Origin of the sequence: Limimaricola litoreus, from assembly GCF_024159025.1 — a bacterium.
Taxonomy (GTDB): Bacteria; Pseudomonadota; Alphaproteobacteria; order Rhodobacterales; family Rhodobacteraceae; genus Limimaricola; species Limimaricola litoreus.
Window position 1 is genome coordinate 1 of sequence record NZ_JAMYXC010000217.1, and the last position, 44,895, is coordinate 44,895.

Genomic DNA, 44,895 nt, shown 5'->3' on the forward strand with positions numbered 1-44,895 from the left:
ATCTATGCGCGCAAGGTTCCAGCGTGACATAGGCCGTGGCGCCGCGCGCGGCCTCGCCCGCCTGCGCCAGCGCCTGCGTTTCCGCATGGGGCCTGCCGCCATCGGCGGTGCGGCCCCGCCCGACGATCCGCGTCCCGGCCACGATGACGCAGCCGACGTTCGGGTTGGGCCAGACCCGCCCCATCCCGCGCCGCCCCAAGGACAGCGCCAGCGCCATGAAGCGCCGATCGCGCGCCGTGCTCACTTGTTGGCCGGGTTGGGACGGAGCTGGGACATGAAGCGATCGAAATCGCCCACGGCCTGGAAATTCATGTAGACGCTGGCAAAGCGCACATAGGCCACCGTATCGATCCGGGCGAGCGACTCCATGACGATCTCGCCGATCTTCGAGGAGGGAATGTCGGTGTCGCCCATGCTTTCGAGCCGACGCACGATGCCCGATATCATCTGGTCCATGCGCTCGGGCTCCACGGGGCGCTTTTGCAGCGCGATGCGGATCGAGCGTTCGAGCTTGTCGCGGTCGAATTCCTCGCGCCGCCCATTGGTCTTGATCACCACGAGATCGCGCAGCTGCACGCGTTCATAGGTGGTGAACCGCCCGCTGCAGGAGGGGCAAAAGCGCCTGCGCCGGATCGCGGCATGATCCTCGGCAGGGCGCGAGTCCTTGACCTGCGTGTCTAGATTTCCACAAAACGGGCAGCGCATCCGGGTCCTCGTCACGTCTCTTGGGGGCCTTGGCCCGCGTTCCACCGCCAGTATAGGGGGATGCCCAAGAATTGGGTAGGGGTCGTGAGGGACCCACCAGATAGCGAGACGACTCTCAGCGCAGGAGGCCGATCACCTCGCGCCGATGCGGCGCGCTCCTGTGCTCGAACAGGTAGATCCCCTGCCATGTGCCCAAGACCATGCGCCCGTCGATCACCGGGATCTGCAGCGAGCTCGGCAGAAGCGCGGATTTGATATGCCCCGGCATGTCGTCCGGCCCCTCGTAGGTATGGGTCAGGTAGGACATCGCGGGGTCGTCGCTCGGCGGCACCAAGCGGTGGAAGAAGGCCGCGAGATCGCTGCGCACCTCCGGATCGGCATTTTCCTGGATCAAAAGCGAACAGGAGGTATGGCGCACGAAAAGGGTCAGCAGCGCCTCCTCGGCAGAGGCGCCGTCAACCCAGGCCGCGACATCGCGGGTGAACTCGGTCAGCCCCGGGCCGCGCGTCGCGATGTCGAAGCGCCGGTGCAAGGCTCAGTTGGCCACGCAGCGCACCGAGGGGGCGGCGGAGCCGTCGGACCCGCCCCCGACAAAGACTTGCTCCAGCGTGGCGCGGCAGTCCTCGATCTCGGCGGCGGCCACCGGGATCTCGATCACGCCGTCGAGGTCGTAGCGGCTGGCGGGCTCGGTCATGTCGGCAAAGCCGGCGGCCGAGGACAGGATCGGGGCGACACCCATCAGCGGCATCGTCAGAGCGGCTGCGAGGGCAATGGCAATCGGTTTTTTCATGGCGGTGTCTCCCGTCTCGATCCTGCACGACCAACACGGGAACACTCGGAAGGTTTCATAATAGTTTAGAAGCAGCTGAAGGCCAGTGGCCGCAGGGCAACACTCGGCCTCTCGTCCCTGTCGCCTTGGCTCACTCGGCGGGTTCGCGCGCCTCAAATGCGAGCTGCTCGGGCGCCTCCTCTCCGGCCTCGTCGAACTCCACCGCGAGGCTCTTTTGCGTGCGCGCCCCCATCGCCTTGAGCTTCTCGATCTGGCCCAGCACGTTGCCGCGCCCGGTCGAAAGCTGCCCCATCGCGTCCTCATGCGCACGGCTGGCGGTGGCCAGCGCCCGGCCCACCTGGTCCATGTTGACGACGAAGCCCGCGACCTTGTCGTAGAGCAGCCCCGCGCGCTTGGCGATGTCCTCGGCGTTGCTCTCGCGCCGCTCGACGGTCCAGATGTGATCGACCGTGCGCAGCGTCACCATCAGCGTCGTGGGCGTCATCACGCCCACGCCCTTGGACACCGCATAGGCGGTCAGGTCGCCCGTCTCGGACAGCGCCGCCGAAAGCGCCCCCTCGATTGGCATGAACATCAGCACGTAATCAACCGAGCCCTCCTGCATCGCGTGGTAGCCCTTGGCGGCGAGCTGGTCGATATGGCGGCGCACGGAGGCGACGTGATCGCGCAGGTGGCGCTTGCGCTCTTCCTCTGTCTCGGCGTTCACGGCGGCTTCGTAGGCCACGAGGCTCACCTTGCTGTCGACCACGAGGCTCTTGCCGCGCGGCATCTTGATGACCACGTCGGGCCGCCAGCGCGCGCCCGCCTCGTCCGTATGGCTTTCCTGCACGGTGTAATGCGTGCCGCGCTCCAGCCCCGAGCTTTCCAGAATGCGCTCGAGGATCATCTCGCCCCAGGCACCCTGCTTTTGCTTGTCGCCCTTGAGCGCGCGGGTGAGCGCCGCCGCCTCGGAGCGGATCGTCTCGGATTGCGTCGTCAGCATCTCGATCTGCTGGCCCAATCGCGCGCGCTCCTCGTCGGCCTTGCCATGCACCTGCCGCAGCTCGGTCTCGAAACGCGAGACATGGTCGCGGAACGGCGTCAGAAGCTCGGTCAGCTTGGCGGTGTTGGCCTTGGAGAAATCCTCACCGGTCTGGCGCAGGGTCTTGGCCGCGAGCTCCTCGAAGCGGCGCGACATCTCCTCGCGCAGCTCCTTGAGCTCCACGATCCGCTTCTCGGCGGCGGCGATCTGGCCCGAGCTGTCGGCCTGCAGCGCGGCGTGGTCGGATTGCAGCTGCGCATGGCGCTCTTGCAGCTCGCGCATCTCCTGCGTGACCTTTTTCAACTGTTCCTTCAGCTCGTCGCGCGTCTGCTCCAGCCCGCGCCGGGCCTCCTCCAACGCCGCCTTGGCCGAGCGCGTCTCGCCATGCGCCGCGTCGCTTTCGAACTGGGCGCGGCGGGCCTCGGCCAGCTCCTGCTTCAGCGCCTTCAGCTCGCGCTCGCGCTCTTCGAGCCGCGTGCCCTGCCCTTCGGCCCGCGCCCGGCTCTCGTCGAGATCGCGCCTCCCGGCATCGAGATCGGCGCGCAGCCCGGCCAATGCAGAACGCGCACCCCTGAGCCCGGTCAGCGCCGCGACGAGCGCGAGCAGGAGAAGTAAGGCCGCACCGAGGCTGGCGAGAAGGAGGGGATCGGAGGGCATGGGATCATCCTGTCTGGAACTGCGCCGATGTTCACGGTTCGACCCCGATCCGTCAACCCGGCGTTGTGAAAGCGGCGCAAACGCGAAACGGCGGCAGGATGCCCTGCCGCCGTTTCATGTAATCTCGCCTCGCGCTTACTGGTCGAGAAAGCTGCGCAGCTTGCGCGAGCGGCTCGGATGCTTGAGCTTGCGCAGCGCCTTGGCCTCGATCTGGCGGATCCGCTCGCGCGTCACCGAGAACTGCTGGCCGACCTCTTCGAGCGTGTGGTCGGTGTTCATGCCGATGCCGAAACGCATCCTGAGAACCCGCTCTTCGCGCGGGGTGAGCGAGGCGAGCACGCGGGTCGTGGTTTCCTTCAGGTTCTCCTGAATGGCGGAATCCAGCGGCAGGATCGCGTTCTTGTCCTCGATGAAATCGCCGAGCTGGCTGTCTTCCTCGTCGCCGATCGGCGTCTCGAGGGAGATCGGCTCCTTGGCGATCTTCATCACCTTGCGGACCTTCTCGAGCGGCATCTGCAGCTTTTCAGCCAGCTCTTCGGGCGTGGGCTCGCGGCCGATCTCGTGCAGCATCTGGCGGCCGGTGCGCACCAGCTTGTTGATCGTCTCGATCATGTGCACGGGGATGCGGATGGTCCGGGCCTGATCGGCGATCGAGCGGGTGATCGCCTGGCGGATCCACCAGGTCGCATAGGTCGAGAACTTGTAGCCGCGGCGATACTCGAACTTGTCCACGGCCTTCATCAGGCCGATGTTGCCTTCCTGGATGAGGTCGAGGAACTGCAGCCCGCGGTTGGTGTATTTCTTGGCGATCGAGATCACGAGGCGCAGGTTGGCCTCGACCATCTCCTTCTTGGCGGCGCGCGCCTCCTTCTCGCCCTTCTGGACCTGCTGGACGATGCGGCGGAATTCGCCGATGTCGACGCCGACATATTGCCCGACCTGCGCCATCTCCCCGCGCAGCTCCTCGACCTTGCTCGACGAGCGCTCGAACAGCGCCTGCCAGCCACGGCCCGGCTTTTCGGCCATGCGGTCCATCCACGAGGGATCGAGCTCGGCGCCGCGATAGGCCTCGATGAACTCGCGGCGGTTGATCCGGGCCTGGTCGGCCAGCTTCACCATCGAGCTGTCGATCGACATGATCCGGCGGTTGATGCCGTAGAGCTGGTCGATCAGCGCCTCGATGCGGTTGTTGTGCAGGTGCAGCGAGTTGACGAGGATCACCAGCTCGGAGCGCAGCGCCTGGTAATCGGCCTCGTTGGCCTTGGAAAAGCTCGCATCCTCGTTGAGCGTCGCCGACATGCGCGCGTCCTGCATCGCCGAGAGACGGTCGAAGTTCTCGGCGATGGTGTCGAGCGTCTCGAGCACGCGCGGCTTGAGCGCGGCCTCCATCGCGGCGAGCGACATGTTGTGCTGCTCGTCGTCCTCGTCGTCGTCGTCATTGCCGCGGATCGGGTTGCCGTCGGCGTCGTATTCGGGCTTGTCGCCCGCGCCGCGCTCGGCCTTTTCCGCCGGGGCGGCAGCGCCGGGTTCGACCACGGGCTCATCACCCTCTTCTTCGCCCATCTGGCCCGAGAAGGTGGTCTCGAGGTCGATCACGTCGCGCAGCAGGATGTCCTCGGACAAGAGCTCGTCGCGCCAGATCGTGATCGCCTGGAAGGTCAGCGGGCTTTCGCAGAGCCCGGCGATCATGGTGTTGCGGCCGGCCTCGATCCGCTTGGCGATGGCGATCTCGCCCTCGCGGCTCAGAAGCTCGACCGAGCCCATCTCGCGCAGGTACATGCGCACCGGGTCGTCGGTGCGGTCGAGCTTCTCGGCCTCGGCGCCGCCCAGCGTGACCTCGCGGTTGCCGCTGACGGTGGCCACCTCGCGCGAGCCGCCCTCCTCGACCTCCTCGCTCTCCTCGGCCTCGGTCACCTGGATGCCCATTTCCGAGAGCATCGACATGACGTCCTCGATCTGGTCCGAGGAGACCTGATCGGGCGGCAGGACCTGGTTGAGCTGGTCGTAGGTGATGTAGCCGCGTTCACGCGCCTCGGAGATCATCTTCTTGACCGCCGCCTGGCTCATGTCGAGCGTCATCGCCCCGTCCTGGTCGTCGTCCTTGCGGTCGTCGGTGTCTTTCGCGGCCATGAAGGGCTCCTCGTTCGGTGAACGTCCTGTCCAGCGCCGGGCAGTGATTCGGACTGCCCGAATCAACCCGCAAGGGCCGCGATTCGCAACCTCCCGGCGCCCGATTCTTTCAAGCAGTCGCAACGTCCGCCGCCGAATCGGGTGCGGCGGGTCGCGGTTCAGTTGCCCTTGGGCCCCGCCTTGCCAAAGGCGATGGTCCCCAGAAGGGCGTCGAATTCGGACCTCTCGTCGCGCCGCATCGGCGCGCCGTTGGTGCCGTATTCGTATTCGGTCGTGTCCTCCCCGTCGCCACGCCCCGCCTTGTCGAGCGCCTCGGCCGCGCGCGACAGGCGCCATGTCAGCCCCTCGTCGCTCAAGCCGGACAGGTCCTCGACCGCCTCGGCCAGCTCCCTCGCATGGCCCCGGCGCGCGTCGAGCTTGGCCAGCTCCTCGGCAATACACATACGTGCTTGCTCTAGATTTCCAGCATGAGTGCTTGCCCGGCTGATCGCCACATGGCGCTGGGAGAACAAGGTTTCAAGAGCTTCCTCTCCGAGCCGCGCCTCCAGCGCGCCGCGCAGATCGGTCTCGTGGTGGCAGGCAAGAATACCATGCGCCAATGCCGCGTTGGCGGGATCGAGACATTCCATTCGCTCCAACGCCGCTTCGAATTCAGGTAGCACTTGCGGCGTAGCGATTAACGTAGCGAGGATGACATGCTCCCGCATCTGATCTTCGACAGCACCACCAACGACTAGCAAAGAATTTCGTGCTGACAAACTTGGTGGCAAATGCTCTTCGTTACTTTTTGAGAAGCCAAATTTCTTACCTCGGCTAATCCGGGTCGGGCCATTCGACCGGCGCGGGTTGAACAGCTCCCATTTGAGACGCTTCAGCTCGGCCTCGTAATGTCCGCGCAGATCCGGTTCGCGGATCTGCGCGGTGGCGTCGCGCAGCCGCTTGTCGAGCGCGGCGCGCCGCTCGGGGCTGTCGAAATCGTGCCCCTCGGTTTCGCGCCGCCACAACAGCTGCACCATCGGCTGGGCCTGCGCCACCACCTCGCGCATGGCGCAAGCGCCCTTGGCACGGATCAGGTCGTCGGGATCGAGCCCTTCGGGCATCAGCGCGAACCGAAGCCCCTGCCCCGCGCCGATCAGCGGCAGGGCGAGGTCGATCACGCGGCGCGCGGCCCTGAGCCCCGCCGCATCGCCATCGAGCGCGATCACCGGTTCGGGGTGAACCCGCCACATCATCTGCAGCTGGCTTTCTGTGACAGCGGTGCCGAGCGGCGCCACGGCGGCGCGCAGCCCGGCCTCCGACAGCGCGATCACGTCCATGTAGCCCTCGGCCACGACCAGCGGCTCGCCCTTGCCCGCCGCTTCGCGGGCGGGGCCGAGGTTGTAGAGGTTGCGCCCCTTGTCGAAGAGCTCGGTCTCGGGCGAATTGAGATACTTGGCCCGCGCGTTGGGGTCCATCGCCCGCCCGCCCAGCGCGATGGCGCGGCCGCGCGCGTCGCGTATGGGAAAGATGATGCGCCCGCGAAACCGGTCATAGGACGCGCCGCCACTCTCGGGCCTGGCGGCGAGACCGGCGGCGACGATCATCTCATCGGGGATGCCCTTGCCCTTGAGCGCGCGGGTGAGCGCCGCGCGGTCGTCGGGAGCGAAACCCAGTTCCCAGCGCGCCTGCGCCTGATCGTCGAGCCCGCGTCCGGCGAGGTAGTCGCGCGCCGTGCTTGCCGCATTGGTGCGCAGCTGCATGCGGAACCACTGCACCGCCTGCTCCATCACCTCGACAAGCTCGCCGCGGCGGTCGGCCTTCTTCTGCGCCTGCGGGTCGCGCTCGGGCATGGCCATCCCGGCCTCGCCTGCGAGGATCTTCACCGCCTCGATGAAATCGACGTTCTCGGTCTCGCGCACGAAGGAGATCGCGTCGCCCTTTGCGTGGCAGCCGAAGCAGTAGTAGAAGCCCTTGCGGTCATCGACGTGGAAGCTTGCCGATTTCTCCTGATGGAAGGGGCATGGCGCCCAGAAGTCGCCCTTGGACTGGTTCGACTTCTTCATGTCCCACGCGACCTTGCGCCCGACCACCTGGCCGAGGCTGAGACGGGTGCGCAATTCGTCGAGGAAACCGGGGGGCAGACTCATGCGCCCAATATCGGTCCCGCGCGTCGCCAAGTCCAGAACCCCCACCCGGGCGCGGCGATCAATTCTTCCGCCCGGCCCCGTGGTTCATCTTTCCGAAAATACGCATGGCGCGCGGTCGGCCCCGCGCGCGGCCTCACCCTCTTCGCAGCCCGGCGAAGAACCGGGTGAGCAGCGCCTCGGCCTCTCGCGCCGCGATGCCGTCGAAGACCTCGGGCCGGTGATGGCATTGCGGATGGGAAAAGACGCGCGGCCCCTGCGCCACGCCCCCCGATTTGGGGTCCGACGCGCCGTAATGCAGCCGCGCGAGGCGGGCAAAGGAGATGGCGGCGGCGCACATCGGGCAAGGCTCCAGTGTCACCCAGAGCGCGCAGCCCGTCAGCCGCTCGGAGCCAAGGCTCGCGCAGGCCTGCCGGATGGCCAGCATCTCGGCATGGGCGGTCGGGTCATTCCTCTCGCGGGTGCGGTTGCCGGCCTGTCCGATCACCCGGCCCGAGGGATCGGCCACCACCGCGCCCACCGGCACCTCGCCGCGCGAGGCGGCGGCGCGCGCCTCGGTCAGGGCGAGGCCCATGTGGGAATGAAACCGCATGATGCCTGATGCCCTGCCCGCCTGCGCTCTGGCAAGGGGGCGCGCGAGCGGCTATGGCAGGGGCATGGACAAGAACGACACCCCCGCCGGCGACCGGATCGCCAAGGTTCTCGCACGCGCCGGCGTCGCCTCGCGGCGCGAGGCGGAGCGCATGATCGAGGATGGCCGCGTCAAGGTGAACGGCGAGCGGATCTTCAGCCCGGCGCTGAACGTCACCGCCAAGGACCGCATCACCGTCGACGGCGCGCCCCTCGCAGCACCCGAGCCCGCGCGGCTCTGGCTCTACCACAAGCCCGCGGGCCTCGTGACCAGCGCCTCGGATGAAAAGGGCCGCAAGACCGTCTTCGACGAGCTGCCCGATGATCTGCCGCGCGTGATGAGCGTGGGCCGGCTCGACCTCAATTCCGAGGGGCTCTTGCTTCTCACCAACGACGGCGAGCTGAAGCGGCGGCTGGAGCTGCCCTCGACCGGCTGGCTGCGCCGCTACCGGGTGCGGATCAACGGCTCGGTCAGCGAAGACAAGCTCGACCGGCTGCGCCGCGGCATCTCGGCCGAGGGCGTCGATTACCAGCCGATGCAGGTGACCTTCGACCGCCAGCAGGGCGCCAACGCCTGGCTGACGATCGGGTTGCGCGAGGGCAAGAACCGCGAGATCCGCCGCGCCATGGCCGCGCTCGAGGTGACGGTGAACCGGCTGATCCGGGTGAGCTACGGCCCGTTCCAGATCGGCAATCTGCAGCCCGGCGAGGTCGAGGAGATCCGGCCCAAGGTGCTGCGCGAGCAGCTGGGCGACAGCGACGGCCCCAAGGTGCAGCGCCGCCGCCCCGATGGCAAGGTCGGACAATCGCACCAGCGCGCGAAAGGCGCGGCTCTTGCCGAGGATGTCGAGCGTGGCGCGGGTTTCGGGCCCGGCGGCGTCCGACAGCCGCGCAAGGCGGCGCGCATCGGCGGCATCGTCGACATGTTCGAGCATCAGGACCGCGTCGGTCAGCGAGGTCTTCGCCGCGACATGGCCGAGGTCGGAGGCCAGCTCGCCCACGCGCGCGAGCTTCGCGGCATCCGCCACTTCGTCGATGCCGACCCGGCCCAGCGCGAGGTCGTCGAGTCGGTTGGGGCGAAAGCCCACATCGGACAGGCGACGCAGCTCGGCGGCGAAGCCCTCGGTGACCTTGCCCATCCTGCGCGCCAGCCGCAGCGCGGTCGCCCCGACCTTGACCGTGGCGCTGGTGCCGCCCGAGGCCAGAACCAGCCCGGTCGCCCCAAGGCCCACCCCTGCCAACGCCACTTCGATCCGGTCGATCTCCTCGCCCGCGATGCCCGCCTTCGCCGCCCGGCGCAGCGCGTTGAGATCGCCCAGCGGCGTCATCTCGACCGTGACTCCGCACATCGCCAGAAGCGCGACGCGCGGGCAGGCGGTGATGTCGGCGGCGCAGACCGCGCAATCGCGCGCCGCGGCCAGCGCCCCGGTCTCGCGTGCTTCCAGCGCCTGCATCCGGCCCAGAAGCGCGGGCGAGGGCGCGATGCCATGCCGCGCGCCGGTGGCCGCGATCATGCGCATCGCATCGAGATCCTCGGCCAGAAGCGCGCGGTCCATCCCGGCCATGTACCACTCGGGCGTCACCTCGCGCGCCAGCGCCGCGCGCAGCTCCAGCGCCAGGGCCTCGGTGCCGCGCTCCAGATAGGGCGCTGCGAAGGGGTTCTGCGACAGCAGCAGCGCCAGCGCCACGGCGCTGAGCCCGAGGGGCAGGACCGCCAGAAACCGGTCGAGGAGCCGCCAGAGCCGCATCTCAGCCCGCCGTCGCCGCCCAGTCCCAGTACATCTCGCGCAGCCGCTTCGTCATGGGGCCGATTTCGTAGCGGGTCTCGTCGAAGGCGGTGACGGGGGTGACCTTGTGCATGTTGCCCGACAGGAAAACCTCGTCGGCGGCGTGCACGTCCTCGAAGGACATGGTCACCTCGTGCACCGTCACCCCCTCGGCGCGCAGGTTGGCGATGTGCCGCGCGCGGGTGATGCCTGCGAGAAAGGTGCCGTTGGGGACGGGGGTGAAGACCTCGCCATCCTTCACGATGAAGACGTTGGAGCTGGCGCTTTCGGCGACATTGCCCAGCGCGTCGGCCACCAGCGCGTTGCCGAAGCCCTTGGCGCGGGCCTCGGCGATCATGCGCGCGTTGTTGGGGTAGAGACAGCCCGCCTTGGCGTTGACCACCGCATCCTCCATCACGGGACGGCGAAAGCGGGTCGTCGTCAGCGTCGTCGCGGCCTCCGGCGGCGCCATCGGGATCGCTTCGAGCGCCACGGCAAAGCCGGTCGGCCCCTGCTCGGGCAGGATGCCCAAGGGACCGCCGTCGAGCGCCCAGTACATCGGCCGGATGTAGATTGCCGCTTCGCGCGGGCAGGCTTCGAGCCCCTCGCGCACGATGTCGACCATCTCCTGCATCGAGACGGTGGGGGTGATCATCAGCGCCTCGGCCGAGGCGTTGGCGCGGGCGCAATGCTTGTCGAGATCGGGGGCCAGCCCATGCGCGTAGCGCGCCCCGTCGAAGACGGTCGTGCCGAGCCATGCGCCATGATCCGAGGCGCGGATCACCGCGATGTCTCCCTCGTGCCAGCGCCCGTCGTGATAGGTCCGGATATCGGTGCCCGTCGCCATGCCTGTCCTCCGCTTTGGCCTGCAGGCTAGGCCAGCGCCACGGGGCGGTCGAGAGGCGGCGGCGGGTTGCCGGTCATGGGAGATCTCGGCGTTGCTGTCGCGCCTCGGATGAGCCCTGCCACGGGGGCCGGGGAGGGGGCGGCGCATTGCAAGGGGCCCGCGGGTGACGCGGGACGCTTCGCACGGCATCGGTGCAACAGCGCGAACCCCCGCTGCCCCGGCTCGCGCCGTCGTGAGTTGAACCTCGCGTCCCGGACGGGAAAGGAGAGGCAAAACAGGCAAGGAGTTTGCATGACCCAGTCCCGACGCGCTTTCATCGCCACGGCCTCCGCCGGTCTCGTGACGCTCGCGGCCCCCGCCATCGCCGCCACCGGCGCGGTGCAGCGCAACGTCTCGGCGCTGCAGAAGATCGACTGGCGCGATCATTTCGACGCGCTGGGCGTGGGCGTCATCGTCGCCGATACCGGCGCGCGGGCGGTGCACTACTGGGGCGGCGACAACGAGACCTACCGGCTCTACCCCTCCTCGGTGCCGGTCAGCCCCGAGCTGACCAAGCTCGGCTACACCGAGGTGATCCGCAAGGTCGAAGGTCCGACATGGACGCCCACGCCGTCGATGCGCGAGCGCGACCCTTCGCTGCCGGTTGTCGTGCCCGCCGGGCCCGAGAACCCGCTCGGCACCCATGCGCTCTACCTGAGCTGGCAGTATTACCGCATCCACGGCACCCATGACACGCGCAAGATCGGGCGGCCCTCCTCGGATGGCTGCATCGGGCTCTACAACGAGCATATCGCCAAGCTCTTCGCGCTGGTCGAGGTCGGCACGCAGGTGCGGCTGATCTGAACCGGCGCTGAAAGGGGAGCGCACCGTTCCCCTTTCATCTTTCTGCAAATACGCATGCCGAGGGTGATGGCGCGCGAAAGGCCGCGGTTGCGTCCCGCCGCCGAAGCCGAGCTTGCGTATTTGTGGAAAGATGAACCGGAAGGGCCGCGCAAGGCCCCTCCGCCGGGCCTCAGCGGATGAGGCCCATGATCTCGGAGGTCTTCGCCACGACCGGATCGGCGATGGCGCGGGCACGCTCGGCGCCGCGGGCCATGATCCGGTCGATCTCGGCAGGGTCGTCCATCAGCCGCGCCATCTCCGACGAGATCGGCGCCAGCTTTTCCACCGCGAGATCGGCGAGCGCGGGCTTGAACTGGCCCCAGCCCGCGCCGCCATGCTCGGCGATCACCTGTTCCGCGCTCATCCCCGACAGGCCCGCGTAGATGTCCACGAGGTTCTTCGCCTCGGGGCGGTCCTTCAGCTCGTCGAGGCTCTCGGGCAGCGGCGCGGGGTCGGTGCGGGCCTTCTTGAACTTCTTGGCGATGGCGTCGGCATCGTCGGTCATGTTGATCCGCTCCATGTCCGATTCGCCGGACTTGGACATCTTCTTGGTGCCGTCGCGCAGGTTCATCACCCGCATCGCGGGCCCCTCGATCACCGGGGTGGTGAGCGGGAAGAACTCGGTGCCGTAGTCGTGGTTGAACTTGGCCGCGATGTCGCGAGTGAGCTCCACGTGCTGCTTCTGGTCCTCGCCCACGGGCACGTGGGTGGCGTGGTAGGCGAGGATGTCGGCGGCCATCAAGGAGGGGTAGGCGTAGAGGCCGAGCGACTGCTTCTCGGCGTTCTTGCCGGCCTTTTCCTTGAACTGGGTCATCCGGTTCATCCAGCCCATGCGCGCCACGCAGTTGAACAGCCAGCCCAGCTCGGCATGGGCCGAGACGCGGGACTGGTTGAACAGGATCGACTTTTCCGGGTCGATCCCGGAGGCGAGATAGCCCGCCGCCACCTCGCGCGTGGCGCGGCGCAGCTCCTCGGGATCCTGCCAGACGGTGATGGCGTGCAGGTCGACGACGCAGAAGATCGTCTCGAAATCACCACCCTGCATCTCGACGAAGCGCTTGATGGCCCCCAGATAGTTGCCGAGCGTCAGGCCGCCTGAGGGCTTGATGCCGGAAAAGACGCGGGGGGCAAAGCGAGTGTCGGTCATGGCGCGTGTCCTGCTGGAAACCGGGTGGCATTCCGATTAGCCATGCCCCTTGTCGAGGTCAACCGAAGGGGGCGAAGATGCGACCGCAGGGATATTATCCGAGGCCCGATCCGAACCACGCCCCGATGGAGGGGCCGTTCGGCACGCTGCCGCCGCTGATCGTGGTGCTGGCGCTGGTCATGGCGGGGATCGAGGCGGCGCTGTCGCTCGGCGCCACCGGGCTCGTCGGCGGGCCGCAGGCGATCGGCTGGCGCATCGGCGCGATCGAGGGCTTCGGCTTCTCGCCCGCCGTGTTCGACCGGCTGGCCCTGCGCTGGGACTGGGGCCTTGCCTCGCGGCTTTTGAGCTACCCCTTCGTGCACATGAGCCTGACCCATGCGCTCTTTGCCGTGGCGCTGCTTCTGGCGCTGGGCAAATTCGTGGGCGAGGTGCTGCACCCGCTGGCGCTCGGCCTGCTGTTGCTGGTGACGACGCTGGCGGGGGCGCTGGCCTTCGGGATGTTCATCTCGACCAACTATCCGCTGATCGGCGCCTACCCGGCGGTCTACGGGCTGATCGGGGCCTTCACCTACCTGACGTGGCTGCAGCTGGGGCGCAACGGCGCGAACCGGCTCGCCGCCTTTCGACTGATCGGGGTGCTGCTGGGGCTGCAACTGGTGTTCGGCCTGATGTTCGGCGCCGACCCCGCATGGGTGGCCGACGCCGCCGGTTTCATCGCCGGGATCGCGCTGTCGCCGCTTCTGGCGCCGGGCGGCGCGCGCGGCTTTCTCGCACGGATGCGAACGCGCTAGCGCCGCACCGCGCGGCGGAACTCGGCCAGCCGGAAGGCGCCCAGAAGCTGGCCGAAGCCGAAATAGGCCGCCATGCCGAGCGCCACGAGCAGAGCCAGCGCCATGTAGCGTATCATGGGCGTGGCGAGGAACGGGCCGAGCAGCGCCGCGCAGCCCAGAAGCACCACCCCCATCAGCGCCGAGGCGCCGCAGATCCGCCACAGCCGGCGGCGGAAGCGGTCATCCCATTCGGCCGCCGACCCCATGGTGCGTGAGCCGCGCCACAACAGCCAGACCATGGCCCAGCCCGCCAGCGTCGTGCCCAGCGCCGCGGCGATGAAGCCGATCACAGGGGCGAGGCCGACCGCCACCACCGCGTTGACCAGCATCGCCACGAGCGCGTAGCGAAACGGGCTCTTGGTGTCCTCGCGCGCGAAGAACAGCGGCTGCAGCGCCTTTTGCAGAACGAAGGCGGGCAGGCCGAGGCCGTAGACCGCCACGGTGAGCGCGGTGGCCATGGTGTCGTCGGTGGTGAAGGCACCGCGCTCGAACAGCACCGACACGAGCGGCACCGGGATCACCACGAGCGCCACGGCGGCAGGGATGGTAAGCGCGAGGCTCATCTCGGCGGCGCGGTTGAAGGCATCGCGCCCGCCCGCCTCGTCGCCCGCGCGCAGGCGGCGCGACAGATCCGGCAAAAGCACCACGCCCACCGCGATGCCGACCACGCCAAGCGGCAGCTGGTAGAGCCGGTCGGCATAGTTGAGCCAGGCCACGGCCCCGTCGAAGAAGCTCGCCACTTGGCGACCCACCAGGAGGTTGATCTGCACCACGCCGCCCGCCAGCGCGGCGGGGGCGGCGATGGCGGCGAGCTTCTTCAGCTCGGGCGTCATGCGCGGCCGGGCAAGCCGCAGGTGAAAGCCCGCGTGCTTGGCGGCGATCCAGACGAGGGCGAGCTGCGCGAGACCCGCGAGCGGCACCGCCGCGGCCAGCGTATCGCCGACGCGCAGCCCCAGCGCCCGGTCGAGCCCCAGCCCGAGGCTTTCAGAGAGATCGCGCCCCAGCGCCGCGCCGACCAGAACGGCGGCGATGAAGATGACGTTGAGCAGCACCGGTGCCGCGGCGGCGGCCATGAAGCGGCCCGTGGCGTTGAGCACGCCCGAGACCAGCGCGGCCAGCGAGATGAACAGGATGTAGGGAAAGGCCAGACGCCCGTATTCGACCGCGAGATCGAAGCGCTCGTCCTCGACAAAGCCCGAGGCCATGGCGAAGACGAGGCCGGGCATGGCGAGGATGCCGATCACGGTGAAGAGGGTGAGCAGGAAAGCCATGCCCGCGAAGGCCTCCTGCGCGAAGCGCTCCGCGTCCTCGCCCGCCTCGACCTTTTTCGAGAACATCGGCACGAAGGCCATGTTGAACGCGCCCTCGGCAAAGAAGCGGCGAAACATGTTGGGCAGGGAGAAGGCCACGAGAAAGGCCTCGGCCACCGGGCCCGCGCCGAGATAGCCCGCGATCATGATGTCGCGCGCGAATCCGAAGACGCGGGAGAGCAGGGTCCAGATGCCGACGGTGAGAAAGCCCTGCACGAGGCGGATGGGCTTCAAGACACGGCCCTCCGCGCGCCCGCTTCGATGGCCTCGCGCAGGCGTCGCTCCAGCGCGCGCTGCTTGGTCTCAGAATGGTATTTCAATCCGAACATGTCCTTGACGTAGAAGGTATCGACCGCCTGCTCCCCATAGGTCGCGATGACGGCGGAGGAAATATAGACATTCGCCGCGGCCAGCGTGCGGGTCAGGTCGAACAGCAGGCCGGGGCGGTCGCGGGTGTCGACCTCGATGATGGTGAAGATCTCCGAGCCTTCGTTGTCGAAGGCGATCGAGGTCGGCACGCGAAAGGCGCGCTCGCGCTTGCGGATCTTGTCGCGGTCCTTGATCGCGTCGCGCGTCACCACCTCGCCGCGCAGCGTCTTGCCGATCATCTGCTCGAGCCGGGGCAGGCGGGTTTCCTCATAAGGGTGCCCCTCGGCGTCCTGGATCCAGAAGACGGCGGTGCAGAGCCCGTCCTTGGCGGTATAGGTGCGCGCATCGACGATATTGGCCCCCACCAGCGCCAGCGCACCGGTGAGCCGCGAGAACAGCCCCGGATGATCGGTGGTGGCAAAGCTCGCCCGCGTGGCGTCGCGGTCGGCGTCGAGCATGAGGTCGATGCGGATCTCGTCCGCGCCGAGGCCGCGCAGGAGATGCGCGAAGGTGACGTGGCTGTCGAGCGGCAGGCCCTGCCAGTAGGGGCCGTAATGCCGGTTGATCTCGGCCCGGCGCTCCGGCTGCGGCCAGTCCTGCAGCGCCGCGCGCAAAGCCTTCTTGGCTTCGGCCTCGCGCGCGCCGCGGCTGAGATCCTCGAGCCCGGTGGCAAGCGCCTCCTCGGTGGCAGTGTAGAGGCTGCGCAGCAGCATGGCCTTCCAGTTGTTCCAGGTGCCGGGGCCGACGCCGCGGATGTCGCAGACGGTGAGCACGCACAGAAGGTCGAGCCGCTCCTTGGTCTTCACCGCGCGGGCAAAGTCGCGCACGGTGCGCGGCTCGGAGATGTCGCGCTTTTGCGCCATGTCCGACATCAGCAGGTGATGGCGCACCAGCCATTCGACCGTCTCGCTGTCCTTGCGGTTGAGACCGAGCCGGGGGCAGACCCGGCGCGCGATCTGCGCGCCCAGCACCGAGTGGTCCTCGTCGCGCCCCTTGCCGATGTCGTGCAGCAGCAGCGCGACGTAGAGCACCCGGCGGTTCACCCCGGCCTTGAGGATCGAGGAGGCCACGGGCAGCTCCTCGACCAGCTCCTCGCGCTCGATCTGCGCCAGGGTGGAGATGCACTGGATGGTATGCTCGTCGACCGTGTAGTGGTGATACATGTTGAACTGCATCATCGCGACGATCGGCGCGAACTCGGGCAGGAAGGCCGCAAGAAGACCCAGCTCGTTCATGCGCCTGAGCGCCCGTTCGGGGTTGCCGCGCCGGATCATCAGGTCGAGGAAGATGCGGTTGGCCTCGCGGTCCTCGCGCAGCTTCGCGTCGATCAGGTGCAGGTTGGCCGAGATCAGCCGCATCGCATCGGGATGCAGCAGGTGGCCGGTGCGCAGGCTTTCATCGAAGATCCTGAGCAGGTTCACCGGATCGGCGAGGAAGGCCGCCTCGTCCGCCACGTCGAGCCGGTTGTGCACGATGCGATAGGGCGGGCGGGCGCGCTTGCGCCGTGCCAGAAGCCGCGTCAGCATCGGCTCGGATTTCAGATGCGTGGCTTCCTGAGCGGTCAGGAAGATGCGCGTCAGCTCGCCCACGCGGGTGGCGTGACGAAAGTAGTCCTGCATGAAATGCTCGACCGCGCGCCGCCCGCCGCCATCGACATAGCCCATGCGCTCGGCCAGCTCGACCTGCAGATCGAAGGTAAGCTGGTCCATCGCCCGGTTGGTGACGAGGTGCAGGTGACAGCGCACCGCCCAGAGGAAATCCTCGGCGCGCACGAATTCGGCGTATTCCTCCTCGGTGAAGACGCCGTGCTCCACGAGTTCGGCCGCATCCTGCACGCCGTAGACGTATTTGCCGATCCAGTAGAGCGACTGCAGGTCGCGCAGGCCGCCCTTGCCCTCCTTGACGTTGGGCTCGACGACGTAGCGCTGACCGCCTTGCTTGATGTGGCGCGCATCGCGCTCGGCCAGCTTGGCGGCGATGAATTCGGGCGCGGTGGAGCGGAACAGCTCGGCCCAGAGCCGCTCGCGCAGGCTGGCGGCAAGCGCCGTGTCCCCGGCGAGGCGGCGACATTCGATCAGCGAGGTACGGATCGTGAAATCCTCCTTCGCCAGGCGCAGGCAGTCCTTCACGGTGCGGCTGGCATGGCCGACCTTCAGCTTGAGATCCCACAGCATGTAGAGCATCGATTCGATGACGCTCTCGGCCCAGGGGGTGATCTTCCACGGCGTGAGAAACAGCAGATCCACGTCCGAATGCGGCGCCATCTCGCCGCGCCCGTAGCCGCCCACGGCCATGAGCGAGAGCCGCTCGCCCTCGGTCGGGTTGTGCAGCGGATGCATCTCGCGGGCCATGTCGAAGCAGGCGGTGACGATCCGGTCGGTCAGCCAGGCATGGGCCCGCGTGACCGGGCGGGCGGCGAAGGGCCGTGTGGCAAAGGCGCGGGCGATGGCGTCGCGCCCCGTGCGGCGGGCCTGCGACAGGACGGTGACGACGGCGCGCCGGGTAGCCATCGGGTCGGCCGCTTCCTCGCGCGCCCCGCGCAAGGCCTCGGCCACGGCCTCGCTGTCGAAAATGTCTCGCGCCGGAAGGATCAGATCCTCCGGCGCGTCGGTGGTGTCGGGCTTTTCGTAAGGCGCGGGCTTACGAGCCGGCGCGGCCGAAGCCTGTGGGAGCAGCGTCAAGGATAACCACCTGGTTGTTGCGGATCGTGGCGACCGCCAGGCCGCGCTGGTTGGTGCCGTTGGACAGCAGCCGGAAGATGCCCGAGGTGCCCTTGAAGCCCTGGCTCTGGACCAGCGCATTGCGGGCCAGCGCATCGGCCCGCCCGGTGGCGGCCAGCGCGCCGATGGCGGCGATGCCGTCATAGGCAAGACCCGCCAGCGGATGCGGCTGCGCGCCGTAGGTGGCCGAGTAGCGCTGTTCGAAGGCGCGGGTGCGGGCGGTGTCGGGCACGGCGAAGAGGCCGTTCTGCAGCCCCGGCAGCGCCAGTGCCTGCGGCGCCGCGTCCCAGCGGGTCAGGCCCATCATGCGCGCCTGCTGCGGCGTGATCCCGGCTTCCTTGAGCGCGGTGGCGAGGATCGGCAGGTCGGCGTTGACGCCGGCGGTGGTGAAGACGCCGGTGGCGCCGGTGCCGCGCACCGTTTCTGCCACGCGCGGCGCGGCCGATTGCACGCCGGCCTGGCTCAGCTCATAGGCCTGCGTGCCGGCCACGGCCCCGCCGGAGCTGTTGACGGCATTGACGATCGCGTCGCGGCCGATCGCGCCCTGCAGGTCGTTGCCATAGGCCACGACGTAGCGGTCGATGCCGTTGGCGCGGCCGTATTGCACCAGCCGCGTCGCGGTGTTGGAGAAGGTCGGCCCGAGGATGAAGACGTTGCCGCCCGCGATGGTCGGGTTGTTCGAGAAGGCCAGCACGTTGACGCCCGCCTCGGCCGCGGCGACACCCGCTGCATTGGCGGCCTCGGCGTAGAGCGGCCCGAGGATGATCTGCGCGCCCTCGGCCACGGCGGTGCCCGCGGCCTGCGCGGCGCGGGTCGGATCGCCGGCGGTCGGATAGACCTTCATGTCGATCTCGACATTGCCCAGGTCGGCGATGGCGAGCCGGGCGGCGTTCTCGAGGTTGGAGGCGAGAAGCTGGTCGCTTTGCTGCGACGAGCCTGCGGGCACGAGGAGCGCCACTTTCACCGGCGCGCCGGGGGTGACGCGCTGGGCGTCGGAGACCGGGCCGGTGGCCACGATCGGCTGGCAGGCGGCGAGCCAGAGGATGGAGAACAGGGCGAGAAGTCGGGCCGCGGCCTTGCGGGGCTGCGTCAAACGGGCGATCATGGGCATCACTTTCTCCGGCACAAGCGCGGGGCGGGTTCGCAACCAATCATAAACCGGGGCGGGCAGGGGTCCAGTGACGAATTTCGAAACCAGGCCGGTCGCGCCGGGGTTGCACTTCGTGGCGACCCCGATCGGGACGGCGCGCGACATCACGCTGCGCGCGCTCGATCTTCTGGCCGGCGCCGACGCGCTGGCCGCCGAGGACACGCGCACGCTGCGCAAGCTCATGGAGATCCACGGCGTTCCGCTGAACGGTCGGCCGCTTCTGGCCTATCACGACCATTCGGGCGCGCAGGACCGCGCACGCATTCTCGCGGTGCTCGAAGGCGGCGGCTCGGTGGCCTATGTCTCCGAAGCCGGTACGCCGCTCGTCGCCGATCCGGGCTATGCGCTGGGCCGCGCCGCCATCGCGGGCGGGCACAAGGTGCTTGCCGCGCCGGGGGCCTCGGCAGTGCTCGCGGCGCTGGCGGTCTCGGGGCTGCCGACCGACCGCTTCGCCTTCGCGGGCTTCCTGCCGCCCGCCAAGACCCAGCGCGAGACCGAGATTGCGGCGCTCAGATCGCTGTCCTTCACGCTGGTGCTCTACGAGAGCCCCAAGCGCGTTCACGAGTTGTTAGCCTCTTTGCGCGATGTTCTGGGAGGAGAACGGCAAGTGGCGTTGTGCCGCGAGCTCACCAAGCGGTTCGAGGAGGTGATCCGCGGCACGACGTCGGAGGTCTGCGAGGCCATCGAGGGGCGCACGCTCAAGGGCGAGATCGTCGTGCTCGTGGGGCGCGCCGAGACGGAGGAGGTCAGCGGCGCCGATCTGGAGACGGCGCTGCGCGATGCGATGCGCCGGATGCGCATGAAGGATGCGGCGACGGCCGTGGCAGGCGCGCTGGGCCTGCCGCGGCGCGAGGTCTACCAGGCGGCGCTGGCGCTGGAAAAGAGGCCCGACGATGCAGATGGAGATGGCTCTTGAGGGCGGCGGCCCGCTGACGGCGCGGCGGCGGAAGCGGGGCGGTTTGGCCGTGGAGGCGACCGGCACGGCGCCGCAGCTTTGCCTCGATCTTTCGCCCGTAGACCGACTGCCGCGGCCAACCCGGCCCATGCCTCCCGCGACGGCTCGACCCGACGCCCCGCAGCCATCGACAAGCCTGGCCTCGGCTCGCGCCGAACGCGGACGCCGAGGCTATCTCTCCGGCCTTGCCGCTGAGGACAGCGTCGCGCGGCATTACGCGCGGCACGGCGCGATCATCGAAGCGCGGCGCTGGCGCGGCCCGGGCGGCGAGATCGACCTGATCGCGCGTGAAGGCACACGCCTCGTCTTCGTCGAGGTCAAGGCCAGCCGCAGCGTCGACGCCGCCATCGCCCGCCTTACCCGCCGCCAGATCGAACGCATCTGCCGTTCGGCCGAGGCCTATTGCGGCGACGCGCCCGATGGGCTGCTGACGGAGATGCGCTTCGATCTTGCCCTCGTGGACGGGCAGGGCGCGGTGCATATCATCGAGAACGCCTTCGGCGGAGGTTGATCCGGACCCGGTCCGGCGCTCATGTGCAGCCGGGCGCAGGCCCCGCGCATTGCGGCGGCGGCGCAGTTGCGTCATGGATCGACAAACGCGTTCCCAGCCAAAGGCCGCCGCCATGCCCAAGCCCCTCAAGGTCGCTCTGCAGATGGACCCGATCGCAAGCGTCGATATCGACGGCGATACCACTTTCCGCATCGGGGAGGAGGCGCAGGCGCGCGGTCACGAGCTGTTCTACTACACGCCCGACCGTCTCGCCTTTCAGGAAGGCCGGGTGACGGCGCGCGGCTGGCCGCTGGAACTGCGCCGCGAAAAGGGCAACCACTACAGCCTCGGCGAAGAACAGGAGGTCGATCTTTCGACCATGGACGTGGTCTGGCTGCGTCAGGACCCGCCCTTTGACATGGGCTACATTACCACGACGCATCTGCTGGACATGATCCACCCCGGTACGCTGGTGGTGAATGACCCCTTCTGGGTGCGCAACTACCCCGAAAAACTGCTGGTGCTGGAATTCGCGGACCTGACCCCGCCCACCGCCATCGCCCGCGATCTCGCGACGCTGCGGTCCTTCCGCGACAAGCATGGCGACATTATCCTCAAGCCGCTCTACGGCAATGGCGGGGCGGGGGTGTTCAAGCTGCACAGCGAGGACGGCAACCTCGCCTCGCTGCACGAGATGTTCAGCGGCATCAACCGCGAGCCGCTGATCGTGCAGAAGTTCCTGCCCGCCGTGACCAAGGGCGACAAGCGGGTGCTGCTCGTCGATGGCGATCCGGTGGGTGCGATCAACCGCGTCCCGGCCAAGGGCGAGACCCGCTCGAACATGCATGTCGGCGGGCGGCCCGAAAAGGTCGAGCTGACCGAGCGCGACCGCGAGATCTGCGCTAGGATCGGCCCGCTTTTGAAGGAAAAGGGCCAGATCCTCGTCGGGATCGATGTGATCGGCGACTGGCTGACCGAGATCAACGTGACCTCGCCCACCGGCATTCAGGAGCTGGAACGCTTCGACGGCGTCAATGTCGCGGCTAAGATCTGGGAAGCGATCGAGGCGAAGCGCGGCTAAGGCGTCCCATCGAAGCCGCGGCTCAGGCCTCGCGCCCCAAGGCGAGGCGGTAGCCCACCGCTTCGGCCACGTGACCGCGCCGGACCGTTTCCGATCCTTCGAGATCGGCGATGGTCCGCGCCACCCGCAGTACGCGGTGATAGCCGCGCGCCGAAAGGCCGAAGCGTTCGGCCACGCGCAGCAGCAGCTCGCGCCCCTCGGCATCGGGGGCCGCGATCTCTTCGAGCAGCCGCCCTTCGGCATCGGCGTTGACCCGCGCGTCGGTTTCGGCAAAACGCGCCGTCTGGATCTCGCGCGCCGCCGCGACGCGCAGGGCGACCTCCCTTGATCCTTCGGGTGGCTCGGGCAGGTCGAGATCGGTGAAGGCCACGGGCGGCACCTCGACCCGAAGGTCGATGCGGTCCATCAGCGGGCCGGAAATGCGCCCCAGATACTCCTCGCCGCAGCCGGGCGCGCGGGCGCAGGCGCGGGCCGGGTCGGACAGGTAGCCGCAGCGGCAGGGGTTGGCCGCGGCGATCAGCAGGAAACGGCAGGGATAGCGCAGATGCGCATTGGCACGCGCGACCACGACCTCTCCGGTTTCGATCGGCTGGCGCAGGGTTTCGAGCACGGTGCGTGGAAACTCGGGCAGCTCGTCCATGAACAATACGCCGTTATGCGCGAGGCTGATCTCGCCGGGCTTGGCCCCGCGCCCGCCGCCCGCGATGGCCGCGATCGAGGCGGTGTGATGCGGCTCGCGAAAGGGGCGGGCCCTGTTGATGCCGCCATCGGTGAGAAGCCCCGAAACCGAGTGGATCATTGAGGTTTCCAGCGCCTCGACGGGCGAGAGCGGCGGCAGGATGCCGGGCAGGCGCGCCGCCAGCATCGATTTGCCCGAGCCGGGCGTGCCGACCAGTAGCAGGTGATGCCGCCCGGCGGCGGCGATTTCCAGCGCCCGCTTGGCGCGCTCCTGTCCCTTCACGTCGCGCAGGTCCCGCGCGGGCGCGTCCGGTGCGGCGAGGCCCGGCTGCGCGGGGGCGATGATCTGCTGCCCGGTGAAGTGCCGGATCGCGCGGGCGAGCGTCGGCGCCGCGATCACCTCGACCGCCTCGACCCAGGCGGCTTCTGCTCCGCAGGCGGCGGGGCAGAGCAGGCGGCGGCCTTCCTCGGCGGCGGCCATGGCGGCGGGCAGAGCGCCGATGACGGGCACGAGATCGCCCGAAAGCGACAACTCGCCCAAGGCCACCGTGGCCGCGACATCCTCCTCGGGCAGCACCTCGATCGCGGCGAGCAGCGCCAGCGCGATCGGCAGATCGAAATGCGAGCCCTCCTTGGGTAGGTCGGCGGGAGACAGGTTCACCGTGACCCGCTTGGACGGCAGCGCGATGGACAGCGCCGAGAGCGCCGCGCGCACCCGCTCCTTCGCCTCGCTCACTGCCTTGTCGGGCAGGCCGACGATGGTGAAGCCCGGCATCCCGGCGGTCACGGCGCATTGCACCTCGACCAGCCGCGCCTCGACCCCTTCGAAGGCCACCGTGTAGGCCCGCGCCACCATCTTCATGTCCTCCCCGATGCGAAGGCTGGCAGGGCAGGGGTTTAGGAAAGGTTAACCCCGGTTCAGGGCAGGGTGTTGATCTCGGCGGCCTGCCAGCCATCGCCCCCGCGCGTGATCCGGGTGAGCGACAGCGGCTCGATCCTGTGGCCGAAGGCCTCATGGGCCGTGCAACCAAGCGCGCGCTGCAACTGCGTCAGGATCACCCCGAAATGCGCCACCACGATCAGGTCGCCGCCGCTCCAGAGCCGATCGATCGCCGCGTCGCAGCGGGCGCGCAGCGCGTTCCAGCTTTCGCCGCCGGGCGGGGCGACATCGCCGGGCCGATCCCAGAAATCGCGGATCAGCGCCGGGTTTTCGGCCTCGATCTCGTCATGGCGCATCAGCTCCCACGCGCCGAAATGGATTTCACGCAGATCGGGCTCGTGCGGCAGGCGGGGTCGCGCAGCCGCCACCGCGTCGGCGGTGCGCACCGCACGGTCGAGTGTCGAGGAGACCACCGATGCCTCGGGCAGCCGTGCCGCAAGGCGGGCGAGGGCGGCGGTGTCGGACAGGTCGGCGGGCAGGTCGGACCAGCCGCACATCCCCTTGGCATGGGTCGGCCCGTGCCGGATCAGCCATAGCGCGCTCATGGCATCTGCCCCTTGAGCACGAAGGGCAGCCCCGCCATTACGCCGATCACCGTGTCGGCCCGCGCGGCGAGGCGGCGGTTGAAGCCGCCCTGCACCGCGCGAAACCGCCGCGCCAGCGCGTTGTCGGGCACGATCCCGGCGCCGACCTCGTTGGAGACGATCACCACCGGCGCGGCGCAGGCGCCGAGCGCGGCGAAGAGGCGCGCGGTCTCGGTTTCGATATCGGCCTCGGCCAGCAGCAGGTTCGACAGCCACAGCGTCGCGCAATCGATCAGCACGGTGTCGCTGTTCGCGAGGCCGGAAATGGCCGATCCGGGGTCGTGCGGCGCCTCGATCGTGTGCCAGCCCGGCCCGCGCGCGATGCGGTGGCGGGTGATCTTGTCGCGCATCTCCGCGTCGAAGGCCTGCGCCGTCGCGACATAGACGCGCCGCCCGCCGGCCTTTTGCACAAGGCCTTCGGCGATGTCCGACTTGCCCGAAGCGGCGCCGCCTAGAACCAACGTCAATTTCTGCAAGGCCATCTGGGAAACTTTCTGAGCGATCGCGGCGTTAATGGGTCAGCAAGGTGACTAGCAGGCCGTCCGGCCATGGCAAGAACACCGACCCTTCAATGTCCCGGGGACGATGACATGGCTTTTGACGGATTTGCGGACCAGTCGATGACCCGCAACGCGATGCGGGCGGAACTCTTGGATGCCGAGACCGAACTGCGACTCGCTTACGCCTGGCGCGATCAGCGTTGCGAGAAATCGCTGCACCGGCTCATCACCGCCTATATGCGGCTCGCCATTTCCATGGCGTCGAAATTTCGTCGCTACGGCGCGCCGATGAACGACCTCATTCAGGAGGCCTCTCTCGGCCTCATGAAGGCGGCCGACAAGTTCGACCCCGACCGGGGCGTGCGTTTTTCGACCTACGCGGTCTGGTGGATCAAGGCCTCGATCCAGGATTACGTGATGCGCAACTGGTCGATGGTGCGCACCGGCTCCACCTCTTCGCAGAAGTCGCTCTTCTTCAACATGCGCCGGGTGCAGGCCCGGATCGAGCGCGAGGCCGCGGCCGAGGGGCGCGAGCTGGACGGTGCGACGCTGCGCAAGATGATCGCCAAGGAAGTGGGCGTGCCGCTTGCCGATGTGGAGATGATGGAAGGTCGGCTTTCGGGCTCTGACTTCTCGCTCAACGCCACCCAGTCGACCGAGGACGAGGGGCGCGAATGGATCGAGGCGCTGGTCGATGACGGGCAGCAGGCCGCCGAACTGGTGCAGAACAGCCATGACACGGAAATGCTGCGCCAGTGGCTTCTCAGCGCGCTGACCGCCCTGAACGCCCGCGAGCAGTTCATCGTGCGCGAGCGCAAGCTGCGCGATGATCCCCGCACGCTCGAAAGCCTCGGTGATGAGCTGGGCCTGTCCAAGGAGCGGGTGCGCCAGCTCGAAGCCGCCGCCTTCGGCAAGATGCGCCGCAGCCTCGAGACGCAATCGCGCGAGGTGCGCGGTCTCTTCGCCTGAGCCCCGATTGCTCACGGCCCGACAAGCGCCTAGGGTCGCCCTGCACTGACTGCGGGGCGAAGCCATGTCGCATATTCTCCTGATCATCGGCGGCGGCATCGCGGCCTACAAGTCGCTCGAGCTGATCCGACAGCTGTCGAAGGCGGGCCACGAGGTGACGCCGGTGATGACCGAAAGCGCGGGCCAGTTCGTCACGCCGCTGTCGGTTTCGGCCTTGGCGGGCAGGAAGGTGCACGAGGCGCTGTTCGACCTTACTGCCGAGGCCGAGATGGGCCATATCCAGCTGTCGCGCGTGGCCGATCTGCTTGTCGTGGCCCCCGCCACCGCCGACATGATGGCCAAGATGGCGCAGGGGCGCGCCTCGGACCTCGCCTCTACTCTGCTTCTCGCCACCGACACGCCGGTGATGATCGCGCCCGCGATGAACGTGCGGATGTGGGCGCATCCGGCGACGCAACGCAATCTCGCCACGCTGAAGGCGGATGGCGTCACGGTGGTCGGCCCCGACGAGGGCGAGATGGCCTGCGGCGAGTTCGGGCCGGGGCGGATGTCCGAACCCGCCGCCATCCTCGCCGCGATCGAGCGGGCACTGCGCCCGGATGAGGGGCCGCTCTCGGGGCGGCACCTGCTGGTCACCTCCGGGCCCACGCATGAGCCGATCGACCCGGTGCGCTACATCGCCAACCGCTCTTCCGGTGCGCAGGGTACGGCCATCGCCGTGGCGCTGCTGCGGCTCGGCGCTCGGGTGACCTTCGTGACCGGCCCCGCCAGCGCGGCCCCGCCCGAGGGCGCCGAGGTGGTGAAGGTTGAGACCGCCGCCGAGATGCTCGCCGCCGTCGAGGCGGCGCTGCCCGCCGATGCCGCCGTCTTCGCCGCCGCCGTGGCCGATTGGCGGGTCGAAACGGCGCAGGCGTGCAAGATCAAGAAGCGCGCCGGGGCGTTGCCGGGGCTGTCGCTGGCCGAGAATCCCGACATCCTCGCCCGCGTGGCGGGCATGGCGGTGGGGCGGCCCGACCTCGTCGTGGGCTTTGCCGCCGAAACCGACGAGGTGATCTCGCACGCCACCGCCAAGCGGGCGCGCAAGGGCTGCGACTGGATCCTCGCCAACGACGTCTCGCCCGGAACCGGGATCATGGGCGGCACCGAGAACGCCGTGACGCTGATCACCGCGGAGGGAGCAGAGGACTGGCCGCGCATGTCGAAGAGGGCGGTGGCCGCGCGGCTCGCGGATCGGTTGGCCGAGGCGCTCGGGTCCTCTGGCGGGACCGCCTCCGGCGGGCGTATTTGAGGAAAGATGAACATGGAATCGCGCATCGGGGTAAGGCTGTGCTGGGCCGAGGGGGCGGATCGCAGCCTGCCCTTGCCCGCCTACCAGACGGCGGGGGCGGCGGGGGCCGACCTTCTGGCCAATCTTCAGCCTCAGGATCGCGAAAACGGTATTGCCCTTGCCCCCGGCGCGCGGGCGCTAGTGCCCACCGGGCTGCGCATCGCGGTGCCCGAGGGGCATGAGCTGCAGCTCAGGCCGCGCTCGGGGCTGGCGCTGAAGCACGGAATCACCCTGCCCAACAGCCCCGGTACCATCGACAGCGATTACCGCGGCCCCCTCGGGGTCATCGTGCTGAACGCCGGGCAGGAAGCCTTCACCGTGACCCATGGCATGCGCATTGCCCAAGGCGTGCTGGCACCGGTGGTCCGCGCGGCCTTCGAGATGGTCGGGGATCTGGATGAAACCACGCGCGGCGCGGGCGGCTTCGGCTCGACCGGGGGGCTCGCGTGATTCTCGTCGGCGTGATGATCGCGACGCTGTGGGGCATCGGCGCGCTGACCGGCGCGCCGCGTCAGGCGCGGCTCTACATGGTCGGGCTGCTGATGACCGGCGTGATCGCCGGGCACCTGATCCTGCCCGATGGCCACCCGCTGCGCATGGCGACGGGGGGCGAGGCGGCGTTGTGGCTGCTGATCCTCGCGGGCGGGGCGATGGTCTGGGGCTATGGGCGGGGGCTGCGCCTGCTGAAAGCGCGCGCCGCGCCGGTCGAGGTCCCCGCGCCGCGCAAGGGCTTTTCCGAGACCGAGCTGACCCGTTACGCCCGCCACATCACCTTGCGCGAGATCGGCGGGCCGGGGCAGGGGGCGCTCAAACGCGCGCGTGTGCTGGTCATTGGTGCAGGGGGCTTGGGCTGCCCGGCGCTGACCTATCTCGCGGCCGCGGGCGTCGGCACCATCGGAGTGATCGATGACGACGATGTCGATCTGAGCAACCTCGGGAGGCAGGTGCTGTTCGACGAGGCGCAGATCGGCAGGCCCAAGGTCCACGCCGCTGCCGAAAAGCTGCGCGCCCAGAACCCGCATGTTGAGATCCGCCCCTATGCGCGGCGCCTGACCTCCGAGATCGCCGAGGAGCTGTTCGGCGATTACGACCTGATCCTCGATGGCACCGACAACTTCGCCACGCGTGAGACCGTCAATGCCGCCACTGTCGCCACCGCGAGACCGCTCGTTGCCGCCGCTCTGACCCAGTGGGAGGGGCAGATCTCGCTCTACGAGCCCGCGCGCGGCACGCCCTGCTGGGCCTGCGTCTTTCCCGAAAAGCCCGAGGCCTCGCTCATCCCCTCCTGCGCCGAGGCGGGCGTGCTCTCGCCGCTGCCGGGGATCATTGGCGCGATGATGGCCGCCGAGGCGATCAAGCGGCTGACCGGGGCAGGCGAGACGCTGGCCGGGCGGCTGATGATCCATGACACGCTCTATGCCGAGACGCGGGTCATCCGCATCAAGCCGCGCGCGGGCTGCGCCACCTGCGACGGGCGGGGGCTGGAAGCGGGGGGCGCAGCCCCATAGGTTTCCTGCAAAGGAGACCCGCATGACCAACCCGCTACTGGCGCCCTGGGACACGCCCTTCGGCCTGCCGCCTTACGATCTCATCGAGGATGCCCACTGGATGCCCGCCGCCGAGGCGGTCCTTTCCGAGGCGCGCGAAGCCATCGAGGCGATCGCCGCCGACCCCGAAGCTCCCAGCTTTGCCAATACCATCGCCGCGCTGGAGATGGCGGACGAGGGGCTGGGCCGGGTCTTCGGCGCCTTCTACGCCATGGCCGGCGCCGACAGCTCACCCGCCCGCCAGGCGCTGCAGCGCGATTTCGCGCCGATGTTGTCGGCCCATACCTCATGGGTGATCGGCAACCGCGAACTGTTCGACCGGATCGACGCGCTCTGGCTGGCGCGCGAGACACTGGATCTCGGGCCGGAAGAGGCGCGGGTCCTGATGCTCACCCATCGGCGTTTCGTGCGGGCGGGCGCCAAGCTCGAAGGGGCAGAGGCCGAGCGCATGGCCGAGATCCGCGCGCGGCTGTCCGTGCTGGGCACGCAGTTCTCGCAGAACCTGCTCAAGGACGAATCGAGCTGGACCCTGCCGCTGTCGGAGGCGGATCTCGCCGATCTGCCCGAGGGACTGCGCTCGGCCGCGCGCGCGGCGGGCAATGAGGCGGGGCCGGTGATCACCCTGTCGCGCTCGCTGGTCGTGCCCTTCTTGCAATATTCGCCGAACCGGGCGCTGCGCAGACAGGCCTTTGAGGCCTGGATCGCGCGCGGCATGAATGGCGGCGAGACCGACAACCGTGCCATCGCGGCCGAGACGTTGAAACTGCGCGAGGAGCGCGCGAAGCTTCTGGGCCATGACGACTACGCCTCGTGGAAGCTCGAGACCGAGATGGCCAGGACACCCGAGGCGGTGCGCGAGCTGCTGCAGGCGGTCTGGACCCCGGCGCGGGCGGCGGCGAACGCGGATGCGGCGATCTACGCCGACATGCTGCACGCCGATGGCCATGAGGGGCCGCTGGAGCCGTGGGACTGGCGCTACTACGCCGAAGCCCGCCGCTTGACCGAGCACGAGATCGATGACGGCACGCTCAAGCCCTATCTCCAGCTCGACCGGATGATCGAGGCGGCGTTTTCCGTCGCGCACCGCCTGTTCGGCATCGAAGCGCGCGAGATCGAGGCGCCGGTCTATCACCCCGACGCCCGGACCTTCGAGATCACCAGGGGCGGCGAACACCTCGCCGTCTTCGTCGGCGACTGGTTCGCGCGGCCCTCCAAGCGGTCCGGTGCATGGTGCACCACGATGCGCGATCAGCATCGCATGGGCGGGCAGGAGGTACGCCCCCTCGTGCTCAATGTCTGCAACTTCGCCAAGCCGGACGAGGGCGCGCCCGCGCTTTTGTCCTTCGACGACGCGCGCACGCTGTTCCACGAGTTCGGCCACGCGCTGCATCAGATGCTGTCGGACGTGACCTACGAGAGCATTTCGGGCACCTCCGTGGCGCGCGATTTCGTGGAGCTGCCGAGCCAGCTCTTCGAGCATTGGCTCGAAGTGCCGCAGGTGCTGCGCGAGTTCGCCACCCATGCCGAGACGGGCGCGCCGATGCCCGAGGCGCTGATGGAGAAGATGCTGGCGGCGGCGAATTTCGACCAGGGCTTCGCCACGGTCGAGCAGGCCTCATCGGCGATCGTCGATCTGGAGTTTCACTGCGGTGCGGCCCCCGCCGATCCGATGCAGCGGCAGGCCGAGGTGCTCGAGGCGATCGGCATGCCGCGCGCCATCGTCATGCGCCACGCGACGCCGCATTTCGCGCATGTCTTCTCGGGCGACGGTTACGCCGCGGGCTACTACAGCTACCTGTGGTCTGAGATGATGGATGCCGACGCCTTCGAGGCCTTTCGCGAGGCGGGTGATCCCTTCGATGCCGAGACCGCGCGCAAGCTCGAGGCGCACGTGCTCTCGCGCGGTGGATCGGAAGAGGCGGGGCTGCTCTACGAGCGGTTTCGCGGTGCCATGCCCAGCGTCGAGGCCCTGCTGCGCGGGCGTGGGCTGGCAGCCTGAGCCGCACGGTACGGAACGGAACGCGGGGGGATCGGAACTCTGTCGTACCCGGGCCGTTGAGGGGGCAACAGTGAACGACGACAAGGAATACCGAGATGAAACTTCTTACCGCAAGCGCCCTCGCTCTCTCCGTCGCCGCCACCGGCGCGCTGGCTGAAACCCATGCCATGACCGAGACCTCGGCCATGACGAGCGCCGATATGGCGGGCATGCAGGGCGAGCTGATCCGCACCCGCGACATCACCGGCGGTGCGATCTACACCACCAACGAGGCCGATGACGAAGGCTGGGACACCGTCGGCACCTATGACGCGCTTGGCCCGGACTGGAACGAGATCGGCGAGATCGAGGACGTGGTCCTGTCGCGCGACGGCCAGATGGTCGGCGTCGTGGCCGAGGTCGGCGGCTTTCTCGACATCGCCGACAAGCACGTGATGCTGGCCACCGGCGACGTCCGCCTCGTGGCGGTCGATGACCGCAGCTATGCCATCGTCACGCGCATGAGCGAAGAGCAGCTCGAAGAACTCGAAGGCGTCGACGAAGGCTTCTGGGACTGATCTCTTCACGGATCGTCACACCCGATGGAAAAGGGGGCGCGGATCACCGCGCCCCCTTTTTCGCATCCTGTGGCTAGCGCGGTTCAGCGCGCCTTGCGATGCGCCTCCGCCGCTTCGGAAATATGGTGCATCTCGTCGGCCAGTGCGCCCTCGATCGACAGCCCCTCGCCGGGGACCGCGCCGGGGTCTTCCTCGGCGGCGCTCATATGGCTGCGGTCCCGGACATATTCGCGCAAGGCATCGCCTTCCGCACCGTCGAGCGCGGCCAGCAGATGGGCGAGCACCTTGCGTTGCGCCAGAAGGCGGCCTTCGAGGGTTTCGAGCGTTACGGTCATGGCGGCCTCCGGAAATCATGTCTGTGGCAGGCCAACGTCGCCCGCTCCTGCGCTGTTCCCATGGGGTCGGGCGCATGGCCATTGCCGTGAATGCCTCCTCTTGTCGGTGCGGCCTTTCTCATGCAGCTGCGGCACTGCTCCGGTTCAAACCGGGTCCTTGTGGATGATCACGTCGGCACGCGGGTAGCGCGCGAGGATCGCATGCTTGAGCCCGGCGCCGATGGCGTGGGCCTCGTGCAGGCTCTGCGCCCCGTCGAGCTCGATATGCAGGTTCACGAAGACCCGCCCGCCAGAGCGCCGGGTGCGCAGGTCGTGATGGCCGTGCACGCCGGGAAAGCCGCGGGCGATCGCCTCGATCCCGGCCACGGTCTCGGCATCGACGGCGCGGTCCATCAGCGCGTCCCAGGCGTCGCGCCCGATCCGCAGCGCGCCATGCGCCATCAGGAGCGCCGCGCTGATGGCGACGACCGGGTCGATCCAACCCAGCCCGAAGCGGCGCGAGGCCCATAGCGCGCCGATGGCGCCGATCGCGGGGATCAGATCGCCGAGGTAATGCAGCGAATCCGCCGCCACCACGCGGTTGCCGGTGGCACGCGCCACGTGCCGCTGCCAGGCCACGAGCGCGAGGGTCAGGGCGATGGAGAGCGCCATCACCGCGATGCCCGCGCCTTCGGACATCGGCACCGCCGGCGCCGGGTTGGCCAGCCGCTGCGCGCCCGCGCCACCGATCAGCGCCGCGGAGCCGAGGATGAACAGGCACTGGCCCAGCGCCGCGAGATCCTCGGCCGAGCCGTGACCGAAGGCATGGTCGTCATCGGCGGGGCGGGCGGCATAGGTGATCGCGGCGAGCGCGCCGAGCGACATCGCCAGATCGAGCGCGGAATCGGCCAGCGTCGCCGCGACGGAGAGCGCGCCGGTCTGGAACAAGGCCCACAGCTTGGCCGCGATCAGGATCAGCGCCACCGACACGGAAGCGATCCCGGCCGAGAGGTTCAGCCGGTCCTCGTGGCTCCGCGCCGCCATGCGCTCAGTCCCGGATCTCGTCCGGGGTCACCCCCCAAAGATCGGCCTTGGGGGCCCAGCCCTTGTAACCGCCCGCGGTCAGGCGGCACCACTCCGGTTCGCACTCGCCCAAGCGCGCCACCACGCCGGCCTCCAGCTGTGCCACCACCGCGGCGTCGGCGCGCGGCTTGGCGCGCAGGGGGAGGGTTTCGGCATCGACGATGACGCTGCGCACGCCCGAGAGCATCGCGTAATGCATCCAGCCGCCGACACCTTCGCGGTCCGTGACCCGGCGCCAGTGGCCGTATTCGGCGGTGACCTGCAGGGGCATGTCCCGGCGCAGGAAGACCCAGTCGATGCGGTGCGACAGCGACGGCCCGCGCCGCACGTTGCCCCGGTCGGTCGAGAGCGACACGAAGCGCGGCAAGGGCAGGTTGGTCTCGGGGCCGCGGGTGGGGCCCTTGGGCAGGGCAATCTCGCGTGGGGTGCTCGCCCCGACCTCCGCCGGCGGGGCCGCTGTCGCGACGGCCGCCGCGAGGGCAGAGGCGACATCCGGGGCCGGCTGGGTCGGCGCCGATGCGCCGAGATCGGCGGGGCGCAGCTTCGGGCGCGTCTCATCCTGCTGCGCGAGCGCGGGCTGTGCCGCGAAAGCCACCAGCAACGCCGCGATTGGTCCGAAATTCATCATTCGAGCTGTATCCGTCCGGTCCCGATGCATTGGCCGCGCGGGGCGCGTAAGGCGCGTTCTTGCACCGCACCCGCGGTCCGGGCAGTCTGTCACGAAGCCGCGCCGGGGAAAAGCGCAAGGGGGGCGAAATGGCACACAAACGCCTTCATGTGATCGCGACGCGACGCCTGCCCGCCGCGGTCGAGGCGCGCCTCGACGCGCTGTTCGACTTTACCCCCGGCCCGCAGGAGGCACCGCTTTCGGGCGAGGCGCTCGCGGCGGCGCTGGGCCGGGCGCAGGTGCTCGTCACCACGCTGTCGGAGCGGATCGATGCCGCAAGCCTCGATGCCGCCGGAAGGGAACTGCGACTCATCGCGAATTACGGGGCGGGGGTGGACCATATCGATGTCGCCGCCGCCGAGGCGCGCGGTATCGCCGTGACCAACACCCCCGATGTCGTCACCGAGGATACGGCAGATGTGACCATGGTGCTGATACTCGCCGTCACCCGTCGCCTGCCGGAGGCCTTCGCGCTGCTGCAATCGGGTGGCTGGGAGGGCTGGTCGCCGGACCTGCTGCTCGGCGGGCGCATTCACGGTCGCAGCCTGGGCATCCTCGGGATGGGGCGGATCGGACAGGCGGTGGCGCGGCGCGCCGCGGCCTTCGGGATGCGGATCGGCTACCACAACCGCAATCGCCTGCCGCAGGCTTTGGAGAACGAGCTCGGCGCGCGCTGGTGGCCCAGCCTCGACCAGATGATCGCGAAATGCGACGTGTTGTCGATCAACTGTCCGCACACCCCGGCCACCTATCACCTCGTCAATGCGCGCCGCATCGCGCTGATGAAACCCGGCGCGGTGGTGGTGAACACCTCGCGCGGCGAGGTGATCGACGAGAACGCGCTGACGCGGGCGCTGCGGGCGGGCGAGATCGCCGGCGCGGGGCTCGACGTGTTCGAGCAGCGGCGCGAGATCAATCCCCGGCTGCGGGCGCTGCCCAACGTGGTGCTGCTGCCGCACATGGGGTCGGCCACCGTCGAGGGACGGCTGGCGATGGGCGAACGCGTGATCGCCAATATCGAGGCGCTGGCGCGGGGGGAGGCGCTGCGAGACCCCGTGACGCCGCGCGATATCTGAAAGCCCGGCGGGGGCGGGAACCCGGCCCGTCCCGACCGCGTTGGCGGTCATCTGCAACAACCGGATTTTGGGTCACATGCGCAACTGGGCCATCGCATTCCTAACGCTCGCTGTCGTATCGGGCCTTGCCTGTCTGGGCACCGAGACGCATGAGGATCTGCCCGGCGCCCGCATCCTTATGGTGCTGTTCGGCGTGCTCGGCGCCTATGCGGCGGCGGCCCATCGCCTCAGGTCGCGGGGTCGGCGGCGGCCGGCGAATGGCCAGCCGCTTGGCACCTGATCAGTTCGAGATGCGCCGCACGAGACGCTGACCGGGAAGATCCGTCCCGAGAACCTGCAAACGCGCATCGCGTGCGAACCGCGTCACCAGCTCCCCGTAGTAGCCCCGGGCCGAATGAGCAGCCCGGCGAGGCCGAAAGCGATCAGGGTGCGGCGGCCGAGCATGGCTGTTCCTTCAGGGGTGGCTCTAGCGATATACTTCGTCTTCGGTCGGAAAGGCGCGGGATTTCACGTCCTCGGCGTAGCGCTTGACCGAATCCTCGATCATCGGGCCGAGCTGGCCGTAGACCTTGACGAACTTCGGCGTCCAGGGGTTGAGGCCCAACATGTCCTCGAGCACGAGGATCTGCCCGTCGCACTCGGCGCTGGCGCCGATGCCGATGGTGGGGATGTCCACGGCCTTGGTGATCTTGGCCGCCAGCGGCTCAACCATGCCTTCGAGCACCACCGCGAAGGCGCCGGCTTCGGTCACGGCGCGCGCGTCTTCGAGATGTGCCTCCCAAGTGTCCTCGTTGCGGCCCTGGGTCTTGAAGCCGCCCATGACATGGCTCGATTGCGGGGTCAGGCCGATATGCGCCATCACCGGGATGCCGCGCTCGGTCAGGAAGCGGATCGTCTCGGCCATGCGCGCCCCGCCCTCGAGCTTGACCGCGCCGCATTGCGTCTCCTTCATGATCTGCGCCGCGTTGCGGAAGGCCATGGCGGGGCTTTCCTCGTAGCTGCCGAAGGGCATGTCGACCACGATCAGCGCTCGCTTGGTGCCGCGCACCACGGCGCGACCGTGCATGATCATCAAATCGAGCGAGACGCCGACCGTGCTTTCCATGCCGTGCATCACCATGCCGAGGCTGTCGCCGACGAGGATGAAATCGGCGTAGCGGTCGACGATGGCGGCGGTGTGCGCGTGATAGGATGTCAGCGACACGATCGGCTCGCCGCCCTTGCGGCGCGCGATCTGCGGAACGGTGACGCGGCGGATGGTTTCGGTCTGGCTGCTCACGGGGTGATCTCCCTTTGATCGATCAAGAGGACCTCGCCGAACTGGGCCGAGATCATGATGGCTAGGGGCTCCGACAGCGACGCGTCGGGCGATTGGCGCAGCGGCGCAAGGCTTTCGGGCGCGACGATGTCGAGCCCGGTGAGCCGGGCGCGCGGCTCGTCGGCGATGCATGCCCGGATCGCGGCCTCGATCTGCGCAGGGCTGGCGCGCTCCATTGCCATCCGCTCGGCCCGGTCGAGCGCGCGGCTCAGGCACAGGGCGGCGACGCGGTCCTGCGCCGTCAGGCGGGCGTTGCGCGACGACATGGCGAGCCCGTCTTCCTCGCGCAGCGTCGGCACGCCGTGGATCTCGATGCCCATGTGCAGGTCGCGCGCCATGCGGCGGATCACCTGCAGCTGCTGGTAATCCTTTTCGCCGAAATAGGCGGCGTCGGGGCGGGTGATGTTGAACAGCTTGGTGACGACGGTGGCGACGCCCCGGAAATGACCGGGTCGCACCGCGCCGTGCAGCCGCACGGCGAGGTCGCGCGTCTCGACGATGGTCTCGTCGCCTTGCGGATAGATCTCGTCCGCGCGCGGGATCAGCACCGCGTCGCAGCCCACCGCCTCCAGCATCTCAAGATCGGCCTCCTCGCTGCGCGGGTAGGTTTCGAGATCCTTCGGATCGCCGAACTGGGTCGGGTTGACGAAGATCGTCGCGACCACCCGGTCGTGATCGCGGCGGGCCGTCGCCACGAGGCTCATGTGGCCCGCGTGCAGCGCACCCATGGTGGTCACCAGCCCGACGCTCTCGCCGGCGGCGCGAAACCCCGCGACCGCGTCGCGGATGGCGGCGATGGAGCGGCAGAGCTGCATGATGTCCTCCCAGACGTTGGAGGTCTTTTACGGGGGGGCGGGGGGCTTCACAACCGCTCAGGACACGGGCGGCCAGGCCTTGGGGAAGGTCGCGGGCAGGGGGCCGTCTTCGAGCAGTTCGGCATAGCTCTCGATCGAATGGCCCTCCTCGACCTCGCCCACGGGCGGGCTCAGCCAATGCACCGAGCCGATGTGCCGGAACCCCAGAAAGCGCGGCGGCAAATGACACAGCGTGTCGTCGGTGCGGCAGATGTTGAGCACGAAACCCTCGCGGCCGAAATGCGCGGGCCCCAGATGCGTGCGCGGGCTGCCGAAGGCCAGGCTCGGCACGCCGAGAGAGCCGCCGACGATCTGCGCCGAAGCGCCGCCCAGCGAATGGCCGATGATGAAGGACGGCTTCTGCGGCTTGGCAAAGGCATAGACGATCTGCGCGTGTTCGAGAAAGCCCGCGTGCCAGATCGCGCCGCTGTCGCCCGGCGCCATGCGAAAACCATGCGCATCGGGGGCGCGGTCGTGGATGAAGTCGAAGTTGAATTCGAACCAGTCCGAGAACTCGTTGGTGCCGGCGATGTAGAGGATGCCGCGTTTCAGCATCGCCGCCTGCACGCCGCGCAGGTCGATGGTCTCGACCACGTCGGGCCCCTCGATCCCGCCATTCATGCCGTCGATGATCCGTGCCGCCTCGGCGACGTCGAGCGTCTTCATGGCGTTCCCTCCCTTGGCATCCACGCGGAAGATGCCTCCATTGGAGGCCGAGCCGCGCCTGTCTGTCCAGAGATTCCGGGCGCTGGCGTGATGCTTGTCGCATTCGGCGCGCGAGGTGTCGCCGGGCTTCGCACCCCCGCGCGGATTCGCGCGATGGTGCGGACAAGGCCAGCCCGGAGTGCGCGCGATGAAGACCCATGTGAAAGCCCTTGTCGTCGGCGGTGGCGCCGTCGGCACCTCGATTGCCTATCACCTCGCGAAGGCAGGCTGGCAGGACGTCATGCTGCTGGAGCGCGACGAGCTGACCTCGGGCTCGACATGGCACGCCGCCGGCCTCCTGCCCTATTTCAACATGTCCTATGCCACGACATGGATCCACGACCACTCGATCAAGTTCTACAAGACGCTGGAGCAGGAGACCGGGCTCGACGCGGGCTTCTTCGTCGTGGGCAACCTGCGCATGGCGCAGTCCAAGGCGCGCATGGACGAATACATGCTCTATGCCTCGACCGCCGAGACGGTGGGCGTGCCGTTCGAGTGGATGACGCCCGCGCAGATCAAGGAACGCTGGCCGCTGGTGCGCACGGACGATCTCGAAGGCGCGATTTTCCACCCCACAGATGGCTACATCAACCCCGCCGACGTCACCATGGCGATGGCCAAGGGCGCGCGGCAGCGCGGCGTGACGATCGAGCGCAAGTGGCAGGTCGATGGCTACGATTGGACCGGCTCGGAATGGCGCGTGACGGTGACGAAGATGGTCGAGAAGGGCGGCAACCTCGTCCCTTCCGACGAGCAGACCGTCATCACCGCCGAGCATGTCGTCACCGCCACCGGCAACCATGCGCAGCGCACGGCGCGGCTTCTGGGGATCAAGATCCCGGCGATCCCGGTCGAGCACCAGTTCATCGTCACCGAGCCCGACCCGGCGCTGGTCGAGTGGCGCAAGACCAACGAGCAGCATCCCGTTCTGCGCGACGCCGACGCCAAGTGGTACGTGCGCGAGGAGCGCGGCGGCTGGATTCTCGGGCCCTACGAGCGCAATGCCCCCGCGCGCTTCCCCTACGGCGTGCCCGACAGCTTCCGCGCCGATCTGTTCCCGCTCGATCTCGACCGGATCGAGGAGGAATACATGTCGATGATCCACCGCATTCCGTCCTCGGAAGAGGTGGGGCTGAAGGACGATTTCAACGGACCCATCTGCTACACCCCCGACGGCAACCCGCTGATCGGCCCCGCACCCGGCCTGCGCAACATGTGGCTGGCGGAGGGCTTTTCCTTCGGCATCACCGCGGCGGGCGGGGCGGGGCATTACCTTGCGCAGCTGATGGTCGAGGGCGAGGCCGAGATCGACATGGCGAGCCTCGACCCCAAGCGGTTCGGCGACTGGATGACCACCGATTACGCCGTGGCCAAGAACGAGGAGGCCTACGAGCATGTCTACATCCTGCACCATCCCGACGAGGAGCGCCCCGCCGCGCGGCCCTTGCGCACCTCGCCCGCCTATGACCGGCAAAAGGAGAAGGGCGCGCAGTTCGGCGTCGTGAACGGCTGGGAGCGGCCGAACTATTACGGGCCGGTGGGCGCGCCCGAGAGCTTCGACCACGACACCCGCTCGTTCCGGCGGGGCGGCTGGTGGGAATATGCGGCCGATGAGGCGCGCGCGATCCGCGAGGGCGTCGGGCTGATCGACGCCACGGCCTTTACCAAGCACGAGGTGAAGGGCTCGGGCGCCGCCGCCTTCCTCGACTGGTTCACCACCAACAAGCTGCCGAAAGTGGGCCGCATCAACCTCACCTACGCGCTGACCGATGCGGGCACGACGCGCACCGAATACACCATCGTGCGGCTGGCCGAGGACCGATTCTACCTCGTCTCGGCAGGCGCCTGGAGCGCCTATGACGCCGATTTCCTGCGCAAGGCGGTGGAGGACAAGGAGGCCGAGTTCGGCCGGATCGAGGTGCAGGACGTGACCACGCAATGGGGCGTCCTTGCCATTGCGGGCCCGCGCGCACGCGAGGTGCTCAACCGGCTGGTGCGCGACGCCGATTCGGCCACCGTGCTGTCCAACAAGCGCTTTCCGTGGCTGTCATACCGCGAGATCGAGCTTGGCATGGTGCCGGTGCGGGCGTTGCGCGTGGCCTATACCGGCGAACTGGGCTGGGAGTTGCACCATCCGATCGAGATGCAGAACCACCTGTGGGACAAGCTCATTGAGGCGGGCGAGCCCTCCGGCCTGAAGCTCGTGGGCGCGCGCGCCCAGAACTGGCTCAGGCAGGAGAAATCCTACCGCGCCTTCGGCACCGAGCTGGGCCGCGACGCGACGCCGCTGGAGGCCGGTCTCGACCGCTTCGTGGATCTGTCCAAGGAATTCCACGGCAAGGCGGCGATGGAGGCCATAGGCATCCGCTCGAAATGCGTGACGCTTCTGATCGACGGGCCGCAGGACGCGGACCCCTGGGGTCGCGAGGCGCTCTATGCGGGCGGGGAAAAGGTCGGGCGGCTGACCTCGGGCGGCTGGTCGGCGGGTTTCGGCAAGTCCATCGGCATGGGCTATGTGCGCCCCGATCTCGCCGCCCCGGGCACGAAGCTCAAGGTCCGGATGTTCCGCGAGCTGTGGGATGCCGAGGTGACCGAAGACAGCCCCTATGATCCGAAGAACGCCACGATCCGGGCGGATGGCTGAGCGCCAAGAATCCGCATCGTCAGGGAAGTGTCCCGCGGAAAGGGCCGGGCGCTTCGGAACCCGCGCTCAACCCCGCGGTAGAAAGCAGGAAAGGCCCGCCAATGGCGGGCCTTTCCCATGTCGCGGTCGCGCGGCTTACTGCGGGATCTCGCCCTTGAGGCCTTCGACGTAGAAGTTCATCCCCGCCAGCGTCTCGTCATCGGCGGTCTCGCCCTCGGCCAGCCATGCCGAACCGTCCTGCTTGTTGATCGGGCCGGTGAAGGGGTGCACCTCGCCCGCGGCGATCTTGTCCTTCAGCTCCAGCGCCGCCTGCTTGACCTCGGCGGGCACGGCTTCGGTGATCTCGCCGATCTCGACCATGCCGCTGTCGATGCCGCCCCAGGTGTCCTGCGACTCCCAGCTGCCGTCCATCACCGCGCCGACGCGGTCGATGTAGTACTGGTTCCAGTTGTCGATGATCGAGCTGACGCGCGGCTCGGGCGCGTAGTCGAGCATGTCGGAGGCCTGGCCGAAGGTGATGACGTCGCCCGCCTCCTGCGCCGCGGCTTGCGGTGCGGTGGAATCGGTGTGCTGCAGGATCACGTCGGCGCCCGCGTCGATCAGCGCCTTGGCGGCCTCGGCCTCTTTCGCCGGGTCGAACCAGGTGTAGGCCCAGACCACGCGGAACTCGACCTCGGGGTTCACCTTCTTGGCCTGCAGGTAGGCGGCGTTGATGCCGCGGATCACCTCGGGGATGGGGTAGGAGCCGATGTAGCCGATGATGTTGCTCTCGGTCATCTCGCCCGCGATCAGCCCCTGCACCGCGCGGCCCTCGTAGAAGCGGGCGGAGTAGGTCGAGACGTTGTCGGCGCGCTGGTAACCGGTGGCGTGCTCGAACTTCACGTCGGGAAACTTCTGGGCGGCGTTCATCGTCGCCTCCATGAAGCCGAAGGAGGTGGTGAAGATCATGTCTGCGCCCTGCAGCGCCATCTGCGTCAGCACGCGCTCGGCGTCGGGGCCCTCGGGGACGCTTTCGACATAGACCGTCTCGACCTTGTCGCCGAACTCCTCCTCGACCGCGAGGCGGCCCTGGTCATGCTGGTAGGACCAGCCGAGATCGCCGATCGGGCCGACGTAGATGAAGCCCACCTTGGTCTTGTCGTCCTGCGCCATCGCCCCGGTGGCGAGGCCCATGGCGGCGGTGGCACCCAGAAGCACTGTCTTGAAGGTCATGTCGTTGTTCCCTGTTGGTGGTGTCTTCCGCCTCAGCTCGAGGCGTGGAAGGGGCGGCCGAGCGAGCCGGGGGCACGCCCCGCCCGCAGGATGACGAGAACGAGGATGGTCGCCAGATAGGGCGCCATCTGCAGGTATTCGATCGGGATCTGCACGCCGCCCGAGGCCTGCAGCGCCAGCTGCAGCGCCGTGGCGCCGCCGAAGAGCCATGCGCCCAGCACCAGCCGCCCGGGCCGCCAGCTGGCGAAGACCACGATGGCGAGCGCGATCCAGCCCGCGCCCGCGGTCATGCCTTCGGTCCATTGCGGCACGCGCACGAGGCTCAGATAGGCGCCCCCGAGCCCCGCACAGGCGCCGCCGAAGGCGATCGCCATGAGCCGCACGCGCACGACCTTGTAGCCCAGCGCATGGGCGGCGTCGTGGTTTTCGCCCACCGCGCGCAGCACCCGGCCCGCGCGCGTGCGGTTGAGAAACAGCCAGACGCCCAGCACGATGGCCAGCGCGAGATAGACGATGATATCGTGGCGAAACAGGATCGGGCCGAGCACGGGGATGTCGCGCAGCAGCGGCAGGTAGAGGTCGGGCACGGCGGGGCCCTTCACGCCGATGTAGCCCTGGCCCATCAGCGCCGAGAGGCCAAGGCCGAACAGCGTCAGCGCGAGGCCGGTGGCCACCTGGTTCGACAGGAAAAGCTGCGTCAGGATACCGAAGATCATCGACAAAAGCGCGCCGCCCAGCGCAGCACCCGCAAAGCCGAGCCAGGGCGAGCCTGTCATGGTCGCCACGACGAAGCCGCAGACCGCGCCGGTGATCATCATCCCCTCGACCCCGAGGTTCAGCACGCCCGCGCGCTCGACCACCAGCTCGCCGATGGCGGCGAGGAGGATCGGGGTGGAGACGATGATGATCGCGGTGAGAAGCAGGATCGGGTCGATGTTGCTCATGCCACGACCCTCCGGCCCATGCGGAAGCGGAAGGCCGTCAGCACGTCGACCGCGAGCAGGAAGAACAGCAGCATGCCTTGGAACATCTGTATCGCCGCGAGGGGCAGGTTCATCTGCAGCTGCGCCAGCTCGCCACCGATGTAGGTCAGCGCCATCAGCAGCCCCGCCAGCAGGATGCCGATCGGGTTCAGCCGTCCGAGAAAGGCCACGATGATCGCGGTGAAGCCGTAGCCCACGTTGAAATCGATGCCGAGGCGGCCCGCGGGGCCGGCGACCTCGAACATGCCCGCGAGGCCCGCAAGGCCGCCCGAGATGCCCATGCAGACGACGATGAGCCAGCCCGGGTTGACCCCGCCGAAAACGGCGGCGCGTGGGCTTTGCCCGGCAAGGCGGACGCGAAAGCCGAGCTGGTGACGGGTCATGACGACCTGTCCGACGATGACGGCGATCAGCGCCAGCGCCACGCCCCAATGCAGGCCGGTGCCGGGGATGAGGTCGAGATTGGCAGCCGACGGGTATTGCGCGAGGTTGCGCGAGCCGGGAAAGCCCATGCCCTCGGGGTTGCGCAGCAGGCCCAGCGCCATGGAGGCGAGAAGCGCCTCGGCCACATAGACCAGCATCAAGGAGACCAGCACCTCGTTGGTGCCGAAGCGGACCTTGAGCAGCGCCGGGATCATCGCCCAGAGGATGCCGCCCAGCGCACCCGCCAGTATCATCGCCGGAAAGACCAGCCAGCTCTCGGCGGGGTAGAAGGCGAGCCCGGTGGCGGCGGCGAAGATCGCGCCGAGGATGTATTGCCCCTCGGCCCCGATGTTCCAGATGCCGGCTCGGAACCCGAGGGAGAGGCCGATGGCAATGAGGATGAGCGGCCCGGCCTTCACCAGAAGCTGGGGGCGCGAATAGGAGGCGAAATCGCCGAAGAGCGGATCCCAGAAGATGGTGCGGATCGCCTCGACCGGGTCCTTGCCCAGCACGGCGAACATCAGCCCGCCCGCCAGCATGGTCAGCGCCACCGCGACGAAGGGCGTGGCGATGGTCCAGGCACGGGACGGCTCCGGGCGGCGTTCGAGCCGGATCACGTGGCGGTCCCCGGGGCGCGCGGCCCCTCGTTCATCTTTCCCGAAATACGCAAGATCCCTCAGCCTTCCCCATGCGCGGGCGCCATGTCATGCGCGCCGCCCAGCATCATCCCGATCTCGTCGATCCCCAGCCCCTGCGCCGGGCGCGAGGCGCTCAGCGTGCCGCCGTTGAGCGCGGCGAAGCGGTCCGAGATCTCCATCAGCTCATCGAGATCCTGGCTGATCACGATCAGCGCCGCACCCGCCTCGGCCAGATCCAAGAGCGCCTGCCGGATCGTCGCGGCGGCGGCGGCGTCGACGCCCCATGTCGGTTGGTTGACGACCAGCACCTCCGGGCGCTGCATGATCTCACGCCCGATGACGAACTTCTGCAGGTTGCCGCCCGACAGCGCGCGGGCCGCCGTGCCGGGGCCGGGGGTGCGCACGTCGAAGCGCTCGATCACCCGCTCGGCAAACCCCTTCGCACGGCCCCAGCGCAAAAAGCCGTGTCGCACCAGATCCTCGCGCGGACCGGCGGTCAGCAGCGCGTTCTCGGTCAGGCTCATGTCGGGGGCGGCGGCGTGGCCCATCCGCTCCTCCGGCGCGCAGAGAAGTCCCATGTGGCGCCGCGCGGTGACGCCTTCGCGCCCGATCTCGCGGCCCTTGAAGCGGATCATGCCCGGAGCGACAGCCATTTCGCCCGAGAGCGCCATCGCCAGCTCGTCCTGCCCGTTGCCCGCGACGCCGCCGATGCCCAGCACCTCGCCCGCGCGCAGCTCCAGATCGATGTCGCGCAGCGCGGTGCCGAAGGCGCGCGGGGCCGGGGCCGCGAGGCCCGACAACTCCAGCACCACCTCGCCGGTGCGTCCGCTGGCGCGCGAGGGCGTCGACAGCGTCGCGCCGACCATCTGCTCGGCCATGTCGCGCGCGGCCGTGGTCTTGGGGTCGCATTTGCCGACGACGCGGCCGTGGCGCAGGATCGTGGCGCTGTCACAGATCGTGCGGATCTCTTCGAGCTTGTGGCTGATATAGAGGATCGAGACGCCCTCGGCGCGCAGCTTGCGCAGGGTCTCGAACAGGATGTTCACCTCCTGCGGCGTCAGCACCGAGGTCGGCTCGTCCATGATCAAAAGCCGCGGCTCCTGCAGCAGGCAGCGCACGATCTCGACCCTTTGGCGTTCGCCCGCCGAAAGATCGCCGACGATGCGGTCGGGGTCGAGCGGCAGGCCGTAGGCGTTGGAGACCTCGCGGATCTGCTGGGCGAGCCGGTTCAGCGCGGGCGGCTCCTCCATGCCCAGCGCCACGTTCTCGGCCACGCTCATCGCGTCGAAGAGCGAGAAGTGCTGGAACACCATGGCGACGCCCGAGGCGCGGGCGGCGCAGGGCTCGGTCGGGGCAAAGGGCTTGCCGTCGAGCCGCATATGGCCTGCATCGGGCTGCACGAGGCCGTAGATCGTCTTGACCAGCGTGGATTTTCCGGCGCCGTTCTCGCCCAGGAGCGCATGCACCTCGCCGCGGGCGATGTCGAAGGAGACCTCCGAATTGGCGACCACGCCGGGATAGGCCTTGGTCAGGCCGGACAGCTCCAGCAGCGGCGTCGTCATACGGCGCGGTCCCTCGTCATCTTTTCATTCCCGCCTTTCAGTAGCGCGCTCGCGACCCCGACGGCAATGGCCTGGGGGTCGCGGCCGAGAGAGGTGTCGCCTATCGGACAGGCAATGCGGGAAATCAAGGCGTTGGAATGGCCCAGCGCCGCAAGCCGCGACCGGAAGCGGGCCCATTTGGTGGCCGAGCCGATCAACCCGCAGCTGGCGAAGCCATGGGCGAGGGCGGCGTGGCACAGCGCGAGGTCGAGGTCGTGGTCCCGCGTCAGGATCAGGTGATCGGCCTCGCGCGGTGCGCGCGGCATCAGGGCGGCGGGCGCGGCGGCGGGGATCATGGTGACGCCTTGAGGGATCTCGTCCGGAAAGCAGTCGGGCGACAGGTCGATCCAGGTGATCGCGCGGCCCGGCAGCGGCGCCATGACCGAGACGATGGCGCGGCCGACATGGCCCGCGCCCCAGACCCAGAGCGGTTGGGCCACGGGCAGCGGGGTCTCGATGAGCCAGCCGTCGAGAAGCGCGGGCGGCGCTCCGGGGCGCATTGCCTTGCGTTTGCGGGCAACCGCTTCGGGCATGTCGGAGGCCGGTCCGAGCGGGCGGGCGCGGGGCAGGGTTTCCGGCAGGGAGGCGTCGTCGAACCGCTCCCAGACCAGCGTCACCGCGCCGCCGCAGCACTGGCGCAGCGCGGGGCCGAGCGGCAGGCGGCGCTGCG

The 44,895-nt window shown here is 68.8% G+C and carries 41 protein-coding genes and 1 pseudogene; 15 read left to right on the plus strand and 27 right to left on the minus strand.

Annotated elements, in window-relative coordinates; translation table 11 throughout:
* The 8 genes and pseudogenes from NHG85_RS14400 to NHG85_RS14435 all read right to left on the minus strand — a co-directional run.
* Positions 1–217, minus strand: a pseudogene (locus NHG85_RS14400) (deaminase); the annotation flags it as partial.
* Between the two features lie 23 nt (positions 218–240).
* Positions 241–705, minus strand: coding sequence for a transcriptional regulator NrdR (gene nrdR / locus NHG85_RS14405; RefSeq protein WP_253333551.1), 465 nt, complete (start codon positions 703–705; stop codon positions 241–243).
* A gap of 115 nt (positions 706–820) precedes the next feature.
* Positions 821–1,237 (minus strand): secondary thiamine-phosphate synthase enzyme YjbQ, encoded by a 417-nt coding sequence (locus NHG85_RS14410; RefSeq protein ID WP_253333553.1) that lies wholly within the window; start codon positions 1,235–1,237, stop codon positions 821–823.
* Between the two features lie 3 nt (positions 1,238–1,240).
* Positions 1,241–1,495: a hypothetical protein gene (locus NHG85_RS14415; RefSeq protein WP_253333554.1), complete on the minus strand. Its 255-nt coding sequence runs from the start codon at positions 1,493–1,495 to the stop codon at positions 1,241–1,243.
* 130 nt (positions 1,496–1,625) lie between these two features.
* Positions 1,626–3,173: a DNA recombination protein RmuC gene (locus NHG85_RS14420; protein ID WP_253333556.1), complete on the minus strand. Its 1,548-nt coding sequence runs from the start codon at positions 3,171–3,173 to the stop codon at positions 1,626–1,628.
* A gap of 135 nt (positions 3,174–3,308) precedes the next feature.
* A complete protein-coding gene (rpoD, locus tag NHG85_RS14425; protein ID WP_253333558.1) occupies positions 3,309–5,303 on the minus strand; it encodes an RNA polymerase sigma factor RpoD in 1,995 nt (664 codons plus the stop codon).
* 158 nt (positions 5,304–5,461) lie between these two features.
* A complete protein-coding gene (dnaG, locus tag NHG85_RS14430) occupies positions 5,462–7,429 on the minus strand; it encodes a DNA primase (protein WP_253333560.1) in 1,968 nt (655 codons plus the stop codon).
* Between the two features lie 133 nt (positions 7,430–7,562).
* Entirely contained in the window at positions 7,563–8,018 is a 456-nt protein-coding gene (locus NHG85_RS14435; protein ID WP_253333562.1) for a nucleoside deaminase, read from the minus strand.
* 64 nt (positions 8,019–8,082) lie between these two features.
* On the opposite strand from NHG85_RS14435, the gene NHG85_RS14440 reads away from it, so the two are divergent.
* On the plus strand, positions 8,083–9,897 hold the full coding sequence (locus NHG85_RS14440) for a pseudouridine synthase (RefSeq protein WP_253333564.1): 1,815 nt from the start codon (positions 8,083–8,085) through the stop codon (positions 9,895–9,897).
* On the opposite strand, the gene NHG85_RS14445 is transcribed toward NHG85_RS14440, so the two are convergent.
* The gene (locus NHG85_RS14445; RefSeq protein WP_253333566.1) at positions 9,806–10,669 is read right to left on the minus strand and encodes a branched-chain amino acid aminotransferase; all 864 of its coding nucleotides are present in this window, start codon (positions 10,667–10,669) and stop codon (positions 9,806–9,808) included. The two genes, NHG85_RS14440 and NHG85_RS14445, sit on opposite strands and share 92 nt — an antisense overlap.
* A 291-nt stretch (positions 10,670–10,960) precedes the next feature.
* Between NHG85_RS14445 and NHG85_RS14450 the strand changes: the two genes are divergently transcribed.
* Positions 10,961–11,512 (plus strand): L,D-transpeptidase, encoded by a 552-nt coding sequence (locus NHG85_RS14450; RefSeq protein ID WP_253333568.1) that lies wholly within the window; start codon positions 10,961–10,963, stop codon positions 11,510–11,512.
* A gap of 169 nt (positions 11,513–11,681) precedes the next feature.
* On the opposite strand, the gene trpS is transcribed toward NHG85_RS14450, so the two are convergent.
* A complete protein-coding gene (trpS, locus tag NHG85_RS14455; RefSeq protein ID WP_253333570.1) occupies positions 11,682–12,698 on the minus strand; it encodes a tryptophan--tRNA ligase in 1,017 nt (338 codons plus the stop codon).
* A 77-nt stretch (positions 12,699–12,775) separates the two neighbouring features.
* Between trpS and NHG85_RS14460 the strand changes: the two genes are divergently transcribed.
* Positions 12,776–13,489: a rhomboid family intramembrane serine protease gene (locus tag NHG85_RS14460; protein ID WP_253333572.1), complete on the plus strand. Its 714-nt coding sequence runs from the start codon at positions 12,776–12,778 to the stop codon at positions 13,487–13,489.
* On the opposite strand, the gene murJ is transcribed toward NHG85_RS14460, so the two are convergent.
* The 3 genes from murJ to NHG85_RS14475 are packed head-to-tail and all read right to left on the minus strand — an operon-like array spanning position 13,486 to position 19,032.
* Positions 13,486–15,072 carry a murein biosynthesis integral membrane protein MurJ gene (gene murJ / locus NHG85_RS14465; RefSeq protein ID WP_253333574.1) on the minus strand — a complete coding sequence of 529 codons (1,587 nt, stop codon included), beginning with the start codon at positions 15,070–15,072 and terminating at the stop codon, positions 13,486–13,488. The two genes, NHG85_RS14460 and murJ, sit on opposite strands and share 4 nt — an antisense overlap.
* Complete coding sequence (locus tag NHG85_RS14470; RefSeq protein WP_253333576.1) at positions 15,069–17,888, minus strand: [protein-PII] uridylyltransferase; 2,820 nt, start codon at positions 17,886–17,888, stop codon at positions 15,069–15,071. Before NHG85_RS14470 ends, murJ begins: the two co-directional genes overlap by 4 nt.
* The gene (locus NHG85_RS14475) at positions 17,848–19,032 is read right to left on the minus strand and encodes an ABC transporter substrate-binding protein (protein WP_253333625.1); all 1,185 of its coding nucleotides are present in this window, start codon (positions 19,030–19,032) and stop codon (positions 17,848–17,850) included. Before NHG85_RS14475 ends, NHG85_RS14470 begins: the two co-directional genes overlap by 41 nt.
* A 109-nt stretch (positions 19,033–19,141) precedes the next feature.
* Between NHG85_RS14475 and rsmI the strand changes: the two genes are divergently transcribed.
* The 3 genes from rsmI (at position 19,142) to gshB (ending at position 21,603) form a co-directional block, all read left to right on the plus strand.
* A complete protein-coding gene (gene rsmI, locus NHG85_RS14480; RefSeq protein ID WP_253333628.1) occupies positions 19,142–19,993 on the plus strand; it encodes a 16S rRNA (cytidine(1402)-2'-O)-methyltransferase in 852 nt (283 codons plus the stop codon).
* 127 nt (positions 19,994–20,120) lie between these two features.
* A complete protein-coding gene (locus NHG85_RS14485) occupies positions 20,121–20,543 on the plus strand; it encodes a YraN family protein (RefSeq protein WP_253333578.1) in 423 nt (140 codons plus the stop codon).
* 112 nt (positions 20,544–20,655) lie between these two features.
* Positions 20,656–21,603, plus strand: coding sequence for a glutathione synthase (gshB, locus tag NHG85_RS14490; RefSeq protein WP_253333580.1), 948 nt, complete (start codon positions 20,656–20,658; stop codon positions 21,601–21,603).
* Between the two features lie 22 nt (positions 21,604–21,625).
* Here the strand turns inward: gshB and NHG85_RS14495 are convergent, their stop codons facing one another.
* From NHG85_RS14495 to cobU, 3 genes are all read right to left on the minus strand, one after another.
* On the minus strand, positions 21,626–23,137 hold the full coding sequence (locus NHG85_RS14495) for a YifB family Mg chelatase-like AAA ATPase (RefSeq protein ID WP_253333630.1): 1,512 nt from the start codon (positions 23,135–23,137) through the stop codon (positions 21,626–21,628).
* A 62-nt stretch (positions 23,138–23,199) separates the two neighbouring features.
* Positions 23,200–23,766 carry a histidine phosphatase family protein gene (locus NHG85_RS14500; protein WP_253333582.1) on the minus strand — a complete coding sequence of 189 codons (567 nt, stop codon included), beginning with the start codon at positions 23,764–23,766 and terminating at the stop codon, positions 23,200–23,202.
* Positions 23,763–24,287 carry a bifunctional adenosylcobinamide kinase/adenosylcobinamide-phosphate guanylyltransferase gene (cobU, locus tag NHG85_RS14505; RefSeq protein WP_253333584.1) on the minus strand — a complete coding sequence of 175 codons (525 nt, stop codon included), beginning with the start codon at positions 24,285–24,287 and terminating at the stop codon, positions 23,763–23,765. The genes NHG85_RS14500 and cobU overlap by 4 nt, the downstream gene beginning before the upstream one ends.
* Positions 24,288–24,395: 108 nt before the next feature.
* On the opposite strand from cobU, the gene NHG85_RS14510 reads away from it, so the two are divergent.
* The 6 genes from NHG85_RS14510 (at position 24,396) to NHG85_RS14535 (ending at position 30,704) form a co-directional block, all read left to right on the plus strand.
* The gene (locus NHG85_RS14510) at positions 24,396–25,274 is read left to right on the plus strand and encodes an RNA polymerase factor sigma-32 (RefSeq protein ID WP_253333586.1); all 879 of its coding nucleotides are present in this window, start codon (positions 24,396–24,398) and stop codon (positions 25,272–25,274) included.
* Between the two features lie 64 nt (positions 25,275–25,338).
* A complete protein-coding gene (gene coaBC, locus NHG85_RS14515; RefSeq protein ID WP_253333588.1) occupies positions 25,339–26,562 on the plus strand; it encodes a bifunctional phosphopantothenoylcysteine decarboxylase/phosphopantothenate--cysteine ligase CoaBC in 1,224 nt (407 codons plus the stop codon).
* A 12-nt stretch (positions 26,563–26,574) separates the two neighbouring features.
* The gene (dut, locus tag NHG85_RS14520; RefSeq protein ID WP_253333590.1) at positions 26,575–27,051 is read left to right on the plus strand and encodes a dUTP diphosphatase; all 477 of its coding nucleotides are present in this window, start codon (positions 26,575–26,577) and stop codon (positions 27,049–27,051) included.
* A complete protein-coding gene (locus NHG85_RS14525) occupies positions 27,048–28,109 on the plus strand; it encodes a HesA/MoeB/ThiF family protein (RefSeq protein WP_253333592.1) in 1,062 nt (353 codons plus the stop codon). The genes dut and NHG85_RS14525 overlap by 4 nt, the downstream gene beginning before the upstream one ends.
* Positions 28,110–28,131: 22 nt before the next feature.
* A complete protein-coding gene (locus tag NHG85_RS14530) occupies positions 28,132–30,147 on the plus strand; it encodes a M3 family metallopeptidase (protein ID WP_253333594.1) in 2,016 nt (671 codons plus the stop codon).
* A 95-nt stretch (positions 30,148–30,242) separates the two neighbouring features.
* Positions 30,243–30,704 (plus strand): PRC-barrel domain-containing protein, encoded by a 462-nt coding sequence (locus NHG85_RS14535; protein WP_253333596.1) that lies wholly within the window; start codon positions 30,243–30,245, stop codon positions 30,702–30,704.
* 83 nt (positions 30,705–30,787) lie between these two features.
* On the opposite strand, the gene NHG85_RS14540 is transcribed toward NHG85_RS14535, so the two are convergent.
* From NHG85_RS14540 to NHG85_RS14550, 3 genes are all read right to left on the minus strand, one after another.
* Positions 30,788–31,039, minus strand: coding sequence for a hypothetical protein (locus tag NHG85_RS14540; protein WP_253333598.1), 252 nt, complete (start codon positions 31,037–31,039; stop codon positions 30,788–30,790).
* Between the two features lie 144 nt (positions 31,040–31,183).
* Positions 31,184–32,062 (minus strand): cation diffusion facilitator family transporter, encoded by an 879-nt coding sequence (locus NHG85_RS14545; protein ID WP_253333600.1) that lies wholly within the window; start codon positions 32,060–32,062, stop codon positions 31,184–31,186.
* Between the two features lie 4 nt (positions 32,063–32,066).
* On the minus strand, positions 32,067–32,729 hold the full coding sequence (locus tag NHG85_RS14550; RefSeq protein WP_370363030.1) for an SH3 domain-containing protein: 663 nt from the start codon (positions 32,727–32,729) through the stop codon (positions 32,067–32,069).
* Between the two features lie 128 nt (positions 32,730–32,857).
* Between NHG85_RS14550 and NHG85_RS14555 the strand changes: the two genes are divergently transcribed.
* Complete coding sequence (locus tag NHG85_RS14555; RefSeq protein WP_253333602.1) at positions 32,858–33,844, plus strand: 2-hydroxyacid dehydrogenase; 987 nt, start codon at positions 32,858–32,860, stop codon at positions 33,842–33,844.
* A gap of 76 nt (positions 33,845–33,920) precedes the next feature.
* Positions 33,921–34,124 carry a hypothetical protein gene (locus NHG85_RS14560; RefSeq protein ID WP_253333604.1) on the plus strand — a complete coding sequence of 68 codons (204 nt, stop codon included), beginning with the start codon at positions 33,921–33,923 and terminating at the stop codon, positions 34,122–34,124.
* A gap of 186 nt (positions 34,125–34,310) precedes the next feature.
* Here NHG85_RS14560 and panB read toward each other — a convergent pair whose 3' ends face one another.
* Genes panB through NHG85_RS14575 form a run of 3 tightly spaced genes read right to left on the minus strand, consistent with a single transcriptional unit; the run spans position 34,311 to position 36,682 of the window.
* Positions 34,311–35,123 carry a 3-methyl-2-oxobutanoate hydroxymethyltransferase gene (gene panB / locus NHG85_RS14565; RefSeq protein ID WP_253333606.1) on the minus strand — a complete coding sequence of 271 codons (813 nt, stop codon included), beginning with the start codon at positions 35,121–35,123 and terminating at the stop codon, positions 34,311–34,313.
* Positions 35,120–35,977 (minus strand): pantoate--beta-alanine ligase, encoded by an 858-nt coding sequence (gene panC, locus NHG85_RS14570; protein ID WP_253333608.1) that lies wholly within the window; start codon positions 35,975–35,977, stop codon positions 35,120–35,122. Before panC ends, panB begins: the two co-directional genes overlap by 4 nt.
* 57 nt (positions 35,978–36,034) lie before the next feature.
* The gene (locus NHG85_RS14575; protein WP_253333610.1) at positions 36,035–36,682 is read right to left on the minus strand and encodes an alpha/beta hydrolase family protein; all 648 of its coding nucleotides are present in this window, start codon (positions 36,680–36,682) and stop codon (positions 36,035–36,037) included.
* Between the two features lie 187 nt (positions 36,683–36,869).
* Here NHG85_RS14575 and NHG85_RS14580 point away from each other — a divergent pair, with 187 nt between their 5' ends.
* The gene (locus NHG85_RS14580; protein ID WP_253333611.1) at positions 36,870–39,368 is read left to right on the plus strand and encodes a GcvT family protein; all 2,499 of its coding nucleotides are present in this window, start codon (positions 36,870–36,872) and stop codon (positions 39,366–39,368) included.
* A gap of 135 nt (positions 39,369–39,503) precedes the next feature.
* Here NHG85_RS14580 and NHG85_RS14585 read toward each other — a convergent pair whose 3' ends face one another.
* The 5 genes from NHG85_RS14585 to xdhC form a co-directional block, all read right to left on the minus strand.
* Positions 39,504–40,580, minus strand: coding sequence for a BMP family ABC transporter substrate-binding protein (locus NHG85_RS14585; RefSeq protein WP_253333613.1), 1,077 nt, complete (start codon positions 40,578–40,580; stop codon positions 39,504–39,506).
* 32 nt (positions 40,581–40,612) lie between these two features.
* On the minus strand, positions 40,613–41,524 hold the full coding sequence (locus NHG85_RS14590) for an ABC transporter permease (RefSeq protein ID WP_253333615.1): 912 nt from the start codon (positions 41,522–41,524) through the stop codon (positions 40,613–40,615).
* Positions 41,521–42,603, minus strand: a complete 1,083-nt coding sequence (locus NHG85_RS14595; protein WP_253333617.1) for an ABC transporter permease — start codon at positions 42,601–42,603, stop codon at positions 41,521–41,523. The genes NHG85_RS14590 and NHG85_RS14595 overlap by 4 nt, the downstream gene beginning before the upstream one ends.
* Before the next feature lie 59 nt (positions 42,604–42,662).
* Entirely contained in the window at positions 42,663–44,186 is a 1,524-nt protein-coding gene (locus NHG85_RS14600; protein WP_253333619.1) for an ABC transporter ATP-binding protein, read from the minus strand.
* Positions 44,183–44,895, minus strand: a 713-nt coding sequence (gene xdhC / locus NHG85_RS14605; RefSeq protein WP_253333621.1) for a xanthine dehydrogenase accessory protein XdhC, incomplete at its 5' end; no start/stop codon positions are given. The genes xdhC and NHG85_RS14600, both read right to left, overlap by 4 nt.

Excerpts from the sequence above, each read along its gene's own strand:
- nrdR (WP_253333551.1), bottom strand. The coding sequence starts at position 705 with ATGCGCTGCCCGTTTTGTGGAAATCTAGACACGCAGGTCAAGGACTCG.
- NHG85_RS14415 (WP_253333554.1), bottom strand. The coding sequence starts at position 1,495 with ATGAAAAAACCGATTGCCATTGCCCTCGCAGCCGCTCTGACGATGCCG.
- NHG85_RS14420 (WP_253333556.1), bottom strand. The coding sequence starts at position 3,173 with ATGCCCTCCGATCCCCTCCTTCTCGCCAGCCTCGGTGCGGCCTTACTT.
- rpoD (WP_253333558.1), bottom strand. The coding sequence starts at position 5,303 with ATGGCCGCGAAAGACACCGACGACCGCAAGGACGACGACCAGGACGGG.
- dnaG (WP_253333560.1), bottom strand. The coding sequence starts at position 7,429 with ATGAGTCTGCCCCCCGGTTTCCTCGACGAATTGCGCACCCGTCTCAGC.
- NHG85_RS14435 (WP_253333562.1), bottom strand. The coding sequence starts at position 8,018 with ATGCGGTTTCATTCCCACATGGGCCTCGCCCTGACCGAGGCGCGCGCC.
- NHG85_RS14440 (WP_253333564.1), top strand. The coding sequence starts at position 8,083 with ATGGACAAGAACGACACCCCCGCCGGCGACCGGATCGCCAAGGTTCTC.
- NHG85_RS14445 (WP_253333566.1), bottom strand. The coding sequence starts at position 10,669 with ATGGCGACGGGCACCGATATCCGGACCTATCACGACGGGCGCTGGCAC.
- NHG85_RS14450 (WP_253333568.1), top strand. The coding sequence starts at position 10,961 with ATGACCCAGTCCCGACGCGCTTTCATCGCCACGGCCTCCGCCGGTCTC.
- trpS (WP_253333570.1), bottom strand. The coding sequence starts at position 12,698 with ATGACCGACACTCGCTTTGCCCCCCGCGTCTTTTCCGGCATCAAGCCC.
- NHG85_RS14460 (WP_253333572.1), top strand. The coding sequence starts at position 12,776 with ATGCGACCGCAGGGATATTATCCGAGGCCCGATCCGAACCACGCCCCG.
- NHG85_RS14475 (WP_253333625.1), bottom strand. The coding sequence starts at position 19,032 with ATGATCGCCCGTTTGACGCAGCCCCGCAAGGCCGCGGCCCGACTTCTC.
- NHG85_RS14485 (WP_253333578.1), top strand. The coding sequence starts at position 20,121 with ATGCCTCCCGCGACGGCTCGACCCGACGCCCCGCAGCCATCGACAAGC.
- gshB (WP_253333580.1), top strand. The coding sequence starts at position 20,656 with ATGCCCAAGCCCCTCAAGGTCGCTCTGCAGATGGACCCGATCGCAAGC.
- NHG85_RS14495 (WP_253333630.1), bottom strand. The coding sequence starts at position 23,137 with ATGGTGGCGCGGGCCTACACGGTGGCCTTCGAAGGGGTCGAGGCGCGG.
- NHG85_RS14500 (WP_253333582.1), bottom strand. The coding sequence starts at position 23,766 with ATGAGCGCGCTATGGCTGATCCGGCACGGGCCGACCCATGCCAAGGGG.
- cobU (WP_253333584.1), bottom strand. The coding sequence starts at position 24,287 with ATGGCCTTGCAGAAATTGACGTTGGTTCTAGGCGGCGCCGCTTCGGGC.
- NHG85_RS14510 (WP_253333586.1), top strand. The coding sequence starts at position 24,396 with ATGGCTTTTGACGGATTTGCGGACCAGTCGATGACCCGCAACGCGATG.
- coaBC (WP_253333588.1), top strand. The coding sequence starts at position 25,339 with ATGTCGCATATTCTCCTGATCATCGGCGGCGGCATCGCGGCCTACAAG.
- dut (WP_253333590.1), top strand. The coding sequence starts at position 26,575 with ATGGAATCGCGCATCGGGGTAAGGCTGTGCTGGGCCGAGGGGGCGGAT.
- NHG85_RS14530 (WP_253333594.1), top strand. The coding sequence starts at position 28,132 with ATGACCAACCCGCTACTGGCGCCCTGGGACACGCCCTTCGGCCTGCCG.
- NHG85_RS14535 (WP_253333596.1), top strand. The coding sequence starts at position 30,243 with ATGAAACTTCTTACCGCAAGCGCCCTCGCTCTCTCCGTCGCCGCCACC.
- NHG85_RS14540 (WP_253333598.1), bottom strand. The coding sequence starts at position 31,039 with ATGACCGTAACGCTCGAAACCCTCGAAGGCCGCCTTCTGGCGCAACGC.
- NHG85_RS14545 (WP_253333600.1), bottom strand. The coding sequence starts at position 32,062 with ATGGCGGCGCGGAGCCACGAGGACCGGCTGAACCTCTCGGCCGGGATC.
- NHG85_RS14550 (WP_370363030.1), bottom strand. The coding sequence starts at position 32,729 with ATGATGAATTTCGGACCAATCGCGGCGTTGCTGGTGGCTTTCGCGGCA.
- NHG85_RS14555 (WP_253333602.1), top strand. The coding sequence starts at position 32,858 with ATGGCACACAAACGCCTTCATGTGATCGCGACGCGACGCCTGCCCGCC.
- NHG85_RS14560 (WP_253333604.1), top strand. The coding sequence starts at position 33,921 with ATGCGCAACTGGGCCATCGCATTCCTAACGCTCGCTGTCGTATCGGGC.
- panC (WP_253333608.1), bottom strand. The coding sequence starts at position 35,977 with ATGCAGCTCTGCCGCTCCATCGCCGCCATCCGCGACGCGGTCGCGGGG.
- NHG85_RS14575 (WP_253333610.1), bottom strand. The coding sequence starts at position 36,682 with ATGAAGACGCTCGACGTCGCCGAGGCGGCACGGATCATCGACGGCATG.
- NHG85_RS14580 (WP_253333611.1), top strand. The coding sequence starts at position 36,870 with ATGAAGACCCATGTGAAAGCCCTTGTCGTCGGCGGTGGCGCCGTCGGC.
- NHG85_RS14585 (WP_253333613.1), bottom strand. The coding sequence starts at position 40,580 with ATGACCTTCAAGACAGTGCTTCTGGGTGCCACCGCCGCCATGGGCCTC.
- NHG85_RS14590 (WP_253333615.1), bottom strand. The coding sequence starts at position 41,524 with ATGAGCAACATCGACCCGATCCTGCTTCTCACCGCGATCATCATCGTC.
- NHG85_RS14600 (WP_253333619.1), bottom strand. The coding sequence starts at position 44,186 with ATGACGACGCCGCTGCTGGAGCTGTCCGGCCTGACCAAGGCCTATCCC.